Below are 57,671 nucleotides of genomic sequence, written 5' to 3' on the forward strand. Positions count from 1 at the left end.
AAAGCACAAGCAGCGCTATCATTCGAACTCAAAGAAAGATTCCGATTGAAGGATGTCCTACAGGTAGTGGGTGTTCCTGAATCCTCCTATCACTATCACGTGAAAAGAATGAAGGCAGAAAATCCGGTTCAGACTCTGGAAGAAGAAATCCAATCCATTTTTGAAGAACACGATGGTAACTATGGTTACCGCCGTATCGGCTTGGAGTTCAGGAATAGAGGTATACAAGTAAATCATAAGAAGATACAGCGCATCATGAGAAAATTGGGACTGAAGGGAAACAAGTTTATGCGGAAATCACGCCGTTATAGTTCCTATAGAGGGACTGTCGGTACCCTGGCCAAGAATCGAATTCGCCGCCGTTTCCATACGAATGTGTGTCATCAGAAGCTGACAACAGACATTACTGAATTCAAGTGTTCAAATGGTTTTAAACTCTTCCNTGGAATCAGTATGCGCCCGACATTGGAACTAGTGATGAAGCCACTGGAAGACGCCCTCCAGGTGGTTAAAAAATCAAGATACCGGACAACTATACACTCTGATCAAGGATGGCATTATCAGCATAGGAAATGGGTCAGCACTCTCAAAGAACACAATGTCTTCCAAAGTATGTCTCGCAAAGGAAACTGCATCGATAATTCACCGATGGAGAATTTCTTTGGGCTCATGAAACAGGAAATGTACTATGGAGAGTCTCTTCGTACTTACGAAGATTTAAAAAGGGATATCGAGTCTTACATCAATTATTACAATAACAATCGTATTAAACAGAAATTGGCCGGTATGAGTCCGGTTCAGTACCGTCTTCATAACAGCCAATTAACTGCTTGATATAAAACTCTAACTTTTAGGGGTCACATCAGGCTCTATAGCTGTGCGGGTCTTTTACGTTTATCAAGGATTAATCCAGTCTTGTTTGAAACGTTCAAAAGCGGCGGTGAGGCCGACTTACAAATACTCTTCAAACCACCGGCAAATATGGTTGAGCCGCTCGACGCGCAGGTCAGGTCTGCCGCTCCTGCTCAGTTCATGGCTGGCGTCAGGGAAGCGGACAAACTCAACTTCTTTCCGCTGATGCTTCAAGGTGACAAACAGCTGCTCCCCTTGTTCAATTGGACAGCGGTAGTCCTGCTCCCCATGAAGGATAAGCAATGGTGTTTCCACGTTGGCAGCATATTTAAGCGGGGAAAAGTCCCATAATTTTTCCGGGTCATCCAGCAGATTATGCCCAAGCTCCCATTTGGTAAAGAAATAACCGATGTCACTAACTCCATAGAAACTGAGCCAATTGGAGATGGAACGCTGGGTGACAGCTGCTTTGAAGCGGTTGGTATGGCTGACGACCCAGTTGGTCATGAAACCTCCATAACTCCCGCCGGTGACGCCAAGGCGCGTTTCGTCGATGAAGCTGAAATGTTCCAATGCGTAATCTACTGCATTCATCAGGTCTTCATAATCTTTTCCGCCGTAATCGGAGCGGACTGCGCCGACGAATTCCTGGCCGTAGCCATGGCTTCCACGAGGATTGATATAGAGGACGACATACCCCTTTGCTGCCAGCAGCTGCATCTCATGGAAAAATGTCTGGCCATACATGGCATGTGGCCCGCCGTGGATTTCCAAAATGAATGGATATTTTTTGCCTTGCTCAAATCCATATGGGCGCAGGAGCCACCCTTGCAGTATCCACCCATCATTGGCAGTAATGGACAGGGTTTCCGGTGCAGAGACAGATACCTCGTCAAGGAAGGCTGCATTGGCATTGGTCAGCCTCTTCAGTTCCACACCTTTTGACAGTTTATAGAAATTGCATGGGTCTGACGGGGTGCTGATCCCGAGAATGAATTCTTCGGTTTCTCCATGATAAGCAAAGCTGAAGACATGATTGTCCTCTTTATAAAGGACGTTCAGCTCTTTTTCCAAGGTGGCCTGGTATAACCCTGTCGTACCATGGTCAGTAGCGATGAAAAACAGACTGCTGTTATCCTGGCTCCAGACAGGCCCAGTATTGGCTTCTCCCAGTCTGGAATCCCCGATGAGTATATCACCAAGCTGCATATCCCATTCCCCGCTGAGACACGCGCGCTCCCCTGAATCCAGGTCATGGATGAACAGTTCATTTAATGTTGCTCCATCATATTCGAATCCATGGCCAAGATAAGCTATCTTTTTCCCATCCGGTGAGAATGCTGCACTATGGCAGCTGCCTTTTCCATTGGTGAGATTCGATATTTCTTTGGTTGCACTATCAAGCAAAAACAAGTGATTGCTCTGCTCGAAGTCTGCTTCATCGCTGAGGTTCGCCGCAAACAAAACATATCTTCCGTCAGCAGAAATATCCTGATAGCTATGGTCTGCATCTGCGGAAGTCAACTGGATGAACGTTTCATTCTCTAAATCAAAACGTACCAGCTGTGTCCGTTTATTGTCGTGAAATCCTTTAGCATCCGATTTGTATTTCAAGCGGTTGACGACAAGCGGCTGTTTCTTCTTTTGCTCGGCTTCCTTTTGACGCTCTTCCTTTGTCAGTTCTCTTTGGCTGCTGACATCAGCATCGGCCTCCAACGGGGCACTGAATAGGATGGACCGCCCGTTCTCCGCCCATGCAGGATTGGCTGCACCGTGTTTGAACTCCGTAAGCTGCTTAGCTTCGCCGCCAGCTGTAGAAAGGAGCCAGATTTGCGGCAAACCGGTGCGGGTTGACTGGAAAACCGCTTTTGAACCGTCAGGGGAGAAACGGAGGTGGCTGTTTTTATTGGTGCCGAATGTCCATGGCACTGGTTGTTGGCCTTCCAGGTCATGGAAAAAGAGGTTGGAGACATACTCATTTTCCTCATTGACTGTAGTAGCTGTATAAGTGTACGCCTTTCCGTCGGGTGTGAAGTTCGGATCACTGAAGACATCCAGACGCTTAAAATCATCGGCTTTCATTGCGCGTTTATTCGCTGGCATTTTGTTTCCTCCAATAGGTAAGTAGTGTAATTCACAGTGTAAACTGTTTCGATTCACGAATCAATTAAATTATGGGAAGATTCAACTATTACTGCTGAAAAACTGGCATTGGCAGGGGGATGGCTGACAGTGCCGGTTTAATCGTATTCCTATCGGGCGATAATGAGTAATGGGATAGACTATAAGTAGAAGCAGCAGCCAGTAAAGGGGGAGTATCGGCAGTTCGGCGGGGTTATCGACAGGAGATTCAGCTAATCAGCAGTATAGCGGGCTTATCCGCAGTTGCTCTCACATATCAGCAGCACAGCAGACTTATCGGCCGGAGCTCTCATATATCAGCAGTACATCAGGCTTATCGGCTGGAGCTCTCACATATCAGCAACACAGCCGTCTTATCCGCCGATCCCGCCGTTTTAGCCCAGGAGATCCCGCAAGTAAGATACAAATCCCAGACAATAAAAAAAGCAGTCATATGACTGCTTTTTTTTACTTGCTTACTGTCTCTTTTTCTGTGGCCTTTTCAATTCCAGCATCCTGGTCGTATGCCTGTTGCAGTTTTCTAGTGATCGGTCCGGGTTGCCCGTCCGCTATTTTCTCTGAATCTACATTGACGATCGGCATTACTTCGGAAGTGCTGCTTGTTAGGAACATCTCATCAGCATCCTGGATGTCTTCTACATGGAAGGCTTCCTCCACAAAAGGTATTTCCAAATCTTCTGCAAGGCTTTTTACCTTCATTCGGACACATCCATGCAAGATATTATTGGTTTCCGGGTGGGTATAGATTTTTCCATCCTTAACCAGATAGGCATTGGATGAGCTGCATTCTGTAACACGCCCGTCCCGGTGAAGGATGGCTTCATCACAGCCCTGTTCTTTTGCTGTCTGCTTGGCAAGGACATTCGGCAGAAGGTTAAGGCTTTTGATATAGCAGTTCTCCCAGCGTACATCACGCTGTGTAATGACTGATACACCATTCTGCAGCTTCTCTTCCGCCCGGGGAAGTTCCTGCACATATGCGTAGATGTTGGCGGGAACATCTTTTGGAAAGACATGGTCCCGTGGAGCGGTGCCACGTGAGACTTGCATGTATACTTTGCCATCCTCGTTCATATTATTCTTCTCCAGCAGCTCCAGCAGAAGGTCGGTCACTTCCCGTTTGGTAAACGGCAATTCGATCTTCACTGCTTCTGCAGAACGGAAGAGGCGGTTCACATGCTCTTCCAACAGGTAGTATCTTCCGCCGTAGATGCGGATAACTTCATAGATTCCATCTCCAAATTGGAGGGCGCGTTCCTGATATGGGTATGTCAGGTCATCGCTCGAGATAAAACTTGTCTGTGACAAAATGATTGGATAAACAGCCATAATTCATATTCCTCCTTAAACATATCCATATTCTATAACGTATCGCTTGCGATGTAAACGAACTTTTCCAGGAAATTAAATGGTCATGAATCAACAATCGGGTCAAGATAACGAGATTTTCCTGAGATTCATAGGCTACTGTCGGTTTGCTGAGGTAAGATGAGGGAAGCCATGCTGTCTCTCTCTGGACGATGAATTGGACGGGCTATTCCGGCATCCGAATGGAATAAAACTAAAAATTATAGATTTTTTTATACAAAAAAGTCGAAAAACCCCTTGCGTTTTTTCAGTTATCAAGCTATAATAATATTTGTCGTCGAAATACGACAGCAATTATTTACATAGTAATTGAGTTTTTGCGGGTGTAGTTTAATGGTAAAACCTCAGCCTTCCAAGCTGATGACGAGGGTTCGATTCCCTTCACCCGCTCCATACATATGTCATAACGCAGTGTTCTGTAGTAAAACTACGGGGCGTTGCGTTTTTAATTTTTATAGAAGTTTTTCTCCATATGCCTCCTGCTACTTGAATTCCCCTTTTCCTGCATAGTATTCTGTAAGAAATAACGATATAATTGAGGGATATAGATGAAGAATTTATTGCAGCAATTAAAACAGATCGATCATAAAGGCTATAAAGCGTACAAAAGCATACAGGGTAATTATAGCTATGAAGATTTCCGTTTATATATAGATTATGTACAAGGGGACCCGTTCGCGACTCCATCTAAACTTCGGCTGGAAATCCCGGCTTCCAAGCGCCCAGTCCGAAAAGAATGGCTCGGCACGTATTCGAGAAAGACAGCCGCCGAAGACGCGATAGCTCGCCGGGTAAAGCGCGCCATCGACAAGGGTGATTTCTTTATAAAGGGCTCGGGTAAAAGTGGGATGATCCTGTTTGATGCCCCTGGCCAGGAAGTGTTGGAGCGGAGCGCGGTTCAGATCAGCGACAGATCGATTACCGTCTGTCTATCGGTAGGGCTTCCTGCCAACGGCCGTAAAATCAATGGCAGAGAAGCGGAGAAGCTGTTTGCCAAAGCCCTTCCTTCCATTATAAAGGATTCCGTCATGAGCATTTCTGATGAAGATATCCATAAATCCATCGTCCTTGCAGATCAGCAAGATGCCGTCAGGGAGAAAATGAAGCAGGAAGGCTGGATCGCCTTTCTTGCCAATGGTTCTATTCTGCCGAGGGAAAGCGGCATCAGCAACCGACCGCTGAAAAAGGCGGTGGCTTTTCAGAGTCCGAAAGAAAATGAAGTGGAAATTGAACTTCCGCACCGGGATGAACCGATCAAAGGGATGGCGATCGAAAAAGGCATCACCTTGATTGTCGGCGGCGGCTACCACGGGAAGAGTACGATGCTGGAGGCAATTGAACGGGGGGTATATTCCCATACTGCCGGCGATGGCCGGGAATTCGTACTCACGGACCCGGATGCCGTTAAAATCCGGGCGGAAGACGGCCGGCAAGTAACAGGTGTGAATATCTCCCCGTTCATTAATAATCTGCCGCATCGCCAGGATACGGCTTTCTTTTCCACGGAAAATGCTAGTGGAAGCACCTCACAGGCAGCCAATGTAATGGAAGCTTTGGAAGCAGGGGCGAGCACATTAATGATCGATGAAGATACTAGTGCGACCAATTTTATGATCCGTGACCATCGCATGCAGCAGCTGGTCAGCAAGAATAAAGAGCCGATTACTCCCTTTATTGACAAAATAAGGCAGCTGAGAGACGAACTGAATGTCTCCACCATCATGGTAATGGGCGGATCCGGGGACTATTTCGATACAGCCGATACAGTCATCATGCTGGATGAATATGTTCCTTACAATGTGACAGATCAAGCGATGGCCATTATGGAAAATTACCCGCTGGAGCGCGATACAGCCAGGGAGGAAGGTTTCGGCGATATCTCTGCCCGCTATTTCCAGCAGGCATCCCTGCAGACGAAGAAGGGAAAAAGGGAAAAGACGCAAGCGAAAGGGCTGTACAAGATCCTGATGGGAAAAACGGATATTACCTTCGAGAATACCGAGCAGCTTGTGGACCCTTCGCAAACACGCATGATTGCCGAAATCATTCAGTATCTCGACCGTACCAACGGACTAGGCGGCAAATCACTGCATGAACTTCTGGACAGCATGGAACAGCAGATGGACCGTGACGGCCTCGCTTCTTTCACTGCATTCGGCAGGCAGCACCCAGGCGATATTGCCCGGCCAAGAAGGTATGAGGTGGCAGCGGTGCTTAACCGCATGCGTACAGCGAAAGTAGAGCATAAATAATCCAAATTCAACTAGAGAGGAGTAAAGTCAATGGATACCCAACAACTGAAGCAGGAAATCATTGAATACAGCAAGAAAATAGGTATTGATAAGATTGGCTTTGCTTCTGCAGATGTATTCGGAGAATTGAGGGAAAGACTGAGGCGGCAGCAGGAGCTTGGGTATCAATCCGGCTTTGAAAAAGGTTCGCTGGAAGAAAGGACCGAGCCGGAGCGCCTGCTGCCGGAAGCACAGTCTATTATATCGGTCGCCCTTGCCTATCCGTCGAGAATGAAGGATGCTCCAAAAAGCACGAAGGAGGAGCGGAGAGGCTTGTTTGCCAGGGCGTCTTGGGGAAGAGATTATCATGACGTCCTCCGTGACCGGCTGGAAAAGCTGTCAGCCTTCATTAAGGAAAAGGCGCCGGATACGGCCGATAAAGTGATGGTGGACACTGGAGAACTATCGGACCGGGCGGTAGCCGAGCGTGCCGGTATTGGATTCAGCGGCAAGAATACGGCCATCATTACGCCGGAATTCGGCTCGTTTGTCTATTTGGGTGAACTGATCACCAATATTCCCTTCATTCCCGATGATCCGGTAGAAGACAGCTGTGGGGAATGCACCAAATGTATGGATGCCTGCCCGACAGGTGCCCTGGTGGAGGGCGGACAGCTAAATGCCCAGCGGTGTATTGCATTCCTGACCCAGACCAAGGATTTTCTGCCGGATGAATTCCGTACGAAAATCGGCAACCGGGTGTATGGCTGTGACACATGCCAGATTGTCTGTCCGAAAAATAAGCAGGTCGATTTCCACCTTCATGAGGAGTTCGAACCCGAGCATGATGTTGTCAAACCGAAGCTGAAGCCAATGCTCCGGATTTCCAATCGGGAATTCAAGGAGACTTTCGGGCATATTTCCGGCTCTTGGCGGGGGAAGAAGCCGCTCCAGCGTAATGCCCTGATTGCTCTGGGCCATTATAAGGACAAGACGGCGGTGGAAGAAATGATCGCTGTCATGAATAATGATCCCCGTCCGGTTATCCGGGGAACGGCAGCCTGGTCCCTTGGGAAAATAGGGACAGAGGAAGCTGTCCAGGCCATTGAAGCTGCGATGGAAACAGAGACTGATGACCGGGTCCTTGCCGAAATGCAGAAAGGCCTCGACTTTACCGTGGCATCGAAATAAGAAGGCCTTATACAAGCATCCCCTCCATATACTTGATAATGGAGGGGATTTTTATGGAGACTATAAAGGAAGAATGGCTGCGTTTCTTTGAAGGGGACAGAGACGGACACAGCTGGTGGTCCCGCAAGAAAGCGCTCTGGCGGGAGCGGAATGCCGAAATCGTGCGGATTATGGGCTGCGGCCAGGAGTATCGGGAATTCCGTTATGATGGCAAGCGTTTTGTCCGTTACCTGCTGCATCTTTCCTTTGTCATTAAGCAGAAAGAACATTTCCATATGGAAGAATTGGTCATCCCTTATGAATTCCGCTTAAAGAACGGGCAAGTAACAGACCATCGCGAAGTGCCCAAGCCTCCTCAATCCGAAAAAAAGCTGGATATGCTGCTCCGCGGAGAAGAAGATGCGGGCGATTACCGATTTTCCTATGACCGGCTGGCTGCCGTACAGTACGCTGAACGATGGTGGAACAGCTATAACCCTGCCTACCGGAAATTTGATGTAGATTGTACCAATTACGTCTCCCAGTGCATGCGTGCGGGCGGAGCTCCCATGCACGGCCAGCCGGTTCGGGACCGAGGCTGGTGGTACAGCGGCGATAATTGGAGTTACAGCTGGGCGGTCGCCCATTCCTTGCGCTGGTATTTGAGTGGTTCGACAAAGGGGTTGCAGGGAAGGGAAGTGGAAAATGCGGAGGAGCTGATTCCTGGGGATGTCATTTGTTATGACTTCCAGGGTGACGGGCGCTGGGACCATAATACGATCGTAGTGGCAAAGGATGCCTATGGGATGCCGCTGGTGAATGCCCATACGGATAACAGCAGGAACCGTTATTGGTCCTATGAGGACTCCGCCGCATGGACGCCGGAGATCTCCTATAAATTTTTCCGGATTGGGGCGGATTAATGATATAATCAATAATTATGTGATTAAGCTTGTAAGGAGAATGGAACCGTGAGTTTACATGTAGTATTGTTTCAGCCGGAAATCCCGGCAAACACAGGAAATATATCCAGAACCTGTCTGGGAACAGGGGCGACTCTGCACCTGATCCATCCGCTGGGCTTTTCCATTGACGACCGGATGGTCCGGAGGGCAGGCCTTGACTATTGGAAGGATGTCGATATCAAAGAACATCAGTCGATGGATGAATTGTATGCCAAGTATCCGGACGCAAGCTATTATTATATAGAAAACTTTGGCAGCCGGCATTATACCGATTTCGATTTCAGCGATCCGCAAGAAGAGATTTTCTTCGTTTTCGGAAGGGAAACCAGCGGAATCCCCGAAGAATTGCTGATCGGTAAAGAGGATCAGTGCCTCCGGATTCATATGACAGATAAAATACGCTCCTTGAATCTTTCCAACACTGCGGCCATCATTATATACGAAGCACTCAGGCAGCAGGGATTCCCCGGAATGGAATAGCAGAAGACGGGGTGGGGCATAACGGGGCTGTTAAATTCAAAAATTGAACGATGAATTATTTCCGCAGCGGGCATCTCCGCTAAACAAGATGCCTGATTCATTCGCATTTTTCTCTTGATCCAACACTTTCGTCTCAACCACAGTAAAAGGCGCCGTGCAGTGTAAACTGCACGGCGCCTTGTTATATCCTTATTGATCTTTCTTTGGAACTCCTGGTTTTGCATCATAGCCTGCAGTGAAGAATGAAGTGATGAATGTAAGGATGACACCCATTAATAGTGCTAGTTTCATTTTGACTTCCTCCTTTAGCCTGTATGTAGAAGCATCTTATTTTATATTATGGTTTCATTATACAAAATAAATGCCGGAATGGAAACAAAATCGGAAAAATCCCCTTGTTTCCGTATGATTTCCCCCTTCTTCATGTCGATTAATTCGACTATTTCCAGTTATCGATTTGTTTCATAAATTTTATAATCGGATATATTGTTTCCTGTCAAGAAATGAGGTATATTAGTTTGTGAAGATAATTTACCAGTTATACGCTGGTAACCGAGTGAAAATGTAAACCGTTTCACAGCGGAAGAAGCTAACTTCTAATGGGGGTAATAAGACGTGGCACAGAATGAGGAATCTAGTGAAAGATTCTGGGGACAGTTTCATGGACCTAATATGGGGTACGCGGAAGAACAATATGAACTTTATAAGAAGGATCCGGAGGCAGTTGATCCATCTACGAGGGAGATTTTTGAACAACATGGAGCACCTTCCTGGCTTGGGGGCACATCAGCAAGCGAAGCTCAGCTGTCTGATACTTCATCTGTAAAAGATGTGAAAAAATTAACCTCAGCATGGAAACTTGTTGAGGCTATTCGCCGTTTTGGCCATTTGGAAGCGGACATCTATCCGGTCGGTCACGACAAGACACGGAAGTCCAATTTGGTCGACCCGGCTACATATGGGTTGAGTGAAGAAGACCTGGAAAGTATACCGGCATCCTGGTTATGGGAGAAGGCGCCTGCCGGTGTGGACAACGGGCTGGATGTCATCAAGGAACTCAGGAAATATTATACCGGAACAATCACCTTCGAATTTGATCATGTGAACAATGAACAGGAGCGCAGGTGGCTGACAGATTTCATTGAGGAAGGAAATGCACGGGTAGACCTTTCGGATGAAGAAAAGCAGCAGCTGCTTGGCCGTCTGGTTGATGTAGAAGTTTTTGAGGGATTTCTTCATAAAACGTTCGTCGGGCAGAAACGTTTTTCCATTGAAGGGCTCGAGTCCATGGTCCCAATGCTGGATCAGGTCGTGAAGTATGCTACGAGGGACAAATTCGAAAATATCCTGATGGGAATGGCCCACCGCGGACGGTTATCTGTATTGGCTCATGTACTTGGCAAACCATTCGACAAGATTTTCTCTGAATTTCATACATCACCGAATAAAGAGCTTGTTCCTTCCGAGGGTTCGATGGGGATCAACTATGGCTGGACAGGCGATGTGAAGTATCACTTTGGCGCGGAAAAAGAGGTCAAATCGGATGAACAGTCCACAAGGATCACCCTTGCCCATAATCCGTCCCACCTTGAATTTGTCAACCCTGTGGTGTCCGGATTTACAAGGGCCGCACAGGATTATCGTTTCAAGAAAGGGTATCCTGACAGGGATGAAAACAAGGCATTTGGCGTAGTGATCCATGGAGATGCAGCATTCATCGGAGAAGGTGTTGTGGCAGAAACACTGAACCTGAGCGGCATACCGGGGTATACGACCGGCGGTACGCTCCATATCATTGCAAATAACCTGCTGGGTTATACAACGAATCAGACGGAAGGCCGTTCGACCCGTTACGCCAGTGACCTGGCAAAAGGGTTCGAAATCCCGGTCATCCGGGTGAACGCAGACGATCCGATCGCCTGTGTATCAGCCATCCGCTTTGCCTATGAATACCGGCAGAAATTCCATAAAGATTTCCTGATTGATTTGGTCGGCTATCGCCGCTACGGCCATAATGAGATGGACGAACCGCGTTCAACCCAGCCAAAGCTGTATCAGGACATTGACAACCATCCTACTGTAGCTAATCTTTTCGCAACCGAATTGCAGGAGAAAGGTGCAGTTGGAGAGGGTACGTTCGAGAAGATGAAAGAAGAAGTCGACCAAAAATTGCGTGACATCTACCATGGGATGAAAGAGAACCAAGTGGAAGATGCGGAGGCAGATGAAGTGCCGAAAGCCCTTAGAAATGGGCTCAGTGACATTGAAACTGCTGTTCCTCTCGATAAACTCCGGGAGTTGAATGAAGGGCTTCTGAAGCGGCCGGAAGGGTTCAATGGCTTCAAGAAAGTCGAGAAAATCTTGAAAAAGCGTGGGGAATCCCTGGAGGATGGAAACAAAGCCGATTGGGGAGCGGGAGAGGCACTCGCCTATGCATCCATTCTGAGTGACGGCATTCCTATCAGGCTGACCGGACAGGATACGGAACGGGGAACCTTTGCCCACCGCCATCTGGTTCTGCATGATACGGAAACCGATGAGAAATACAGTCCGCTCCATGGCCTGGAACAGGCTAAGGCTGCTTTTGATATCCGTAACAGCCCGTTGTCGGAAGCGGGAGTTCTCGGATTTGAGTATGGCTATAGTGTCCAGGCACCTAACACACTGGTGATTTGGGAAGCGCAGTTCGGTGACTTCGCGAATGCCGGGCAGGTTATTTTTGACCAATTCATCTCCGCTGCCCGGGCAAAATGGGGCGAGAAGTCGAATATGGTGATGCTGCTGCCGCACGGCTATGAAGGACAGGGGCCGGAACATTCCAGTGCACGTCTCGAACGTTTCTTGATGATGTGTGCGGAAAACAACTGGATTGTGGCTAATGTCACCTCCTCCGCGCAATTTTTCCATCTGCTCCGCAGACAGGCAGCATTGCGTGACAGTGAATCGGCACGTCCATTGGTATTGATGACGCCGAAGAGCCTGCTCAGGAACCAGCGTGTTGCTTCCGAACCGAAGGAATTTTCAGAAGGCAAGTTCCAGCCGCTGCAAATTCAGCCTAATCACAAAGCTACGAAGAAAAATGTGAAGCGCCTATTGATCGGTACGGGAAAAATAATGGTTGATTTAGAAGAAGCTATGGATAAATCGGATGAGAAGTACGACTGGATGCAGATACTTCGTTTGGAGCAGATCTATCCTTTCCCTTTAAAGGAAATGGAGAAGGAACTGAAATCACTGCCAAATCTGGAAGAGATTGTCTGGTTGCAGGAAGAACCAAAAAATATGGGAAGCTGGGATTTCGTCGACAACTATTTGAGAGAACTGTTAAAAGACGGACAACGCTTGCGCTATGTTGGACGCCCGCATCGCGCCTCACCTGCAGTCGGGGTTCCGAATGTGCATAAGACCGAACAAAATCATATCATAGAAGAAGCTTTACAACCGACCGAAGGAGGAGATTCCCAGTGAAAGAAATCAAAGTACCAGAATTAGCAGAATCGATTACAGAAGGAACAGTAGCAGAGTGGCTCGTTCAGAAAGGCGATAAAGTGGAAAAAGGCGATCCGGTACTGGAACTGGAAACAGATAAAGTAAATGTGGAAGTAAACTCCGAGTTCGCCGGGGTCATCACCGAGTTTATGGTCGAAGAAGGGGATGACGTGGAAGTAGGCGATGTCATCGCCAAGCTGGATGAAAATGGAGAGGCCGGTGCCTCTGACGAAGGTTCAGATGAAAAGGAAGAAAAGAAAGAAGAAGCATCGAAGGAAGAGAAGCAATCCTCCGACAAACCTGAGAAAGAGGAAAAGAAAGAAGAGGAAAGCAGCGATAAGGGGAATGGCGAGGTGATTGCTTCTCCAGCCGCCAGGAAGCGCGCCCGCGAACTGAACATTGATTTAAGTGAAGTAAGCCCGCGTGATCCGCTGGGCCGCGTACGTCCGGAAGATGTGGACCATGCTGTCCAAGGTGGAAAGGAAGAAAAGCCTGCCAAGCAGCAGAAAGAAAGTAAACCAAAGCAACAGTCTACGGAATCAGAATTTGACAAGCCGGTGGATGTCCAGAAGATGTCCCGCCGCCGCCAGACCATTGCAAAGCGTCTTGTGGATGCGCAGCAGAATTCTGCCATGCTTACAACTTTCAACGAAGTAGACATGACCAATGTCATGAAGCTCCGCAGTCAGCGTAAGGATAAATTCCTGGAGAAGCATGATATCAAGCTTGGCTTCATGTCCTTCTTCACCAAAGCGGTTGTCGGCGCTCTCAAGGAGTTCCCGCTGCTTAATGCGGAAATCCGCGATAATAAAGAACTGATTGTCAAGAAATTCTATGATATTGGCATTGCCGTATCTGCAGAGGAAGGTCTGGTCGTGCCAGTAGTCCGGGATGCTGATCGCCTAGACTTTGCCGGTATTGAAAAAGAGATTGCCAGTCTCGGCAAGAAAGCCAGGGACAATAAATTGGGCTTGGATGAAATGCAGGGCGGTTCCTTTACCATCACGAACGGCGGTATCTTCGGTTCCATGCTGTCTACGCCAATCTTGAATGCTCCACAGGTTGGGATCTTGGGCATGCATAATATCCAGAAGCGTGCAATGGTCATGCCGGATGACTCTATTGAAGTCCGCCCAATGATGTATATTGCTCTTTCCTATGATCACCGTATCGTGGACGGTGCGGAAGCCGTACAATTCCTTGTACGTGTCAAAGAAATGATTGAAGATCCGTATGATCTTCTGCTGGAAGGATAATAGATAAGGTTTATGAGATTCCCTCTGAAAAATACAGGGGGAATCTTTTTGCCTTTTGCAGGAAAGCCTAAGAAAAAATACCCAGCAATTATTGTTTTAAATTGACGGGGAACCGGGTAGTGTTAGTATAATGGCACTAGCAGATTTCAGAATAAATAATCACTTGCATGACGTCAGACATCTTGGTACAATTACCATGAAATCAATAATGTAACCATTTACAAAATATATATGGGGAGGCTAAAAGGTGGGTATCATCCTTGGGTTGTTAGCAATTATCGTCGTGTTGGGAATTGCATTTTTACTGTCTAACGATAAGAAGAATGTTAATTATAAAGGGATCGGTATTATGCTTGTACTGCAGCTGCTGATTACCTGGTTCATGTTCAGTACGCAGATTGGACGAGTCATCATCAATACCATTGCCGACGGGTTCAATAAATTGATTGAATTCGGTACGGAAGGAATAAACTTTGTTGTCGGAGGGTTTGAAGTACAGGAAGGCGGCGTATTCTTCTTTAATGTACTGTTGCTCATTGTCTTCTTTGCAACAATTCTTCAGGTCCTTACGTATTTGAAGATACTTCCGACTCTTATCAAATGGGTAGGTACCGCGCTTTCCAAGCTTACCGGCCTGCCGAAAATCGAGTCGTTTAATGGTGTGAACAGTATCTTCTTCGGCCAGTCGGAAGCATTGATTGCCATTCGGTCGCAGTTCCACCATCTGACGGACAATCGTCTTTATATTGTAAGTGCCTCTGCCATGGGCTCTGTATCAGCATCCATCGTAGGTGCCTATATTCAAATGCTGCCGGCTGAGTACATCTTGGTTGCGCTGCCGCTGAATATGTTCAGTGCCTTGATGATTGCATCGGTGATTGCACCGGTCAGAGTACCAAAGGAAAAAGATACAGTGGATATCAGTAATGTAACAAATGACAAAAGTGTATTTGAAGCAATGGGGAATGGTGCCCTGGAAGGCGGAAAGATCGCCCTGATCGTTGCCGCCATGCTGATTGCCTTCATCGCCTCCCTTGAATTGGTAAACTGGCTGATCCAGCTGATTTTCGCAGGTGTCACCCTGCAGGAAATTCTTGGTTATATCTTGGCTCCTATTGGACTGCTGATGGGTATTGCCCCTGGTGAAGTTATTCAAGCAGGCTCCATCATGGGTACTAAAATTGTGACCAACGAATTTGTAGCCATGCTTGAATTCCAGCCGCTTATGGAAACAATGAGTGAGAAAACAATCGGTATTGTAACTGTATTCCTGACCAGCTTTGCCAACTTCTCTTCCATTGGGATCATTGCCGGTACTGTCAAAGGGATTGATAGCGAGAAAGCAGCAAGTGTATCCGGCTTCGGAATGAAGCTGCTGATCGGTTCCATACTGGCCTCTATCCTTTCTGCAACTATAGCAGGCTTGTTCTTATAAGAAACATCCGTCGATATAAGAAAAACAAAAACCGTCCGTTTGGGCGGTTTTTTTGCGCAGGTAAGGACGTACTGGAAGACCCCATGGATGTTTCTTACCTCTCCAAAAAGGAAAGATAAATCTATAGAAAGGAGAGGGTAAGATTGAGTACCGAATTCGATCTCTTTATTAATGGAGAATGGGTTTCGACAGAGGATAAGCTTAAAGTGAAGGATAAATATAGCCAGCAAGTATATGCAACTGTGTCCAAAGCTGGAGAGGGAGAGGTGGATAAAGCTATTTCCGGAGCGGAAGAGGCCTTTCATTCGAAACAGCTTTCCCCTTATGAACGCTATGAAATTCTGAAGAAAGTATCGGAACAGCTGCTGGAAGATAAAGAGGATTTTGCCCAAGTATTGGTTGCTGAAGCGGGAAAACCGCTGAAGCAGGCAAGAACAGAAGTGGAACGGGCTGCCCAGACATTCGAGGTATCTGCCGAAGAAGCGAAGCGGATCAGCGGGCATGGGGTTCCAGTTGATGCTGTGCCGGGGTCAGAAAATCGGATGGCCTATACGGTTCGTGTACCGGTCGGTGTGGTCGGTGCTATTACACCATTCAACTTTCCGATCAATCTGGTGGCACATAAAATAGGGCCCGCACTGGCAGCAGGCAATGCAGCCGTCCTGAAACCGGCAAGTGCCACGCCTGTTTCAGCACTTAAGTTGGCAGAGCTGTTTCAAAAGGCCGGGCTGCCGGCAGGACTGCTGAATGTTGTGGTTGGTTCCGGTTCGGTGGTCGGAAAGCAAATGCAGGAGGATGCACGAATTTCAACCTATACATTTACAGGCAGTGCAGAAGTAGGTCTGAAAATCAAACAGAACACTGGATTGAATAAATTGATATTGGAGCTTGGCAATAATTCACCGGTCATTATCCATAAGGATGCGGATATTGATAAAGCTGCTTCCGTCTTGGCTACCGCTAGTTTTGCATTTGCTGGACAGACCTGTATTACCCCGCAGCGGCTTTATGTCCACCGCGATGTAAGAAAGGATTTCCAGGAAAAATTGGTAGAGCAAATAAAAGACATCAAGGTCGGCAATCCAAGTGATGAACAGACGGTGGTCGGGCCAATGATCGATAAAGAAGAAGCGAAACGCGCCCAAGACTGGGTAGAGGAAGCGAAGGAGTCCGCTGCCACCGTGGTGACGGGAGGCAGCAGAAGCGGAGCTGTTTATGAGCCGACACTGCTGACAGATGTTGAGAAAGATATGAAGGTCGTGAAGGACGAGGTGTTTGCCCCTGTGGTCAGTATCCTCGAATATGAGAATCTGGATGCCTGCATAGATGAATTGAACGAGTCTCCGTATGGTCTTCAGGGCGGTATCTTTACAAAAGATCTTGATACAGCTTTCCATGCGGCGAGACGGGTGCAGGTCGGTGGTCTGATGATTAATGATTCCTCTCAATACAGGGTTGATTTGATGCCGTATGGCGGTGTGAAAGATAGTGGATGGGGGAAAGAAGGACCGAAATATTCCATTGAGGAGATGACGGAGGAACGGTTGGTTGTGCTGAATTTGGATGGTTAAGATGATTAATAAAAGCGAGGGGGGCCTCGCTTTTATTTTGGATGAGGCGGGGATAAAAGTAAATCCGGCCCGACTAGAAACCTTGGTGAGTGGATATAAGCCGCTACGGAAAATATGGCTTCGCACTGCGTCGTCTCGCCTAGGCCTGTCCTCCCGCAGGAGTCTGCGCATATTTCCTCCGCTGATATAGTTGATTGGTGCCTTTTGGGTTAGGTAATAAGCTAAGTCCCAATCCTCATTAGTAAATACAAAAATATAAAAGCTTACGGGGGAGGATTGGGTCTTCATCGATTGGGTCTTCACTATCTGCTCAATAAATATAAAGCTATCTTCCCGCGGGATAATGGCGCTGTATATGCAATAGCCTCAGTAGCAGGGCAAGGGCGCCTGCACTTAATCCGGCAATGATGCCGACCCAGTAGCCGAATGGCTCAAGAGATGTGAAGTTTGCGAGAATCCACCCGGTTGGCAATCCGATGCCCCAGTAGGAAACAAGTGCGATGATGAGTGTCATGTTTACGTCCTTGTATCCCCGGAGAGCTCCTTGGATCGGGGCGCCTATGGCATCTGCCAGCTGATAGAAGATGGCATAGATAATAAACTGCTCGGTAAGTTCGACGACCTTTGGGTTTGAATTGTATAATGCGGCGACAGGTTCGCTGAACGTGTACAATACTATGCCGGCGACAATGGCAAACAGGAGACCTCCTGATATACCGATAAATCCATAAGTACGGGCTTCCTTGTAGCGGTTTGCCCCTACTTCGTATCCTACTGCAATGGTAAGGGCGATTCCGACACTGAGTGGCATCATATAAAGCAGGGAAGCAAAATTAAGGGCGGCCTGGTGTGCTGCAATCGTATAAGTGCTGTAGACGCTCATTAAAAGAGTGACAGCAGCAAAGATACTGGTTTCGAAAAAGATTGCAAATCCGATCGGTATACCGATTCTAAGCTGTTCCCACCATGCAGAGAGGGAGGGTTTCACCCAGCTGGTTAATATAGAAAAACTCCGGAATGGCTGTAGGTTATGAATGATGGCCAGGGCAATCAGGCAGACAACCCAATAAGTGGCAGCTGTTGCAATCCCGGCCCCGATTCCGCCGAATGCCGGAATGCCAAATCCGCCGAAAATAAAAATATAGTTGAACAATACATTGAGCGGCAAAGCAATTAATATAATGACCATAGAGGTGCGGGTTTTGCCCAGCGCATCGATGAAACAGCGCACCGTATTGAAAATGAATAAAGGAATGATTCCGAGACTTAAGGCAACCAAATAGTACTTGGCAATATGCCGGACCTCTTCTATCAGGTCCATCGCATTTAGGATTGGATTCAGGGCCAGGGCTCCGGCTGTGATGACAAGCAGAGCAAGCGCACATGATAGATAGATTCCCTGCTGCACTTTAACCGGAACTTCATCCTGTTTCATTGATCCGGTCAGTTGGGCGACGATGGGGGTGATTGCCAATAGCACTCCGTTGATGCCAGTGAAGACCGGCAGCCAAAGGTTTGCTCCGATGGCTACTCCGGCTAAGTCGTCCGCCCCTGCCTGTCCAGACATGACCGTATCAAAGAAATTCATCAGCGACATGCCGAGTTGGGTGATAAGGACCGGGATCAAGATGATCGCAAATAATTTCAGTTTTTCTTTAAGTGTTTTTGTTTCGTGCATACTTCTCTTCCTTTTTTTCAATGTATCTATTACACTTTAATAAGGTATTCGGGAATTCTAACAGCCTGTTCATTTGCAGGCTGGGAAATAGTGTGAACACTATATTCGGAGCATAGTGTCCATTATACTGCTTTATCCTGGAATAAGATAGATAGAAAGGACGTACATATTATGAACAATAAGCGAATTCTCTTTACGGGTGGAGGGACTGCGGGCCATGTGATTGTCAATCTGGCTTTGATACCTCAATACCGGGAAGACGGCTGGGAGATAGATTACATTGGCTCGGAAAATGGAATTGAACGCAAGCTGATCGAGCCATTGGAAGGGGTAACCTATCATGCAGTGTCCACAGGGAAGCTTCGCCGCTATATGTCCAAGGAAAATTTCAAGGATCCATTTAAGGTGATGAAGGGAACCATGCAGGCTTGGCGGATCATCGGAAGAAGAAAGCCGTCCGTCATCTTTTCCAAAGGCGGATTTGTTTCGGTCCCTGTCGTCGCGGCAGCCAAGCTTCGCAATGTTCCTGCGGTCATTCATGAATCAGATTATACACCAGGTCTGGCCAATAAGATTGCCATCCCGTTTGCAAAACGGGTACTGGCGACCTTTGAGGAAACCATGCAGTATCTGCCCGAGAAGAAGAGGGAATATGTAGGGGCGGTTATCCGCGAAGAACTCTTTAAAGGCAATAAAGAAAAAGGCCTGGCCTATGCCGGTTTGGAGGATTCCAAACCAGTCCTTCTCATCATGGGCGGAAGCGGGGGGGCCCAGAAAATAAATGATGCCGTCAGGGAAAGTTTGCCGGAACTGCTGCCCTCTATGCAGATTATCCATATTTGCGGCCAGGGGAAAACAGATGCTTCCATAAAGGAAAAAGGGTATGCTCAATTTGAGTATGTCAATGAAGAGCTGAAGGACTTGTTCGCTGCGACAGACTATGTATTATCAAGGGCCGGATCCAATGCCATTTTCGAGTTCCTCGCATTGAGGATTCCTATGCTGCTTGTTCCGCTGTCCCGGCAGGCCAGCAGGGGAGACCAGATAGTCAATGCACAATCCTTTGAAGAAAAACGCTATGCGCGGGTCCTGGAGGAAGAGAAACTTTCCAATGAGACACTTGTCAAAGAGATCATGCAGCTGAAGGATCATGCACCTGTCATGATGGATTATATGAAGAAATACAAAAGTGAAAAAGCCCGGGAGCGGGTGATAGAAATTCTCCGGGAAACGGCAAAATAAGCAACTCCCCTGCAGATCGACAGCAGGGGAGTTGCTTATGTTCGGGCGCTCTATTGGATGGTACCGTAATGGACAATGTCCGCTTCCACATGGAAATCGGCTGTGATCCTGGGGAAGAGCTCCCGCCATTCATCGGACGTCATCTCGCCGTCCTTTTTTTGAATTCGGTAAAGCTTGCCAAAACCGAATGGGTCCGACTGCATTTCCTGGAGTTTCTTTAGAAGGCTTTCATATTCGCTTTTTATTTTCTTCGCGATTTCCTTTTCGAAGAGCTCGGCAACCTTCTCATTCTTCACTACTACTACTTCGGAAAATTCATCCAGACGGACTTTTACTTTTACGTCCACTTGGTAACGGAGACTCTCTTTGTCCACCAGCTTTGCTGTTGTGTCCCCTTTCAATTGAATCTTTATATGGAGATCCTCTTTATTGCCGTTGTCCTCCTGGCCTCCGGGCATGTAAGGTTTAAACGGTTCTCTAGGAAGAGTCAACTCCAGTGGGGCAGGTTGAATTCTATTTAAAAACAGGTTTAGATAAAATGCCTCTTTCAATGATATTTCACCGACATAACGGTCATCCTGGAACACACCCATTGACACCATGGTCGGGAGTTCCTCTTTTATATCAATGACCGGAAGCCATGGATCCTGCCCGGGGGCAAATTGGGTTCGAGAAAACATTTGCAGGTCGCTCCTCGGGATTTTATTTTCCACTTCTTCCTGTTCAATCATACCGTAAAGAAACTGTCCGATGTTAATCTCTGTAAGCTCCTGGCCGGTAGACAGTGTTTCTTCTGCTTTTTGGTTGCTGACAGCCATGAGCATGGTCTCGGAAGTGGTGGCATCCCTGACGAAAGTGTTCAAATAGCGGAGAATCCCCTGTTCTGCTGCATCTTTCCCAAAAAGCTGATACTTCAGCTGCCCTGTTACCAGGTGATAAGCTGATCTGGTGCTTGCATCATCCCTTGCAGCTCTCATGGTATTCCCTTTACCAATTAAAGTTTTGGTCAACCCGGCTGCCTGATCATCAAATTGAAAGATAATCATGGTGAGGTCTAGCTGTTGATCATCCTCGGAAATGTCCACCCCCATAGTATTAATGATCCCCAGCCGTTCAATTTCCCTTGTTTGTGTACAGGCTGTGAGGAGAGTTAATATGATCAACAGATGCAGAACTGCTTTTTTATCGGGCATTTCCTTTGCCCCCTTTATATTTCTTCCATTTTTTCCTTATTAACACAATGGGAAGGAGTACTAGCGGATAGACATATACAAGCCAAAAACCTACGGAATCTGCCACATTGATGACCTTCTGGATTTCAAAATGTTCACTCACTAGTGCGGAGCCGATGATAAGCAGTGCTGCTGATATATACAGTGTTGTCTTTTGTGGAACCTTATACAGGCGGTTTATTCCATAGGTAACCCCCCACATAAACAGCAGCATGTTCGGGAGGGTGACCATCATCCATTCGGCGACTACGACATAATCCAGCCGCTCGATGAAGGGAAACTCCTGGATTTTAAACAGCGACAGGCCTACCCATTCTCTCCGGATCAGCTGCTCTTTACTGAAGTAGCCGATGCTGATAATAGTAAAAATCAGCGTCAGAAGAACAGTCCAAAAAGCAGCAAAATAGACAGGTTTATAGACCTTATCCTTCTCTTGTATGAATGGATAGACAAGAAAAAGAATTTCAAAGCCTATAAGAGTATAGGAAGTGTCCTGTGTGCCGCTGAGCAATTCCGTAAAAGAAGCCTGAAAAAATGGCTGGAAGTGGCTGAGCTGCATGTCGGCCGCCGGTTCGATCAGCAGCAGGAGAACCCACTGAGTCATGAAGAAAAACAAGAAACAAACACCGACAATAATTCTCAAACCCCCTATGACCGTAATGACAATCAAGGAGGTGATCAGGACCCCAAGCACGAGCGGGTGGATATAAGGAAATAAAAACACTCTCAAAATCTCGATATAGGTAATAAGCACGGAAAACAAGGTCCAAAGGAAATATAAAATATAAATGGTTCCTAATAGTTTTCCGAGCCATGTGCCAAATATGTCCACCTGGATACCGAAAATATCAGCATTTTTGTACTGTTTTAGTATAATCAGCATCACCGTCAGGATGACGACAAGTGCGGCATAGGAGATAAGGATGGAAATCCAGGCATCCTGGCCAGCTTCTTGGTATACAATTCGTGGTATACCGACAATCCCCACACCAAGCTGGATTGACGTGATGATAAAGAATAAGTAGAATGCCTGGAGTTTTCTATGGTTTTTCAGGTTTACATTCACATCCATCTCTACACCTACTTGTCAATATCTTTTTTTGCTGCTGATTTCTTTTTATTCAAACGTCTTTTATCTTTCGGACGGTATGAAGCAAAACGTCTTCCCTGGAACTGTGGAGGCAGACGGAAGACAATCTTATTAAAGTCTTTCGCACGGAACGGATAAACCGGTGTGAGGTACGGACGACCGAGCGACTTGATTTTCAACAGATGAATCAAGAGCAGGCAGATGCCGTACATGATGCCGAATATTCCGAGGCTGCCGGCGAGAATGATCATCGGAAACCGCAGGACACGGCTGGCAGTGCCCATCAGATAGCTCGGAGCGGTGAAGGATGCCAGAGCACTTAAGGCCGTGAAGATGATCAGGATATCACTGGTGATGCCCGCCTGTACGGCAGCTGTTCCGATTACCACTCCGCCAACGATGCCGATGGTCTGTCCGATTTTCGTTGGGAGTCTCGCCCCTGCTTCCCGGAGCAGTTCAATCAGAAATTCCAGTAGCAGTGCTTCGAATATAGGAGGAAAGGGAACACTTGCCCGTGATTCCCCGATGGATATAAGCAGCTCCGTGGGTATCATTTCATAGTGGAAGGTGACAGAAGCCACGTACATCGGTGTCAACAGCAGCGTTATCATAAATGAAATGACCCGGATGAACCGGAGGAAAGTACCGGTATTCCAACGCATATATAAGTCTTCTGGTGATTCATAGAAACTTAAGAAAGTAGTTGGAGCAATGATGACGGATGGACTGTTTTCCAGCAGGACACAAACCCTCCCCCGCAGAAGGGAATAGGAAGCTCGGTCCGGCAGTTCTGTTGTATAAAACTGCGGAAACAAGGTGAAAGAGGAATCTTCCACATACTGCATGAGCATATGGACATCATCAACCTGATCGACATCCATCTCTTCCAGCCTTTGCCTCATGGTATTAATGTCCGTCTGATTGGCGATCGATTTAATATAAGCTAGACGTCCCTTGGTCTTTGCCCGTTTGCCAAATTTGACTTCCTCGATAACGAGGTCTGTGGATCTCACCCGCCAGCGCAGCAGATTCAGGTTGGTGCTGAGTGTTTCGGTAAAAGCTGTTTTCGGACCGACCACCACTGATTCTGTATCAGACGTGTCTACTTGGCGGTCCTCTATATTTACCATCGGGTAGGTGAGGGCACTGTTCTCACCATCAATATAGACGAATATCTGTCCTTGGATCAGTCCATCGAGAAGTTCCTCCATATTTTCGACTTGTTTTCCGTTATGGAGGGGGATTTCATTCAAGATATCTGTATTGGTCCATTCTTTATCACTGTCAAGGAGGTTGGACAATAGATGCTGCTCCACCTTCCCCGGCTTGACCTGGTACGTGATAAAGAAAACAGCGATTTTCTTTTTCTGTACTTCATAGACGGTAAAGCTGACATCCGGATTATTTTCAAACTTCTTGCTCAGTGCGTTTTGCAGGTTCTCGGGTGTCGTGGGAAATATACTGCTCATGGATGTTTTCTGACGCTGATTTCGCATGGGTGCCTCCGTAAGTAATCAAAAGAAGATTCGATAGATACCCATAGTATGTGGGAAAAAGGAGCAATTATGAGGAGCTTCCGGAAAAAGAAGAAAAAACTGCCAGTAGGGTGGCAGTTTTTCGGATAATGCTTATTTATCTCGTGTGACCAGATCGAGTTTCCCTGTTTCAGGATCGATAGCTAGGCCGTGAACTTTTACCCCTTCCGGCAGGAGAGGGTGATTACGGATGATCTCTGCGCTTTGTTCGACTGATTCTTCCACAGACCGGAAGCCGCGGAATTCCTCCTCCAGATCAATTCCCGAATGGCTCAACGTGGCCAGTGTATCCTCTGAAACTCCTCTGTCTTTCATTTTATCTTCTAAGGCGGGTACATCCATTTTGGACATTCCACAGTCATGGTGGCCGATCACCATCACCTGTTCAGCCTGCAGGTTATAGATCGCAACCAGGATGCTCTTCATGGTGCTGTCAAACGGGTCACGGATGACGGCTCCTGCATTTTTGACCATTTTAACATCACCGTTCTTCAGGTTGAGTGCCTTTGGCAGCAATTCGAGCAGGCGCGTATCCATGCAGGAAAAAATCACCGTCCGCTTATTAGGAAGCCCATCCGTCTGGTAGGCTTGATACTCCTTGTCGGAAACAAACTGTTCATTGTACGCAAGCATTTCATCCAAATTCATGATTATCATCTCCTTATCTGTTTTATCATAACTTTATGGATACTATAGCATTACTGGACAATTTTCGCACTGGAAAAGCTGTTGAGTAGATGGAAACCTGCCCCGTTCCCCCAAAATTTCCCGGCTTTTTAACGGGTTGCATTGTAAGAATATACGGAATATTGTATAATGATTAAAAGTTGAAATGAGAGGTGAAGGAATGTCCAGCATTGTCCGGGTATGCCGACTTTGCAAAGAGCCGATGAAAAACAGCCCATTCATGATGTGTCCAGATTGTCTTATAGAGAGCGACAAGGTCCGCAGTTTTATCGCAAAGAATCCCCTGGTCTCCCTCACAGAAATATCCCAGTCCACAAATGTACCACATGGGAAAATCAGGGAAATGGTGAAATTGGGCATCAGCAAAAAAAACAGCTACGGTACGGGGATGCAATAATAGAAGACAAAGTAATAGTGTGGTAGGCAGAGAATTCCTTGAACAGTCGGGTGTTCTTTTTTTTTGGGAACCGTATCATCCAGCAAAGGATTTTTTATGCTGAAGATGATATGATTGTAAGGAATGAGATCAGTTGAGTGGTTATAACTCGGGAGGATTTTCATGACGAAGGATAGGGAAAAACAGCAGGATATCATTGATGAGGATCTGTATGAGGATTTCGATGAAGAAGAGATATATGAGATTCTCCAGGAAGAACGACGGAATACGTTAGAGAGGGAGAAAAAAGAAACAGGCAAGCCGAAACGCCCTTTTCCCAAGTGGATATTCTGGCTGATTGCACTAGCCATGCTGTTCAATGTCGTGGCATTGCTTCCCCAGACCTTCTCGATTCCTGCCATCGACTTCCTGAAAGCTTCTGCCAGGTTGTCCTCCCAGGAAGATATACAGTCATATAAAGAGGCGGTGGTCGTAGTGGAGACAGATGACAGCAAGGGGACAGGTTTTGGTGTCTCGGATGATGGCACCATCCTTACGAACCACCATGTCATTGAAGGAGAAGATACGGTAACGGTTGCCTATCCGGATCAAGGTTTGTTTTCAGCGGAAGTGGCGAAAACATACCCTTCGATCGACCTGGCTGTCCTTGAGTTGGAAGGAGAAGATGGTCTGCCATATCTGCAGCTGGCCGATGAACCAGTATTTACGCAAGGGGAACCCATTTATTTCATTGGTAATCCTTTGAGGTTCAACGGCATTGCCAATGAAGGAACGATTATCGGTTCCACCCAGCTGGAAGGCTGGAATAAGGAGGTGCTGATGCTGGATGCTCCTGTCTATAGGGGGAACAGCGGAAGCCCGGTAATCAATGAAGCGGGAGAAGTGATAGGCATCATTTTTGCTACACTGAGGCATGATGAGCATGGGAGGGTCGGATTGTTTGTCCCCATTGATTATTTAGACAATCAATCCTAGCATTTTCTTGGTTCTTCCATAATAGTCGAATGGTTTGGGCGCATAGTAGAAGGGGAATGTTCTTTATATCATTCGACTTAAGAAGGAGGAATGGCTTTGTTATTTTTCACCTCAGATATCAAATCCTATAATATTCAGGCAACAGATGGTGAAATGGGGAAAGTGAAAGACCTTTACTTTGACGATGACAGTTGGACCATCCGTTATGCGGTAGTTGACACGAGAAAATGGCTGCCGGGCAGAAAGGTTCTTTTGTCCCCGTCTTCATTTGTCAGCTTCAAAGAGGATGACAAGCAGCTGGAAGTGGAATATGATAAGGAAACTGTCCGAAACAGTCCCGAAATTCCGGAGGGGCAGGAGATAACCCCAGAAACCGAAAAATCATTGATCGGCTATTATGGCTGGAGCCGTTATTGGCTGACTAGCTCGATGTGGGGTGTGGACAATGGGCCGATCACCTCATCCTTTGATGAGAGAGACTCGTTCAGGGATAAGTTTGCTGAAGATGTTCCCGAAAATGAGGACGCCCGCCATAATCTCCGGAGCGATGAAGAAACAATCGGATTTAAAGTACATGCAAATAACGGAAAAATTGGTACGGTCGCCGATTTGATCTGTGATGATGACGACTGGAAAGTTCGCCAGCTGGTCATCCAAAGCAGTGAATCCTATGTGGAGGAAAAATACCTTCTGGCAGTCACCGAAGAAATTGAATCGGTGGACTGGTTTGAGCAGGACATCTACCTGAATCTTCCAGTAGAAGTAGCAAACCAAAAAACCACCTATTCCAAAAAATCAGATATACTCGTGGAACGGTAAGGTTCTTCCTGAAAAATGCCTCTTTAAAAAGAGGCATTTTTTTGGTTAAAGGCCTGCCAGCTTAATTCTCCCCCAAGAGGCTGGGACATTACTAAAATGTTTATCTATAAAGGCGAACAATGAGCTTGGTTAGCGGACGAAATATACGTAGACTCCTGCGGGAGGAAAGGCCTAGGCGAGACAACGCAGTGCGTAGCACAAGGTGGCTCACCAGCCGCCCGCGGAAGTATATTTTCGAAGCGTTTTATATCCACTAATTAAAATTTTCTAGTTAGTTCACTTATCTTTGGAAAACACTTTTGTCCTGCAACCGATATTTAAATAAACTGTAATGAATTTGTGATAGCTTCCAATTGCTGGATAGTTTATGATAAAGGATGGCTTATAGTCTTATTTAACTGATTAAAAAGATAGAGATGGTGAATCCATGATGGATCAAACAATAACTTTTACCAATAATTACATGTACGATATACCCAAAAAATATCCGATGATGACGAAAATTATAGAGGAAGGGGTGCTTCTGTTTGATAACGAGCAGTACATTGAATGATTCCCCTTTAGAAGAAATGGTGGAAAGGGCCCAAAAAGGCGATGAGTCTGTACAGAATTATCTTCTGGATACATATAAGCCCTTTATCGCGACCTGTGTGTCCGAGGTGTGCAAGCGTTACATTGATCCGCAAAGGGATGATGAATTCAGTATCGGCCTTTCTGCCTTTAATGATGCCATTTTCTCCTATTCCCCGGAGCGCGGAAGCTCATTCCTTTCCTTTGCCAAGCTGGTTGTGAAGCGCAGAGTGATCGATTATATAAGGTCGGTGGTGAAAAAGCCCAAAGCGGTGTCCCTGGACGAGGCATATGATGTAGACCGGGCGGAGACCCCCAGGGAAATTGCAGCTGTCCAGGAGAGGTATCAGCTGGAACAAGATACCTGGCATTTGAGAGAGGAAATCGTTGACTTCAAAGAAAAGCTGACAGAGTATAAGATGACCTTGTCCGAACTTGCCGAAGTTTCACCCAAACACCGGGATGCCCGTGAGTCAGCGATACATACGGCTAAAATTCTATATAATGACGAACAGTTGCGCCTGAAAGTCCAGAGGAAAAAGAAGCTTCCGATTAAGGATTTGGTCAAGCAGGTAAACGTAAGCAAGAAAACCCTTGAGAGAAACCGCAAGTTCATCCTTGCCATCTTCATTGTCCTTAGTGAAGATTATCTGTATCTCAAAGATTATTTGAAGGGGGTGGATTAATGCCAAAAGGAATTGTGATGGAACATAACAGAAAGTATACCATTGTACTTACAAGAGATGGCGCTTTTCAAAAAGCCGCTCCAATGAAGGATACGGTGGAGGGGACGGAGGTCGTTTTTGAACCCTTGGAAGAGCCCGAGCGATTGAAACTTAAACCTGGATTGCCTTCCGTCCGTTTGCTTGCGATTGCATCCATTCTGCTTCTTCTGTTATTGCCGGCTTATTTCCTGGTAGAGGCCGAGAAGAGCTATGCCTATGTAAACCTCGCGATCAACCCAAATATTGAACTGGAAATCGGTGAAAAATTTCAAGTGAGGGAGATTCGGGCCATGAATGAAGATGCCCGTGATATTGTCGAAGAGCTGACAGGCTACCGTGATGAAAAGCTGGAAGAGGTTATCTCCCGGATCATTGAACAAGGCAAGCAGGCTGGCTTTTTCCATCAGGGAGAGGAAAGAAATATGCTGATCGGCATCAGCTATATATCGGAGCAGCGAGAGGAGCCATCCCTCCATCAAAACATCGAACAATTTATCACGGATGAGGAATTAACGTGGAATATCGCTGCATTCCAAGTGCCCCTCGACTGGCATAAGACAGCAGAACAGGAAAATAGGTCGATGAATGAAATAATGGCCGATGCTCTGCAAAAGCAGGAGGAAGTGCCGGAAGATACAGCTGATTCATTAAGTGAAAAAGAAATTGAAATTATTCATTCGTATTATTCGAAAAATGAAACTGTCACAGAAGGTGAATCAGCAGACCCGTCCGATCAGCAGGAAAAGGTCGATACAAACGAAAAGAATACCGATAAAGAAGAAATGGAAAAGCCTTCCCAGGAGAAAACCCTAGATGATGAGGCTGCCGGGCCTGTAAAACATCCAAGCGAGCTCAAGGAGAAGAACGGCCAAGTGAACCGTGCTCCACAAGCCGGGGATAAAGCCAAGAATAATGGATCCCCGAACAATAATAAAAATGGAAATAGCCCGTCGCTTCAAAAAGACAAGGGAAGCGGCGGGGAAGGGAAGAAACCTGCTAAAGGACCGGAGCAAAAAAATGAAAAGCGGGAGAAAAAACCGGGAAAAGAAAACAGCAACAGCGTCACCAATCAGAATGAAAATCATCAAGCCCCCGCTTCAGGCAATAAAGGGAACAATAACTCCAATGAAAACCCCTCCGTAAATACAGGGCAGGAAAAGGGAAATGGAAACGGAAAAGGGAATGTTCAGAGAGCGGATGACCATCCCGGTAAAGGGCCCAATAAAGAGAACCAAGGCAATAATCAATAGCAATTATCAGAGGGAGTGTCTCGTCAGGCACTCTTTTTATATATAAGATGTGTGAGTATCAGCAGCAACGCGGAGTTATCAGCGATAGCGCGGGTTTATCAGCAGCAGCGCATGGAGATCAGCAGGAGCGCGAGTTTATCAGCAGCAGCCCGTAGAAATCAGCAGAAGCACAATTTTATCAGCACCAGCATGAGGAAATCGGCAGTAGCACAAATTTATCAGCACCAGCATGAGGAAATCAGCAGTAGCACAAACTTATCAGCGACAGCAAAAGGATATCAGCGACAGCAAAAGGGTATCAGCAGCAACGCAAATATAATCAGCACCAGCACAAATATAGCAGCCGCACAGACAAATCCCCAACATTCACGAGAAAATCGCCTACAATCACAGACCGGGATGCCACTCTTTGGCATCCCGGTCTTATTAGTTAATGGCTTAGACTTCCATTAATACTACTGGTTCCTGTTTCATTGCATGGTCCAGATAATAAAGGAGGTTGTCATGGTTTTGCATGATTTTCCTCTCGTCGAGGGAGTGGTGGTAGGCATTCAGGAAAAGCTGGATCTTTTTGGAGAGCAGATCATCTTCTGTCCGCACCATCAGTACGAGCAAATCGTCCCAATGTCCCCAAAGTGTATAGTATAGAGCTTTGTCGTAATCAGGTATCTTCAATATTTCCCCTCCTCTAAGTGTAAGGGTTGTTTATATTCTTCCCGTAAACCAATTATTTTTCCGGCATTTAAAGTGATTTTTTTACCAAAATAAGGTGATTCTTACAGCAGAATAATCGGGGAGCTCCGTTACATACTAATAGCAAACATGTAAGGAGGAATAGAATATGAAATGGAAATTTTTGAGTGTGCTTAGTGCATTGTTTGTTATGCTTGCAGCGTGCGGCAATGTAGACGATGCAGACAATAATGGGGCAGCCGGAGACCCGAATGTCAACCAGACCAGATATAATAATGTAAATGATGATGCTGGTGAAGGGATGAACAGAGATCGGGAGTATCAATTGATACGTGATTCTGAAAATGCTCAGGAAAATGGAAATAACAATAACAATGGAAACCGCTATGAGGTATCCGAAGAAGCTGCGGAAAGAATTACCGATGAAGTCGATGAAATTGAGCGCGCTTATGTATTGACTACTGAAAATACTGCATATGTGGCTGCCGGCATGGATGTGAACAGCGCTGAGAGAAACGATCAGAATAACAACGGTGGTACACAGGGAACCGGCCAGAATAATGACGGGAACCTTACCGGTATGAACGGCGGCAATAATGAGGGCGCAGGTGAGATCAACGGCAGAAATGGCGGAGACCAGGGTGACACTGGAAATGCCAGATGGGAAGACCAGCTGAGCGATGATGTCAAAGAGGAAATACGGGATATTGTCCAGTCCGTTGATAATGACATCGATAACGTATATGTTTCCACCAACCCTGAGTTTTTGGATCTGACAAATAATTATGTAGATGATGTGAATAACGGCGAACCAGTTGAAGGGTTCTTCGACCAAATGGGCAACATGATCCAGCGTGTTTTCCCACAGAATGCAAACAATTAATGACAGAAAATGAGTGATTCAGCTAAAAGGATCACTCATTTTTATTTCCCGGGAAATTTTAGTTCTGATAATACCCCGGCACCTATATAATATTACTAGAATGGTTCCCTGCTGTTTTTCTTATGTCGGAATATGCTAAAATTAACGGGATGAGACTGAAGGAGGGATTCCAGTTGACGGATAAAGTATTGACCTATCTGAAGGAAAATCGTGAACGGCTGCTTGGTAAATTAAATGAATTTCTTTCTATACCAAGTGTGAGTACCGACAGCAAGCATAAGGAAGATGTCCAACGTGCAGCAGATTTTATTGTTACATATCTAAAGGACATCCACTTTGAAAATGTGGAAAAACAGGAAACAGCGGGGCATCCGCTCGTTTACGCGGAGTATAATGGAGCGGGGCCGGAAGCTCCGACTGTCCTATTCTATGGGCATTATGATGTACAGCCTGCCGACCCGCTGGAACAATGGAAGAGTGACCCATTTCAACCGGAGATAAGGAACGGCCGCTTGTATGCACGCGGCGCGAGTGATGATAAAGGGCAGGTGTTTATGCACTTGGCTGTATTTGAATCTTATATGAAAACAGAAGGAAAACTGCCCCTTAATGTCAAAGTATGTATTGAAGGGGAAGAGGAGATAGGCAGTGAGAACCTCTATGAGATTCTTCAGGAAAAAAAGGAACAGTTTGCGGCGGATTTCGCCGTTATTTCCGACTCCGGCATGGTTGCTGAAAATCAGCCGACCATCCTTTATGGCCTGAAGGGTTTTACCGGGGTGGAAATCACCGTCAACGGACCGGACCACGATCTCCATTCCGGTATGTACGGCGGGGCAGTACGTAATCCGATCATGGCGCTCAGCCATATCCTGTCCTCGATGAAAAATGAAGAAGAAGTGGTGACGGTGGATGGTTTTTATGACGGGGTGGAGCCGCTCACAGAGGAAGAGCGTAAGTTGATCGCCGATGTAGAAGGAGAAGATATACCAGAGGCTACGGGGGTTCCGGAGACTGTCTCGGAGAAGGGATATACGGCAAAAGAGCATACCCAAGCACGTCCGACCTTTGAAATCAATGGAATATATGGAGGTTATCAAGGCGAAGGGACTAAAACAATCATACCTTCTTCCGCGACGGCTAAAATAACCTGCCGCCTTGTTCCCGGTCAGGACCCTGGGCATATCCAGCATCTTCTGGAAGAGCATGTCAAAAATGTCGCTCCATCGGGGGTCACGGTAGATATCAAAAAAGAGAAACTATCTGCTAAAGCCTATAAAGTGGAACCGGACCACCCATTGATCAAAAAAGCTGCAGCAAGCTATACGAAAGCATTCCGAAAGGAAACGGTGTTTGTCCGGATGGGCGGATCCATCCCGGTCGTCGAATGGATTGATAATATCTACCAGATGCCGATTGTCCTATTGGGATTCGGAACACCGGAAGACCGTCTTCACTCCCCGAATGAAAGCTTTCCGCTCGCGAGCTTTGATAAAGGGATGGAAACATTGGTCCATTATTGGAATGAAGTATAGGAGCGCCTAGTTTCTAAGGGGCTGTTTCGGGGTATTTGAAGGTAATGGATGGAACAAATTAGGGGGGAAAACGATGAAATACGCAGTCGTAACAGGAACTTCCAAGGGGCTGGGGGAATCCGTGGCAAAATTATTCATGGAGGCCGGGATCAACGTCATCGGCATTTCCAGAAGCAAGAACGGCACGCTGCCGAAGCATGCGGAAGAAAACCATGTCAACTACCAGCACTTTTCATGTGATTTAGGAGATATTGAAGCTTTGGAAGAAACATTTGTCAAGATAGCGGAAGAAATATACACAGAGGATCTTAATGCTGTATATCTCATCAACAATGCTGGTGTGGTGGATCCAATTGATCAGGCGATGAACGTTAAAAACAGTGATCTGATCCGCCATGTTCATATTAATACCATTGCCCCGATTGCTTTAATGAATCTGTTCCTGAAAAAATCTGTGGAAACCGACGTCCCGCTTTATGGGGCGAATGTCACTTCTGGCGCTGCAGAGAGGCCGACCTTTGGATGGAGTGCCTACAGTAGTTCCAAGGCCAGTATAAATATGTATACAAGAACTGTAGCTTTGGAACAGGAAGAGCTCAACACGGAAAATAAAGTGATCGCCTTCAGCCCGGGAATCATGGATACGGGAATGCAGGAGAAGATCAGGACCAGTTCAAAGGAACAGTTCACGGATGTAGACACCTTTAAAAATTACAAGGAGAAGAATCTGCTTCGCGACACGGATGCGGTTGCCGGCGTTCTTGTCGACATCCTGACAGATGAGGGAATTAGAAATGGAGAAATATATAATGTAAAAGATTATTTATAATCTGTGCGAATGCCCTACCCAATTTATTTTCCTTGCATACAGTATTGTAGATTGGAAAATAGGGAGGGAATTTCAAATGAGCGACAAAGAATTTAAAGGCCAAGGTTTCGGTTTTGCGTTGCTGGTCGTACTCTTCATTTTATTGATTATCATAGGGACCGCATATAACGGGTACGGCTATGGCGGAGGCTATGGCAACGGCTACGGCGGATATTAATAAATAGTATAGAAAAAGCAGCGGATCATTGGTCCGCTGCTTTTTCTGCTGTTTATAGGAATTGCTGGTGATTGGTCTTAAGTTTTTGGTTCAGGAGCTGCTGAATAAGGAAAACAGCACCCAGAAGGGAACCCATTAACAGGACGGAGGTAGGGAACAGTCCTTGGAAAATCGGGATGTGCCATAGCAAAAGAACGAGGAGTCCGAGTGGGCCAAGCGAAAACACCAGCAGGAATAATCCGGTCATTCGTGACTTGAATACCTCCTGTTCCTCCGTCCAGTTTAATTTTGGGCTGAGAAAATCGAGATACGTTCCCAGCATACTGGTAAACCAGCTGGCAGTGAACATAATTACGAGCCAGGCAGGAAGGATGCTGAGAGGAGCCCCGATAAGGATGCCTAGGATCAGCACCAGCGTAATCCCGAGCAGGTTGATGATCCAGGCGGCTGCAATCTTGCTAAAAAGCACCTGTTTCATATGGAGCGGAAGGAAGAGATTGGCATGCCAGTCCTTTCCTTCTCTAGAGATGGATGAAATGGAGGTGCCATTTCCTGATAACGTAAAAAGGCCGATGATGAAAAGAAGCAGCAGCCATTCTTTTTCATTAAACATGCCTCCAAGCACTCCCAGAGGGTTGTCTCCAAAGTCAAAAATAAACAAAACCAAGATAAAGACTGGAGCAAACAGGCTTTGGATCACACCTTGCATGAAAAAGGCGGGCGTCCGAAAAATCAGCCGGAGCTCTTTGATGATATAGGCCCACCATACCGGCCGGCTCTTAACTTTCTTGGATAATGCTGGCCGGGAACTATTGCGCCTGCTGCCCCCGCCTATACCTAATGCGCCCTTTAGATACAACCGTTGTCCAGCCCAGATGAACAGGAAGGCAGCGGCCAGGCTGATTCCTGTCTGCAGAAGGAAATAGAGAAAGCCTGACAATGAAGCAGCACTTCCGAGCACCATGGCACTTATATAGGATGGCGGATAGAAAGAAGTCGCCGCCTTCAGTAGATTGTCATTCCTCTCAATCATCCCCGCCAGCTGTTGTATGGGGTCTGAACCGGTATTGATGCGAACCAGCACATTGATCAAAATAATCACAGCCAGCGAAAGAGTGCCGCCAATCACCCGGCTGCGGTCCTTATTCTTTGAAATATTGATGAACCGCATGAGCACCATCAGAATAAGAGATGCAGCAGTAAAAGGGATCAGTGGCATAAAAAGGTACAAGATCAGCCCATAGATATAAAACAGCAAAGAAGCTCCGCTAGCGGCTCCATAAGCAAAAAAAGCAGGGAAATACAAGGCTGCGGATATCACGTACATATAGATGAACGGATTGGCAGCTTTGGCTGTGAGCAATTGATATGGCTGAAAAGGGAAATGAATAAACGATGCTATATCATCAGAGAAATAGAAAGCACCAATGATGGTAATGAAGCCTACCAAGAAAAGCAGCAGATGAATCAATAGGAACAGCATGCCGAGAAGCAGCTGTTCCTGTCCTATCGGTGCCAGTATATCATACAAGTTACCAACCAGACTGGATATGACGGACAAGTAGATGAGGCTCATCGGAAGCAGAAAAACTGCGGCAAGTGCATAAAGCCACAGCTGGGAGCTGCTTTTCCCTGCCCGTGAGTATTGCATTTTCAGGATGGTTTTGGTGAGCAGCCAGGTGTTACGCATCGCTGGTCAGCTCCAGAAACACTTTTTCAAGGGAATCCCCGGTCTGATAGGTTTCACGCATCTCATCCAATGTCCCATGAAACAGCAGCTTCCCTTGATTAATTACCGCTACCTCATCACAGAGCTGTTCGACGACCTCCAGCCCGTGACTGGAAAAGAAGACGACATTTCCCTGATCTGCATGCTTCCTCATCATTTCCTTGAGAATATAAGCCGACTTGGGATCCAACCCTGTCAACGGCTCGTCAAGAATCCAGATGGCCGGATCATGCAGCAGGACACCGGAAACAATAATTTTCTGTCTCATGCCATGAGAATAGGTTTGGATATAATCATTCAGCGCATCATAAATATCGAACTGCTTTGTCAGTTCTTCTATCTTCTCCTGTCTGAGAGAAGCTGGCACCTGGTAGATATCCCCAATGAAATTCAGATAGTCGATTCCTTTCAGGCGAAGGAACATATCCGGCTGGTCCGGGACATATCCAAATATTTTTTTTGCTTCCATCGGCGCTTCCTCGATGTCGAAGCCATTCATGGTAATGGTCCCTTGATCGAGAGGGAGGACGCCGGTCATCATTTTGATGGTAGTGGACTTGCCTGCACCATTGGGGCCGAGAAAGCCTGTGATTTTCCCGTCCGGAATGGTCAGTGTCAGGTTATCGATGGCTTTTTTATTCCCGCCATAGTTTTTATCAACATGATTAATATCAATCAAAGGAATGCCCCCTGTAAAAAAGTAGTGCTTACTGAAAAGCCGGCTATTTTATGATACACTTTATGATGAAGTTTTCACCTTAAAAACATGTATACCAGATATTTTAACATATAGATGTGTTAGAGACGGAAAGAGGGGAATTAGATGATTACAAGAAAAAGCAAACGTGAGATTGAAAAAATGCAGGCAGCCGGTGATCTGCTTGCGGAAATCCATAAGGAAATCGCCAAGATGATCAAACCGGGAATCACCACCATGGAAATAGACGCCTTTGCGGAGGAATATATGAGAAAGCATGGTGCCACACCGGAACAGAAAGGGTATCAGGGATACAAATACGCTACTTGTGCGTCCATCAATGATGAAATTTGCCATGGCTTCCCGCGCGAAGAGAAACTCAGCGACGGGGATATAGTCACCGTCGATATGGTCGTCAATTTAGACGGAGGCCTTGCTGATTCCGCTTGGACCTATGCGGTCGGGGATGTTGATGAAAAAGGGAAAAGGCTCATGGATGTGACCAAGACTTCCCTTTATAAAGGAATTGAACAGGCACAGGTCGGCAAAAGGCTGGGAGACATCGGCCACGCCATCCAGACATATGCCGAAGGAGAAGGCTTCTCCGTAGTCCGTGATTTCACCGGCCATGGAATCGGGCCGACTTTACATGAGGATCCGCATATCCCCCATTTCGGATTGCCTAATAAAGGGCTCCGCTTAAAAGAAGGCATGGTCATTACCATTGAGCCGATGATCAATGAAGGAAGCTGGCATAGTAAAATGGATGATAACGGTTGGACGGCACGAACAGTGGACCAAGGCCGTTCGGCCCAATATGAGCATACCATTGTCATCACCAAAGATGGCCCTGTACTGACAACCGATCAAGGAGAATAACTTTTCGGGGGGAGGGAGTTCTATGCGTATTGTGTCCATCTGTCCAAGCAATACCGAGATTGTGGAGTATTTGGGGAAGACGGAAGAACTGGTAGGTGTAGATGACTACTCAGACTGGCCGGAACAGGTAAAGGAACTGCCGAAAGTAGGGCCAGATCTATCGATAGATATGGAGAAGGTAGCTGCCCTGGAGCCTGACCTCGTGCTGGCCTCCTTAAGTGTTCCGGGAATGGAAAAGAATATAGAAGAACTTGAGAGACTGGGACTTCCCCATATTATTCTCCATCCGAATTCCCTCGAAGAGATTGCAGCAGATATACGCAGGACAGCGGATGCACTTGGATGTCCCCAGCACGGGGCTGACAAGGCGGAAGAATTCCTGCAGGAGATAGACTGCTACCGGAGGAAATCGGCGAATTTCACGGAGCGTCCAAGAATTTATTGGGAATGGTGGCCGAAGCCTGTCTTTACCCCGGGGGCGGTGAATTGGCTGACAGAGATCAGTGAGCTTGCCGGTGCCGAAAATATTTTTGCAACGGAAAACAAGGCGAGTGTCCAGACCGATTGGGAAGATGTGAGGAAAAGGGATCCTGAGCATATCTGCATGGTATGGGTCGGGGTCAAAGAAGAAAAAATGAATCCCGAGCTTGTGATAAAACGCCCGGGGTGGCAGGAAATGCAAGCAGTCAAAGACGGGAAGATCCATGTTCTTGAGGAATCATTGTACTGCAGGCCCTCTCCAAGGCTTCTTGAAGGGCTCCGTAAACTGGTGCAAGTTATCGAAGGTTAGCCAAATGCCTTTCTTCCATGCAGTGCTGTAAGTGAATCAAGTTTAAAAAAGGGAAACGAATCGGCGGTGATTCGTTTCCCTTTTTCATTTTCCTTTGGATGAACAGCGCGAATTATTTGCTCCACAATCTTCCGCCAAACAACAGGGTGATCACCGGGCTGATCAGACAGAAGAAGGCGAACGGAAGGTAAGTCAGTACAGGGACATCAAGAACACTTGCAATAAATACACCACAGACACTCCATGGGACGAGCGGATTGATGACGGTGCCGGCATCCTCCAGGGTACGGGACAACAGCTTATTCGGCAGTCCCGCCTTTTCATAGACTCCTTTATATGTTTCACCTGTCAGCATGATGGAGAGGTACTGCTCTCCAATCAGGACATTGACACCGATGGCTGTTGCGGCAGTTGAAAGAATGATGGACCGGGCCTTCTGCAGCTTTTCCTGGAAGGAGGAAAGAAGTACAGGAACAATTCCGGTAATGAACAGGAGACCGCCGAAGCCAAGAGCCAGAATGACAAGGGAAATGGTGAACAGCATGCTGTCTACCCCGCCTTTGGTCAGCAGTTCATTGACTGGTTCGAACGCTGTTTCTCCGGTATAGCCGTTAAACCATACATTCCAGATGAATGACCAGCCAATCCCATCTTTGAAAATCGCCAAGGCCGTTGCGATGAGACTGCTGGCGGCAAGTGCGATAAATGCCGGAATCCGTGCTACGGTACATATGACGAGTACAATTAACGGAATCCAGGACGTCCAATGCATCAGCCCCGTGCTCTCCAGTGCAGCCTGATAATCACCGCTGTTGTTAAGGGAGGCGGTCTCAGCAGGCGACAGGATGGCAAACAGGATAAATGAGATAATAAACGCCGGAATGGTCGTTAAGCTGATATGGCGGATATGTGTGAACAAATCCACACCGACAATGGTCGATGCGAGATTGGTCGTATCGGAAAGTGGAGACATTTTATCTCCGAAGAAAGCGCCTGAGACAATAGCGCCTGCTGTGATGGCAAGCGAGAAGTCCATGGCGCCCGCCATGCCGATGAAGGCGACTCCTATGGTAGCAGTAGTTGTCAGGGAGCTTCCAAGTGAAACACCTATAATAGCCGTGATGGCAAACACGATGGCAAAGAACCATTGACCCCCGATAAACGAGAAGCCTGTATGAATCAATGTCGGTATGGTGCCGCTCAGCATCCAGCTGCTGATCAGGATGCCGATGATGAAAAATAGAAAGACGGCGCCCATGCCGGACGATGCACCAGAAACCATCGCTCCCTGCAGGTCGTTGAAGGAGATGCCCCGAAGCAGTCCATAGGCGATCAGCAACAGTATGCCGATAATCATCGGAATATGTGGAGTGGTTCCTAGACCAATAATGAAATAGCTGATAATCCCAATAATGCCAAAAAATAGTAGTATGGACTCAATTAATTTTGGTGTGTATCTTGGTGCGATTGGAAACAATTTTCTTCCTCCTCTATAGTTGTTGGATGCATTGGTGTAAACACGGATGCTTCACATTAATGATATATAAAAAGCTCCGTCCCGATATAGGGACGAAGCCATCTCCGCGTTACCACCCTGATTGCCGGAAAAACTCTCCCGGCCTCTCTAAGTAAAGATCCGTTTCAATTAGAATGTGTAATTCGAATATTTTCTGCCAGAACTTCCACCTAAACGTCCTGTCTCTGTTTGCTGCTGGAAAATAATCTACTGCGCATCCCCGGATTGATATTCATTTATAAAAGATAGTATCGAATATACATGCAATCCATATAGAATGTCAATAACCAAATGGCTTTTTTAATGAACCATGTTATTGTATAATTATTGGAATTGTGTGAGGGGGGATTGCTATGAGGGAATATACAGCAGAAAATCAAAAAATGTCACCGTCCATGTACATGGTTCGGAAAGGGATAGCAGCGGGCTTTCCCATCGTACTCGGTTATCTGCCTGTAGCCATTACATATGGAGTACTGGCGAAACAGGCGGGCATGTCGCTGGTTGAGCTTACGTTAATGAGTGCATTGGTATTCGCTGGCGCAGCGCAATTTATGGCGGTCAATATGATCGCGGTGGGAACCGGCATCCTGGAGATCATCGCAGCGACGTTTGTGCTTAATTTCCGGCATTTTGTCATGAGCTTTTCATTCATCAACAGATTGCGTGGATTGGATTTGAAATGGAAGGCACCACTTTCACTTGGACTGACGGATGAGTCGTTTGCGGTCACTGCTTTACATACGAAAGAAGCAAAAATGGAGAAAGGAGCCCTGTTCTACACAGCAATTATCCTTACTGCATACCTATCATGGGTTCTTGGCTCTATGCTGGGGGGCTTATTGGGCGAAGTGATCCCTGAGAAGCTTAGCCAAAGTATGGGTGTGGCCTTATATGCCCTGTTCATCGGCCTTCTCGTTCCTTCCGTCAAGAAGGAGTTCAGGGTCGGCCTGATAGCAATCACAGCCATGCTGATCAACTTCATCTGTGTTCAGCTTGGAATGAGTGCCGGCTGGGCAATTGTAGCAGCAACCGTATTTGGGGGCATGAGCGGAATTTTCTTGATAAAGGAGGAGGCGGAATGATATTTCTGATCATCATCGGTATGTCACTGGTCACCATGGTCCCTCGGATTATACCCGCTTTTATCGTAGACAAACTGCAGTTTCGCGATTGGGTGAACCGTTGGCTGAATTCCATTCCTTATGCTGCCTTGGGAGCCTTGATTTTTCCCGGAATCTTAACCGTGTTTCCGGACCGGCCGTTTATCGGTCTGGCAGGAGGGCTTGCAGCCATAGGACTTGCTTATATCGGCTGGAACATTGTGCTGGTAGTGATCGGTGCTATAGTTACCGTGTTCCTATTGTCTTTATAAATGAGGAATAGAGGTTGGGACAAAATTGTTTGATCAAAAGAAAAACCCGAACTGGCTCAAGGATTCAGTGAGTGGAGATAACCGCTGCGGAAATATCGTTGATCGGTCCTCTTTTGAATGAACCAGTTTAGTTATGTCCCAACCTCTATTCAATGAATGGTTCAATATGGATATGGGCGTGCATGATATTATGGGTCTCAGCCAGATAATTTTCTATCCGGTCGGTAATTTTATGGCTCTCCCGTACATTGAGTTCCGGATCGACGAGGATGGTTATTTCAATGAATGCGTAATTGCCGACAATTCTGCCCTTCACATCGGATACTTCCTCCACATCTGCATCCTTTTCAATGCTTGTACGGATTTTATGGATCCGTTTCTCATCAAACCCGTCTGTCAGTGTATGTGTCGCCTCTTTAAAGATGTCCCATGCTGTTTTGCAAATGATCACACCAACAACGAACCCGGCAAGCGGGTCCAGCCAAAATAGACCTACCTGGGCACCGATAATTCCGATAAATGCCCCTATGCTGACAAGCGCATCCGAACGGTTGTCCTGGGCCGCAGCATACAGCGCATTGCTCTGAATCTTTCTGGACAGCCGCAGATTGTAGAAATAGACGCCGAACATCACTACAGCCGCCCCCAGAGCCACCCATGCTGTCATCATATGAGGCTGCGACGATTCACCAGCCAGTATTTTCTGTATCGTGTCGAATATGACCTGAATGCCTACGAACATCATGACAAAGGCAGCGAAAAGAGAAGCAATCGTTTCTGCCCGGTAATGGCCGTAATGGTGATCTTCATCCGGAGGTTTCCTGGAAATTTTCAGACCGATCAAAACGGCGATCGATGCGATGACATCCGTGGTGTTATTCAATCCATCTGCCTTCAGGGCATCGGACTGGCCGAAATAACCAGCTGAGAGCTTTAAGGCAGACAGGGCCAGGTAAACGACGATACTCAGCCATGCACCCTTCTCTCCCATTTTTAGGTTATCAGAATGTTCCATGGACAAGCCTCCCATTATTTAACATAGTTTACCAAAGTAGTATCACTCCAGTCCAATAGAAACATTCATCCATAATAAAATCCCTGCAAAAACCCGGAATAGTGGTTAGGAGTGGGACATTTGGGGTACAGAAAAATAAATGTTAAATTAACACTTGTAATCTTGCTGAAAATTTAGGATAATAGAAAAAAGGAACAAGGGGGCAAGTTCCATGAAAAAGGAGAAAACACTATACCGGTTCCTCCGGTATAAAGGGAAGCAGATCGAAGCAAAGAAAGAGATTCCTTTTGAGTTAAAAATGACCTCACGCCTAGTATTGGATGAATTATGTTTCAACTGGAACAGAAAGCATGTGGAAGACAAGATTGATGACACGCTCACTTCAGGTGATAAGCAAGAGTTTGCCAGATGGTCTGAAGTATATAAAGAATATATTTGGGAGTAAATGATAGAGGAGCTTTGCCGGGAGGTGGAGCTCCTTTATTTTGAGTGATCCATAATTTTCCCGTACATAACAAGAAATACTGCTTCCGGCAGAGGTCTGGCCTGCACCATGGAGAAATGGATTAACCTGGGATACAGAAGGGCAGCGGATTATGGGCGGGAGTCCGGCATATCATATAAAGGGGGCTGGCTTCATTATCTCCTATGAGGACGGCCAAGAGAGGCCTGACTCTCCCGGCAAGCCTAGTCGTAGAACACTGTATCCAGTCAGCCGTGATTGATTAAAATAATTGGATGTCTCACTATCCAGGCGGGGGGATTCGATGGACAAACAGCGTAAAAAGGTGCAACGAAGCTGGATGCTCTATGATTTCGGGAATTCTGCCTTTGCCACGACCATTATGGCTGCAGTATTGCCGGTATATTATTACGATGTTGCGGCTACCGGAGCAAATCAGGAGGCGGCCGCCAGTATGTGGGGGTATTCCCAATCCATTGCTGTGCTGGTTGTCGCTGTGCTTGCTCCTGTGCTTGGAGCTATCAGTGATTTTTCTGCTGCTAAAAAGAAATTTCTGCAGTTCTTTGCCTTTATGGGGATTATTGCCAGCATCCTGCTGTTTTTCGTAGGGGAAGGCGACTATCTGTTGGCCTCGGTCCTGTTCATTGTCGGATCGATCGGCTTTTCAGGAGCCAACATTTTCTATGATGGATTTCTTCCGGAAATAGCAGAGGAGAAGGAAATAGATCGTGTTTCTTCAGGTGGGTTCGCCTATGGCTATATTGGCGGAGGATTGTTATTGGCCATTAATATTGGCATGATTCTTCAACCCCTGTGGTTCGGCATACCGGATACCATTACGGCCAGCCGCATCTCCTTTGTTTCCGTGGGACTCTGGTGGCTGCTATTCTCTATACCGTTACTGAAAAATATCAAGGAAGAGAAAAAAGTACGTGTACAAAAGGGTGGAAAATCATATCTTTCCATCGGTTTTTCCAGGGTGGGAACCACCTTTCGCGAGCTCCGTCATTACAAGCAATTAATTATTTTCCTATTGGCCTTTTGGCTTTATAATGATGGTATATCCACTATTGTCCGCATGGCTGCCATATACGGCAGGGATATTGGCATTGACGGCAATTCCTTGATCATTGCTTTGCTGATCACGCAGTTTGTTGGTATTCCTTTTACGTTCTTTTTTGGTTGGATCGCAGGGAAAATCACAGCGAAAAAGGCCTTATCTGTCACGTTGTTCACATATATGGGGATTGTCACGCTAGGTTATTTTATGACCACAGCCGCCCATTTCTATATGCTGGCCGTCTGTACAGGAATGGTCCAAGGCGGTGCACAGTCATTGAGCAGATCGATATATGGGAGGATGGTTCCGGCTCATAAACATGCCGAGTTTTTCGGCTTTTACGGGATTTCCTCCAAGTTCGCTGCTGTTTTCGGCCCTTTCCTGTTTGCCTTCGTCGGACAGATTACCGGGTCGAGCAGGCTGGGAATCATTTCGCTGCTCTTTTTCTTCGTGGCCGGGCTGATCATTTTACGGTTTGTAGATGTGGAACAGGGTATGAGGGATGCAGAAAAACAGTCCAAACCAGCTGGCATGGTGGGAGTCAAACCGGATAGGAAATGAGAGGAGGATGATGGCATGAACGTGAACAAGCTGATCAGGTTCCTGTTTAAAGCGGCAAGAATTCTGGGAGATATTAATGCTGTAAAGGGAGGCACCTATGGAAAGCGGGTAGCAAGAAGAACTGCAAAAAGAACGACAAGAAAGATGGTGCGTAGCCTTTTCAAATAAGGTAGGAAGTTTATAAGCATTATGCCGTGATGAAGAATAGGCGGAACCAACGACGTCGCGCTAATTCAATCAGCATCTTTTGCTCCGGTCAGAAGTTTTTTATTTAAATAAAAATTTGGTATAATGGCAGAGGAAATATAAATAAGTGTACATACAGAGGGAGGAAGAGAGATGGAATATCGCGTGGAAAGAGATACTCTGGGGGAAATCAATGTTCCTGCAGATAAATACTGGGGAGCACAAACTCAAAGGAGCAAACAGAATTTCCCTATTGGCGATGAACGTATGCCTGCGGAAATTGTTAAAGCGTTTGCAATCCTCAAAAGAAGTGCAGCAAAGGCAAATAATGAGCTGGGCCTCTTGGAAGAGGAGAAATACCAGGCCATCAGCCATGCAGCAGATCAAATCATCGAAGGCAGTCTGGACGAGCATTTCCCGTTGGTGGTTTGGCAGACAGGAAGCGGTACACAATCCAATATGAACGTAAACGAAGTCATTGCCCATGTAGGCAACAAATGGCTGGATGAAAAAGGCTCCGACTTGAAACTGCATCCGAACGATGACGTAAACAAATCACAAAGTTCCAATGATACATATCCTACAGCAATGCATATCGCTTCGGTACTAAAGCTGGAAGATACAGTGCTGCCGGCGGTCCAGACGTTTAAAGGAACATTGAAAGAAAAGTCGGAGGCCTTCATGGATATTGTTAAGATCGGCCGTACCCACTTGCAGGATGCCACCCCGTTAACCCTGGGGCAGGAAATCAGCGGATGGCACCGGATGTTGGAGAAATCGGAAAGTATGATCAGCCAAAGTGCCGAATACCTGAAGGAACTGGCAATCGGCGGTACCGCAGTAGGAACCGGTCTGAATGCCCATCCGGACTTTTCAGAAAAAGTATGCGCGGCGATCAATGAATTCACCGGCAAAAAATTCATCTCGGCACCGAATAAATTCCATGCACTTACCAGCCATGATGAAACGGTATACGCACATGGGGCATTGAAAGGCTTGGCTGCAGATATGATGAAAATTGCCAATGATGTGCGCTGGCTGGCAAGCGGTCCGAGAAGCGGCATCGGCGAAATCACCATTCCTGCCAATGAACCGGGAAGCTCCATCATGCCTGGCAAAGTCAATCCGACGCAAAGTGAGGCAGTGACCATGGTTGCCGCCCAGGTAATGGGAAATGATGCAACGATCGGTTTTGCAGCTAGCCAAGGCAATTTCGAATTGAATGTATTCAAGCCCGTGATTGCCTACAACTTCCTGCAGTCCTGTCAAATACTGGCCGACAGTATTCTTTCCTTCGATGAACGGTGTGCCAAGGGAATTGAGCCGGATGAAGAGAAAATAGACAAGTTCTTAAAAGATTCACTGATGCTTGTCACTGCACTGAATCCGCATATCGGGTATGAAAATGCTGCCAAGATTGCAAAGAAAGCATTCAATGACAACTCCACCTTGAAGGAAGCGGCAGTGGAACTGAATCTCTTGTCGGAGGAAGAATTCGAGAAGTACGTGAAGCCGGAAGAGATGACCTATCCGAAGTAAACTCGAAAGTTCCGATTATAATGGATCAACATCCTCAAACATAAACAAAATGGCTTGGGTATCAATATCCAAGCCATTTTGTTATTCCGTATCTTTTTTAGTGGAGACACACGGGCGGCTGATGAGCCTCCGAGTGCTATCGCACTTCGGTGTCTCATCTAGTCCTCTCCTCCCGTAGGAGTCTCTCCGCAAATATAGTGGAATGTATGCCTTCCTTAGTTAAACAGTTTAATTCACCCACCTTAGTTTCATCTAGCAAATCGGTCCGGTTTGCTTTCTCCCTTGTCGGAAAGGAAGAAGCCGGTAAGTTTTCTAGTCCTCCAGTTACCCAAACCCATCAAAAATTTGTGTTATTTATCTACAATTTACCAACGATAAATTATGATAAAGACAGCCATTTTGTTCACACTATCTAGTACAGGAGGTGATAAACATGGCTAACAACAACAGCAACAACTCAAACCAGCTGCTGGTACCAGGAGTACAGCAAGCACTGGACCAAATGAAATTTGAAATTGCTCAAGAATTTGGTGTGAATCTAGGCGCTGACTCCACTTCCCGTTCTAACGGTTCTGTCGGCGGGGAAATCACCAAGCGTCTGGTTCAAACAGCACAACAACAAATGAGTGGACAACAATTTTAATAATGATGGTATAGAGGGGAAGCTGTAACGGCTTCCTCTCCGTTATACATAATCAAACGGTGAATTACCTGATTCGCTGTTCTGTTTCCTGGTCAAAGAAATGAGCATTGTTCATATCAAACGCAAGCTCCAACTGCTCGCCTCCGCTAACATCGGCCCGGGAGTCTACCCGGGCAATGAAATCCTGCTCATTGATTTTTGAATATAGATAGGATTCCGCACCCATCAACTCGGCGACATCGATGGTTGCGCGTATTTTCGTTTCAGGGCTGGCCTGGATAAAGGCGGGCTCGTCATGGATATCCTCCGGGCGGTTCCCGAGAATGATTTCTTTGCCTATATATCCCTGTTCCCTCAATGTTTTCATACGGCCTTCCGGTACCTTGATTTTATTATCTTCTATTTCGAAGTATCCATCCGTGAGTTTTCCAGTCAGAAAATTCATGGAGGGCGAACCAATAAAACCTCCAACAAAAATATTTTCCGGAAGGTCATAGACGTCCTTGGGTGCGCCTACTTGCTGGATCACACCGTCTTTCATGACCACGAGACGTGTCGCCATGGTCATTGCCTCTGTCTGGTCATGTGTAACATAGATGGTCGTTGTCTGCAGACGCTTATGGAGCTTCTGGATTTCCGCGCGCATCTGTACGCGCAATTTTGCGTCCAGATTGGATAGCGGCTCGTCCATTAAGAACACCTTAGCATCCCGGACAATAGCCCGGCCGAGTGCCACGCGCTGCCGCTGACCGCCAGATAAGGCCTTTGGTTTTCTATCTAGGTATGCTTCCAGGCCGAGAATTTTTGCGGCATTCTGTACACGTTCATTGATTTCATCTTTTTTGAACTTACGGAGTTTCAGACCAAAGGCCATGTTGTCATAGACATTCATATGCGGGTAAAGTGCATAATTTTGGAATACCATCGCAATATCCCGATCCTTCGGTGCCACATCATTCATTTTCCTGTCGTCTATGTACAGTTCTCCGCCCGAAATTTCTTCCAGGCCGGCCACCATCCGGAGAGTCGTGGACTTGCCACAGCCGGACGGTCCTACAAATACAATAAACTCCTTATCCTTAATATGAAGGTTGAAATCATCTACCGCTGTTACTTTTTTGTCATAGACCTTCTGGATATTTTCCAGGCGCAATTCGGCCATCTTGGTTCCTCCTCATTTTGTAAGCGTTTTACCTCTTTATGCTTCTATTTTAGCGGAGGGTGGGAAGATATAAAATGTTAAACATGCACAAATATAACCGGTGCATTCAGGCATATTGACAGAATGCACATGTCAGTGTGTCTGATTCTAATCCCTGGCCAACAGAGCCAGATAGACAGTGACTGCCTGCCGGAATTGCCTGATATCGATGCCTGTCCTGCTGATGAATTTATCCAGTCTGTACTGCAAGCTGTTCCTGTGCATGAAAAGTTCCTTGGCCGCAACCGAAATATTCATATTGGATTGGATGTAGGTCCGGACAGTCGCCAGCATTTCCTTATCACCTGCAAATTCCTTCAGAATCATTTCGGGAAACTGCTGAAGAAAAACGGAATCGGCTTGATGGATGAAGAGCAGGGGGATGCTGTCCGTGAATGTGATCACGGGAACATCGGAATAAGAGATAGCAGTCGGTGCATATTCCACTAGAAACTCATAATAATCTCTGGCATGAACGGGATTTTCCACATAGGGTCCAAGAAAGAAATTTATTTTTACATACAGGTCACTCATCAATACATGGATGATCTGCTCATAGGAAATCGGGTCTTCCGCAGGAGAAGGCTCCTCCTCGATCAATATGCCTTCATGTTTATTTTTCCATATAATTGGAATGGGCCTGGCAAAGGCTTCGTGAATGGCTTCCCGAAACAAATGGGGATCCAGTTGATTTTTTTGGATGAAGAAATAAACGAAACGATAGGAAATGGACTTGTTGGCCGCTGTTGGATGGTCAATTCGGTTTTTCCACTTTCGTTCCGCCTCTGTCATCATAGGAAATTTTATATCGTAGGGAGTAAGGAAGGCGGCCAGCAGCGACATGTCTCTCTCCGTCAGCTCTTCGGAGGCAATGCCGATTACATCATGGTCCTTTGTTAGAAACCATTGAAAGCCGTCTGCAGGCAAATCCACGGTCTCCTGATACATAAGCAGGGAAGGGAAAATCCTTCTAAGTTGGTCCAGCATATGTCAACCTCTTTTCCGCGTTGATGCTTCCTATTATAGCAATGTTTCTGTCGTTGAAAAACATAGGGGTTGCCGAATTGGTATACATGGGCGCGAGTGTTTGTTATAGTAAGTGCTGAGTAACCTTAAGGAGGTAATATTGTGCCTAATATTTATGACAGTGCATATGATCTGGAAAAAGCAATTCGTGAGAGTGACGAATTCACCAGTTTAAAAGAGGCGTTTGACAACGTAATGAACGATGATGCTGCTAAGCAGATGTTCGAGAATTTCCGTGACACCCAAATTCAGCTGCAGGAAAAGCAGATGCAGGGACAGGAAATTACAGAAGAAGAAGTGGAAAAAGCGCGTCAGGTCGTTGAACTTGTTCAGCAGCATGCCGAGATTTCCAAGCTGATGGAGCAGGAACAGCGTCTGAACATGGTGATCAATGATGTAAGCCGCATTATCACTAAACCATTGGAAGAGCTGTACGGCAATCCGGAAGAACCACAAGAATAAGCAATGAAAAACTCGTGGATATATGCTGCGGGTTTTTTGTTTGGCCTCATGGAGGGTTCGGGCATTTTTTTCAGGCAGGAATTTTAAAGGAGCCGTCGAATACATATACATAGTCTACAGGAAAAGGGGTTTCTGTTATGAATACGGTATTGCATGAAAGCAAAGACAATATATCTTATATCCGCCTGAACCGGCCGGAGAGGTATAATGCGCTGAACAAGGAAATGCTCGATGAACTCCTTGAGGTATTGGAGAAGGTCGAGCGGAACGAGGATAAGGTTGTCGTGCTGTCGGGAAATGGAAACGCCTTCTGTGCCGGGGGCGACATTGGAATGATGAAGGATTTCGCGGAGAAGAAATTCTTCGATGCGGTGATGGACACGATAGGGAAGATAGCCATGAAGCTGTATATGATGCCGAAAGTTGTCATATCAGCTGTACAGGGATCGGCGGCTGGACTGGGGTTGAGCCTCGCTCTTGCAGCTGACTATGTGATCGCCCAGCAGGAGGCGAAGCTCGGCATGATGTTCATCGGTATCGGCCTCGCACCGGATGGAGGAGGGCACTTTTTCCTTAAAGAGCGCATTGGTGTCAGTCGGGCAAAACAATTCATCTGGGGCCTGAAGCAGCTACAGGCCGCCCAAGCAAAACAGCTGGGAATTGTTGATATCGTTACGGAGAAGCAAGCAGGAGAAGAGGCTGAGGAATTCGGGAAGAAGCTGCTGGAGACACCTATCCAGTCGATGATCAAGACGAAAATCATTTATCACCATCGGCAGAAAGATATATTGCAGTCTTATTTGGACGAGGAACATCAGACCCAGTGGGAACTGCGGCATACGAAAGACCATCAGGAGGGAGTAGAGGCTTTTCTGGAAAAGAGAAAGCCTGTCTTCACGGGAAATTGAAACAAACGGCTCCACAGAAAAGATCTGTGGAGCCGTTTGTTTTTTAGCGGTGAAATAGTATCAGTTTTGCCTCTGGGTTGACACAGCGGTGCGTATACTCGCTGTACCCTTCTTCATCCAGCCGTGCTTGGCCAACCTTTTTTGCCTCTTCGTCATTTTCCGCTGTGAATGTTTCATTTAGCAGGTTTTCCCCAGACTGGTCAAAAACGGTCAGTGCATATGTACGCATTCCGGTTACCTCCTTGAAGTCTTGCGTTTTACCTACATATATTCTCTTTCATTACGTAAAATCCTTCTTTCAGCAGCATAAAATTGATTTAGGAGAGAAGTGAAACATTTTCTCCGTTTTACCGTATAATCGAGGAGAGAGGGGGAGGAAAAGTTGACGTTGAAATTAGAAAATGTAACAAAGCGGTATGGAAACCATACTGCTGTGGATAATTTGACCCTACATATACCGGAAAAGGAAATGTTCGGTTTCCTGGGAGGAAATGGCGCTGGCAAAACGACCACCTTCCGAATGATCTTAGGGCTGTTGGAGGTAAGTGAGGGAAATATCTCCTGGAACGGGGAGGCTATCGGTTACGACAAAAGCCATCTTATCGGCTACCTGCCTGAAGAACGGGGGCTGTATCCGAAACTGAAAGTAAGGGATCAGGTGGTATACCTTGGCAAACTGCGCGGCATGAGGAAGCAGGATGTATTGAAAGAACTCGATTATTGGCTCGACCGTTTCCACGTACCTGCCTACCTCGATAAGAAAGTGGAAGAGCTGTCCAAAGGAAACCAGCAGAAAATCCAATTCATCTCCGCTGTGATCCATCAGCCAAAGCTGCTTATTCTCGATGAGCCATTCTCCGGGCTGGATCCGGTCAATGTGGAAATGCTCAAGCAGGCTGTCCTTGAACTGAAGGAAAGAGGGACATCGATTGTTTTCTCTTCCCATCAGATGGACCATGTGGAGGAAATGTGTGAAAACCTGTGCATCCTGCAGAAGGGAAAGCCAGTCGTACAGGGGGAATTGAAGGAAATCAAGCGCTCCTTCGGCAAGAAGAATTTGATCATCCATGCGGACATGGACTTAGATTTCTTTCAGGATTATCCGGATGTTGTACGCTATAAAAAAACAATGGCAGGCTGCGAACTGCAAATTGAAGATGAGGAAGCATCCCAGAAGATATTTTCGGAGCTTCAAGGTAGAGGGTTTGTCCGGAAATTCGAGTTGGAAGAACCGTCTTTGAATGATATCTTCATTGAGAAAGTGGGTGCCTCCTATGAATAAGTTCTGGATTATTCTTTCCCATACATACATGACCCGGGTGAAATCCAAGTCCTTTCTCATCAGTACGGCGATTACGTTGCTGTTTATAGTGGGAATCGCCAATATCCAGTCGATCATGGATGTGTTCTCTGATGACACGGCCGACACCTTTGCGGTAATCGATGAGTCGGAGCAGTTCTTCGATAACTACAAACAAATGGTGGAGGGATCCAGTGAGGGAATGGAGCTTGTGGCCTTTGAAGGCACGGAGGAAGAGGCAAAGCAGGCTGTAAAGGAAGAGGAGTTTACGGGACTGATCGTTCTAAGGCAGAATGAAAGGAACCTTCCGGAAGCTGTTTATTATGCCAATGATATATCAGGCGTGGAACAGCGGATGATCCTGGAACAACAGCTCCATCAACTGAAAGTGGGCTTGGCGACCCAGCAGGCGGAAATTGACCAAGCGACACTGGACCAGATTAATGAGCCGGTGGAGTTCCATACCGAAGCCTTGAATGAAACAGCAAAAACATCGGGAGAACTGAACCAGACACGCGGCATCGTCTATATTATGCTGTTTGTCCTTTATATAGCTATTATTCTATATGGGCAGATGATAGCAACAGATGTCGCAACGGAAAAATCTTCACGCGTCATGGAAATTCTTGTTTCCAGTGCGCCGCCAGTCACCCATATGCTTGCGAAGATTGCTGGTATTGCGTTGCTTGGCTTGACCCAGGTAGGTCTGTTCGTCGGTGTCGGCTATCTGCTGATCCTTTCCAAACAGGAGGAGATGACCGGCGGGATTTTCAGATATTTGGGGGTGCAAGGGGGCTCTGCTTCTGTCTATATCTATGCCATTGTCTTCTTTATCTTAGGATATTTGCTGTACGCAACCCTTGCAGCCATGCTGGGAGCGCTGGTGGCGAGGGTAGAGGATGCCAATCAAATGATGATGCCGGTGATTCTGTTGATTGCAGCAGCCTTTATCATCGCTATGTATGGGTTGAATATGCCGGATACGAACTTGATCCGCGTGACATCCTTCATTCCCTTCTTTGCCCCGATGATCATGTTCCTTCGGGTGGGGATGCTCGAGATTCCTGTATGGGAAGTGGCATTATCGATAGGTTTGTTGATAGGTACCATCATTCTGTTGGCAATGATCGGTGCCCGGGTCTATAAAGGCGGCGTGCTCATGTATGGAACATCCAATTCACTGAAGGACTTGAAACGCGCTTTGGCATTATCTAAAAAAGAAAGATAAGAAAATACCATAGAGGTTGGAACAAAACAGTTTATTTAAGGAAGAACTATTAGTGATGTAGCGGAGGAAATATGCGTAGACTCCTACGGGAGGAAAGGCCTAGGCGAGACACCGCAGTGCGATAGCACAAGGTGGCTCACCAGCCGCCCGTGGAAAGCGAAGCATATTTCCGCAGCGGCTAACTCCACTAAACAAAATTTCTAGTTAGTTCATATTTCTTTTGAATAAATACTTTGTCCCAACCTCTTTTCTTATTGTCTAAAAACAAGCCTTGTAGTTATTATACCAGGAATGGCGGCATCTTCACGGTAATATCATGAGCCGACAATCTGCCTGATAACAGAACGTGCATTCGCATTTATTTTCTGGTAGAATAAGGATAATCACTAGACATGAACGGGGTGCGGCTATGGGAAATCAGGTGACATTTCTGCATGCGGCGGATTTACATTTGGACAGTCCTTTCATAGGATTGGCCGAAGTACCGGAGCATTTATTTACACATATTACGGAAAGCACTTTCCGGGCATTGGACCGGCTTGTCCAAGCAGCAATTGACAAACAGGTCGATTTCGTGCTGATGGTAGGGGACATCTTTGACCAGGAAGTGCAAAGCCTGAAGGCACAAATCCGTCTTAGAAGGAAAATGGAAGAACTAAAGCATCACAATATCCAAGTCTATGCCTCGTACGGGAACCATGATTTCATAAAAGGGAGCCCCCATCGGGTAAGCTTTCCGGACAATGTACATATTTTTCCGGACGAACAGGTGTCAAGCTTCATTTTCACAAAGGAGGATGGGACGAAGGCAGCCATTCATGGGTTCAGCTACGAAAACAGGGGAGTCACGGACAGGAAAGCCGACCAGTATATAGTGACCGGGGATTCGGCCCACTTCCAAATCGCTACATTGCATGGAAGTTTGCAGAGCAATACGGAACATGATGTCTATGCGCCTTTCCGGTTGGGCGAGCTGGTGGAGAAGGAATTCGACTATTGGGCGCTAGGGCATATCCATAAACGGGAAGTGCTCCATGAAAATCCCCCTGTCATTTATCCCGGGAACATTCAAGGTAGGAACAGGAAAGAGCAGGGGGAGAAAGGTTGTTATTATGTAACACTTTCAGAGGAAGGAGCGGATTACAGCTTTCTTCCTTTGCAGGAAATAATGTTTGACTCGATAAGTATGGATATAACCGGTATAGAGGGCATACATCAGCTGGAGAAACGCATTCTTGAGAAGGTGGAAGAAGGAAGAACTGCCCCGAGGCTGATTGATTTGAAGTTGATCGATAGGGAGGGGAGCATCAGGGAATGGTCGGAACAGTATGTACTGGAAGACCTGATGGAGTTAGTGAATGAGACGATATCTGCCAGTATGCCATGGTCGTATATATTCCGCTTTGAGGTGGAGAGCGGACTTCGGATAGATGAACAAATGGCAGAAGGAGAGCATTTTATTGGAGAATTAATCAGGAACTTTTCCGATGCGGATATTCAGCCTTTCTTGAAAGATCTGTATCAGCAAAAACAGGCAAGGAAATATCTTGCTGCTGTGACGGATGAAGAGGAGGAGGAAATTAAGGAGCAAGCAGAGCAGATGCTGATACGCGAGCTTCTCATGAAATGAGGTGAAACTATGCAACTGGTAAAAGCGGTGATTTACGGATTTGGAAAATGGGTGGACGAAGAAATTGATTTTTCTGCTGCTTCTCCATTAGTCATCTACGGTGAAAATGAGTCAGGCAAATCTACTATCCAGCAATTTCTATTATTCATGCTCTTTGGGCTACCCCCGAAAAAACGGGAATTCTACCGGCCGAAGAAAAGCGGAAAAATGGGTGGGAGGCTGTATGTAGAGCTGCCGGGTACAGGCGTGGTTGCCATTGAGCGTCTGGATGAAGCGAGAAATGGGGCCGCTGTGTGCTATGGGCCTGGAGGTGAGCAATATCCGGAAGAATGGCTGGAAGAGCGCCTCCATGGCATGACGGCGAGCACCTATCAATCTATTTATTCCTTTTCTGCACTGGACCTTAATGGCCTGCCAAATATGAAGGAGAACGATCTTGGCGAGGTGATTCTCGGGATAGGGCTGACAGGATCACAGAATTTATATGCTGTGGAACGGAAGCTGGACCAGCAAATCGGAGAATTGTTCAAACCATATGGCAAGAAGCCGGCCATCAATGAGCGGCTGGCCCTGATGGATGGCCTTGCCGGCGATCTTCGGAGGTTCAAGGAGACGGAGGATGCCTATCAGGGGAAAATAGAAGAGGCACGCCAGATGGAACAGCAGATCGAGCGGATCAAGACGGAAGTGGAACAGTTGCGGGATCAACAGTCTCTCATGGAGAAACAGCAGCAGGCACTGCCGTTGGTCAAGAAATACCGTACATATACAGACAAGTTGAAGGGCTTTCCACCTTCCATTGCTTTTCCGGAGAAGGGTAGGGAGAGATTGGAGCAGCTGAAAGAAAAACTGCTCCCCCTCAAAAGTGAGCAAGCATTGTTGGAAGCAAATGTGGAAAACTACCAGTCACGGGTGGATGAGCTTGAAAAAAAGCTGGAAGAAGAGTCATTCTATGAACAGGCAGAAGAAGTTCTCCAGCAAAAAGGCAGTTATATGGATGCAGTCAAGGAGCAGGAGAGAATTACCTCCGCCGCAAGAAAAAAGGAGATCCAGCTGGAGTCGGAGATACAGCAGCTGAATGCCGGGCTTACGATGGGGGAATTATCCTCTTTGGAACTGCCTTTCCATGTGGAAAAGAATTGGAATAGAATCAAAACGGACGCGGACCAGCTGTATATGGAGGAAAACCGGCTACAGCAGGAATATCAAGAGCTGAAACAGCAGAGGAATTATTTGCTGAATCAGGCCTGGGAGGCGGAAGATGGAATGCTTGCGGAGCTTGAATATCAAGAGCTCCAGGAGAAACTCAGCGGTTACAAAGAGATGGATTTGCTACGGCAGGTACAGGAAGGTTCAGAGAGGAAACGGGAGGAATGGAAGAAGCAAAAGGCCCACCAGGAGAAAATCAGCAACTTATTGCTGACGGTTTCCTTCACGATCGCAGCATTTCTCGCCGTCCTTGCAGTACTGCTGGATCAGCCTGCATTGTTTTGGGGAATTCCGGTTCTACTAGTCCTTGCTGTCGGCCAAAAATTGTATTGGAAGAGCCATCGTACTAGCATAGAACGGTTTCTTACAGAAGAGGATGGACAGCAGGGTACCCAAATACTGAGTCAGGAAGAGAAGAGGGAGGCGGAACAGGCAATATCCAACCATGAAAAGAAGTCCTCGGAATTGGCTGTGGTGAAGGAGCAGTTGAAAACGGTCGACATCCAATTCATCAAGCTGGATGAGAAGCGAAGAGGGATCGATGAGAAGCGCAGACGCCTGGATACGCTTATTGCAGAACAGCACGATGCTTATCCTTTCCTGGAACAGGTGGAAATCACCTACTGGCCGGAGTTCTACCATTATATCAAGAGGGCAGCGGGCCTTTTTTCCGAGTACAGGCAACTGCTGCAGGAAAAGGAAGAGATTGACAAAGCGGTGCAAGAGCACGAGCGATCGGTAATGGATTTCTTTCAGGAAAGCAACATTAAGTTATCCACCTGGAATCCTGTCACAGCATTTCAGCAGCTGGAGGAAATACTGGAACAACTTAATCGGACAGTCGGTGAAATAAAACAATATGAACATCTGATCGCCGAAAACAGGCAGTCAGTACATGATACAATAAGAAAAGCAGGGGTTTACCAGCAGGAGATAGAGGAGCTATGGAAGGCTGCCGATGTAGAAACAGAAGAGGCATACTATAGAAAAGCCAGGCAGTCGGAGGAGAAATTGGCAATCGAGACGGAAATAAAGCGGTTGGAGGATCAGCTGGACAGCATATTTCCGGACGGAACCTGGAAAGGTATTATCGAGCAAACTCCAAAGGAAAATGAACTGGAAAACAGCCAGAGGAAAAGGCAGGAGACATTAAAAGAGCTGGAGGAGAAACTGGACCTCTCGAGACAGCAGCTGGCTGATGCAAAGGCGGCCATTTCGACTATGGAATCCTCTGAAGATTATTCCCACACATTGCATCAGTTCTCCGTGGAAAAGGAGAAGCTGCGTGCACTGGCACATCAATGGGCTGTCCTAAAGACTGCCAGAGAGATGCTGGAAAAGACAAAGAGGGCATACAGGGACAAATATCTCAGCCAAGTAATGGAAAAGGCTTCCCGCTACTTTACCATCCTGACAGATAATAGTTATCTTCAGGTATATCCCCCATCAGGTGATCTGCCTTTTCAAGCAGAAGCCCAGGATGGCGTCCGATACAGAGCAAATGAATTATCACAGGGCACCATCAACCAGTTGTATATTTCCCTCCGCCTGGCGATTGCTGATATTATGAGCGAAAAACATTCGCTTCCATTTATCATCGATGATGCATTTGTTCACTTTGATGCGGTACGGACCAGGCGGATCCTCGAAATACTGAATAGGCAGGAGCAGCAGGTCATTATTTTTACCTGCAGGGAAGAAGTGAGGGACCAGGCATCCTTTACTATTCGCATTCATGGATAAATAATGGTAAACTAACTTCAGATTATATGCGGTTGGAGGGTTATCCATTGGCAGGAGACAAAGAAGCAGATATAAGGGAAAAGCATGAGGAAACCATTGAGAAGTTCATTCAGGTGATTGCCAAGAATATGAATTTATACGGCATCACTCCTTCTGTGGGAAGGCTGTATGGAGTATTGTATTTTGCAGATGAGCCGATGACCCTGGATGACATGCGGGAGGCTTTGGAAATGAGCAAGACAAGCATGTCGACCGGCGTCCGCTCATTGTCCGAAATGAAAATGGTAAAGCCCACGTTTAAAAAGGGGATAAGGAAGGATCTCTACCAGTCAGAGGAGGATTGGTATAAATCTTTTACCTCTCTTTTTGGAAACCGCTGGCGTCAGCAGACAGAGATTAATATGGAAGAAGTAGAAGATGCCATGGAAGAGCTGCATACGTTGATGGAAGAGACGGATGATGATCAGCTGCAAGAGAAGATGCAACGGGATCTAGAACGTCTCGAATATGCCAGGAGTTACTATCAGTGGCTGATGAAACTTATTCGGACGATGGAGTCCGGGGAAATATTTGAATATATTCCAAAGAACGATAAATAGAGAAGATAGAGATTGACATGGAAGTTTTTCACACAGCAGCCAGTGTCAGTCTCTTTTCCATATGGGGAGGAGTTTTCATGAAAAAAGGCATAGGACATGCCGCAATTGGGGATGCCATTGACAGCTTCATGCTGATCAAGGATGCCACAAAGGGAGTCGCCAGTAATGGGAAACCATTTTTGACATTGATTCTCCGTGATGCCACAGGGGAAATCGATGCAAAACTCTGGGATGCCACCCAAGAAGATGAAGCGGTTTTTGTTCCAGAGCAAATCGTCAAACTAACCGGGGAGGTCAGCCAGTTCAGGGGAAAGGCTCAGTTAAAGATCAATTCCGTAAGGCCTGCCCAGCCGACCGATGGAGTTCGCGTCTCCGATTTTGTTGAAAAAGCCCCGGTAGATCAGAAGGTGCTCTCCGAGAAGTTGACGGAAATCATTTTTGAAATGGAAAATCCTGTTCTTCAACGGATGGTCCGCGCATTTATCAAGAAGTACCAAGAAGCATTATTGACATACCCGGCAGCAGCCAAGAACCATCATGAATACGTGTCGGGGCTTGCCCATCATATTGTCAGCATGGTGGCAATCGCTAGAGAA

The 57,671-nt window shown here is 46.6% G+C and carries 53 protein-coding genes and 1 tRNA gene (1 of these 54 running past the window's edge); 39 read left to right on the forward strand and 15 right to left on the reverse strand.

What is annotated here, in order from left to right:
* Positions 1-834 (forward strand): IS3 family transposase (locus ACFODW_RS05995; RefSeq protein ID WP_390304268.1); only part of this gene is annotated, 834 nt, incomplete at its 5' end.
* A 117-nt stretch (positions 835-951) separates the two neighbouring features.
* On the opposite strand, the gene ACFODW_RS06000 is transcribed toward ACFODW_RS05995, so the two are convergent.
* Positions 952-2,955, reverse strand: coding sequence for a S9 family peptidase (locus ACFODW_RS06000; RefSeq protein WP_390304270.1), 2,004 nt, complete (start codon positions 2,953-2,955; stop codon positions 952-954).
* A gap of 486 nt (positions 2,956-3,441) precedes the next feature.
* Positions 3,442-4,323 carry a D-amino-acid transaminase gene (gene dat / locus ACFODW_RS06005; RefSeq protein WP_390304272.1) on the reverse strand — a complete coding sequence of 294 codons (882 nt, stop codon included), beginning with the start codon at positions 4,321-4,323 and terminating at the stop codon, positions 3,442-3,444.
* 358 nt (positions 4,324-4,681) lie between these two features.
* Between dat and ACFODW_RS06010 the strand changes: the two genes are divergently transcribed.
* The 9 genes from ACFODW_RS06010 (at position 4,682) to ACFODW_RS06050 (ending at position 16,959) form a co-directional block, all read left to right on the forward strand.
* Positions 4,682-4,755 (forward strand) — tRNA-Gly (locus ACFODW_RS06010).
* Positions 4,756-4,910: 155 nt separating this feature from the next.
* Positions 4,911-6,614 carry an ABC-ATPase domain-containing protein gene (locus ACFODW_RS06015; protein WP_390304274.1) on the forward strand — a complete coding sequence of 568 codons (1,704 nt, stop codon included), beginning with the start codon at positions 4,911-4,913 and terminating at the stop codon, positions 6,612-6,614.
* Between the two features lie 30 nt (positions 6,615-6,644).
* The gene (gene queG, locus ACFODW_RS06020) at positions 6,645-7,784 is read left to right on the forward strand and encodes a tRNA epoxyqueuosine(34) reductase QueG (RefSeq protein WP_390304276.1); all 1,140 of its coding nucleotides are present in this window, start codon (positions 6,645-6,647) and stop codon (positions 7,782-7,784) included.
* 53 nt (positions 7,785-7,837) lie between these two features.
* Positions 7,838-8,686: an amidase domain-containing protein gene (locus ACFODW_RS06025; RefSeq protein WP_390304277.1), complete on the forward strand. Its 849-nt coding sequence runs from the start codon at positions 7,838-7,840 to the stop codon at positions 8,684-8,686.
* Positions 8,687-8,734: 48 nt separating this feature from the next.
* A complete protein-coding gene (locus ACFODW_RS06030) occupies positions 8,735-9,208 on the forward strand; it encodes a tRNA (cytidine(34)-2'-O)-methyltransferase (protein WP_390304279.1) in 474 nt (157 codons plus the stop codon).
* A gap of 615 nt (positions 9,209-9,823) precedes the next feature.
* Positions 9,824-12,676: a 2-oxoglutarate dehydrogenase E1 component gene (locus ACFODW_RS06035; protein ID WP_390304281.1), complete on the forward strand. Its 2,853-nt coding sequence runs from the start codon at positions 9,824-9,826 to the stop codon at positions 12,674-12,676.
* Entirely contained in the window at positions 12,673-13,953 is a 1,281-nt protein-coding gene (gene odhB / locus ACFODW_RS06040) for a 2-oxoglutarate dehydrogenase complex dihydrolipoyllysine-residue succinyltransferase (protein ID WP_390304283.1), read from the forward strand. The genes ACFODW_RS06035 and odhB overlap by 4 nt, the downstream gene beginning before the upstream one ends.
* A gap of 247 nt (positions 13,954-14,200) precedes the next feature.
* Positions 14,201-15,388, forward strand: coding sequence for a NupC/NupG family nucleoside CNT transporter (locus ACFODW_RS06045; RefSeq protein ID WP_390304285.1), 1,188 nt, complete (start codon positions 14,201-14,203; stop codon positions 15,386-15,388).
* 143 nt (positions 15,389-15,531) lie between these two features.
* Positions 15,532-16,959, forward strand: coding sequence for an aldehyde dehydrogenase family protein (locus tag ACFODW_RS06050; RefSeq protein ID WP_390304287.1), 1,428 nt, complete (start codon positions 15,532-15,534; stop codon positions 16,957-16,959).
* Between the two features lie 325 nt (positions 16,960-17,284).
* On the opposite strand, the gene ACFODW_RS06055 is transcribed toward ACFODW_RS06050, so the two are convergent.
* Positions 17,285-18,637, reverse strand: coding sequence for an MATE family efflux transporter (locus tag ACFODW_RS06055; protein ID WP_390304289.1), 1,353 nt, complete (start codon positions 18,635-18,637; stop codon positions 17,285-17,287).
* A 171-nt stretch (positions 18,638-18,808) separates the two neighbouring features.
* On the opposite strand from ACFODW_RS06055, the gene ACFODW_RS06060 reads away from it, so the two are divergent.
* A complete protein-coding gene (locus ACFODW_RS06060; protein ID WP_390304291.1) occupies positions 18,809-19,879 on the forward strand; it encodes an undecaprenyldiphospho-muramoylpentapeptide beta-N-acetylglucosaminyltransferase in 1,071 nt (356 codons plus the stop codon).
* A gap of 50 nt (positions 19,880-19,929) precedes the next feature.
* Here ACFODW_RS06060 and ACFODW_RS06065 read toward each other — a convergent pair whose 3' ends face one another.
* The 4 genes from ACFODW_RS06065 to ACFODW_RS06080 all read right to left on the reverse strand — a co-directional run bounded on the left by ACFODW_RS06065 (position 19,930) and on the right by ACFODW_RS06080 (position 24,387).
* Entirely contained in the window at positions 19,930-21,072 is a 1,143-nt protein-coding gene (locus ACFODW_RS06065; RefSeq protein WP_390304293.1) for a Ger(x)C family spore germination protein, read from the reverse strand.
* Positions 21,062-22,183, reverse strand: coding sequence for a GerAB/ArcD/ProY family transporter (locus ACFODW_RS06070; protein WP_390304295.1), 1,122 nt, complete (start codon positions 22,181-22,183; stop codon positions 21,062-21,064). The genes ACFODW_RS06065 and ACFODW_RS06070 overlap by 11 nt, the downstream gene beginning before the upstream one ends.
* Positions 22,184-22,191: 8 nt before the next feature.
* Positions 22,192-23,697, reverse strand: coding sequence for a spore germination protein (locus ACFODW_RS06075; RefSeq protein ID WP_390304297.1), 1,506 nt, complete (start codon positions 23,695-23,697; stop codon positions 22,192-22,194).
* Between the two features lie 132 nt (positions 23,698-23,829).
* Positions 23,830-24,387: a beta-class carbonic anhydrase gene (locus tag ACFODW_RS06080; protein WP_390304383.1), complete on the reverse strand. Its 558-nt coding sequence runs from the start codon at positions 24,385-24,387 to the stop codon at positions 23,830-23,832.
* A 196-nt stretch (positions 24,388-24,583) separates the two neighbouring features.
* Between ACFODW_RS06080 and ACFODW_RS06085 the strand changes: the two genes are divergently transcribed.
* From ACFODW_RS06085 to ACFODW_RS06115, 7 genes are all read left to right on the forward strand, one after another.
* Entirely contained in the window at positions 24,584-24,820 is a 237-nt protein-coding gene (locus ACFODW_RS06085; RefSeq protein ID WP_390304299.1) for a hypothetical protein, read from the forward strand.
* A 162-nt stretch (positions 24,821-24,982) separates the two neighbouring features.
* On the forward strand, positions 24,983-25,795 hold the full coding sequence (locus tag ACFODW_RS06090) for a S1C family serine protease (protein WP_390304301.1): 813 nt from the start codon (positions 24,983-24,985) through the stop codon (positions 25,793-25,795).
* A gap of 90 nt (positions 25,796-25,885) precedes the next feature.
* Positions 25,886-26,614 carry a PRC-barrel domain-containing protein gene (locus tag ACFODW_RS06095; RefSeq protein ID WP_390304304.1) on the forward strand — a complete coding sequence of 243 codons (729 nt, stop codon included), beginning with the start codon at positions 25,886-25,888 and terminating at the stop codon, positions 26,612-26,614.
* 430 nt (positions 26,615-27,044) lie between these two features.
* Complete coding sequence (locus ACFODW_RS06100; RefSeq protein WP_390304306.1) at positions 27,045-27,167, forward strand: hypothetical protein; 123 nt, start codon at positions 27,045-27,047, stop codon at positions 27,165-27,167.
* A complete protein-coding gene (gene sigI / locus ACFODW_RS06105) occupies positions 27,142-27,870 on the forward strand; it encodes an RNA polymerase sigma-I factor (protein ID WP_390304308.1) in 729 nt (242 codons plus the stop codon). The genes ACFODW_RS06100 and sigI overlap by 26 nt, the downstream gene beginning before the upstream one ends.
* Positions 27,870-29,159 (forward strand): anti-sigma-I factor RsgI family protein, encoded by a 1,290-nt coding sequence (locus ACFODW_RS06110; protein WP_390304310.1) that lies wholly within the window; start codon positions 27,870-27,872, stop codon positions 29,157-29,159. Before sigI ends, ACFODW_RS06110 begins: the two co-directional genes overlap by 1 nt.
* Positions 29,160-29,210: 51 nt before the next feature.
* A complete protein-coding gene (locus ACFODW_RS06115) occupies positions 29,211-29,612 on the forward strand; it encodes a hypothetical protein (RefSeq protein WP_390304312.1) in 402 nt (133 codons plus the stop codon).
* Here ACFODW_RS06115 and ACFODW_RS06120 read toward each other — a convergent pair.
* Positions 29,598-29,834, reverse strand: coding sequence for a YhdB family protein (locus ACFODW_RS06120; RefSeq protein ID WP_390304314.1), 237 nt, complete (start codon positions 29,832-29,834; stop codon positions 29,598-29,600). The genes ACFODW_RS06115 and ACFODW_RS06120 overlap by 15 nt on opposite strands.
* Before the next feature lie 166 nt (positions 29,835-30,000).
* Here ACFODW_RS06120 and ACFODW_RS06125 point away from each other — a divergent pair, with 166 nt between their 5' ends.
* From ACFODW_RS06125 to ACFODW_RS06140, 4 genes are all read left to right on the forward strand, one after another.
* On the forward strand, positions 30,001-30,735 hold the full coding sequence (locus ACFODW_RS06125; RefSeq protein WP_390304316.1) for a YhcN/YlaJ family sporulation lipoprotein: 735 nt from the start codon (positions 30,001-30,003) through the stop codon (positions 30,733-30,735).
* Between the two features lie 149 nt (positions 30,736-30,884).
* On the forward strand, positions 30,885-32,270 hold the full coding sequence (locus ACFODW_RS06130) for a dipeptidase (protein WP_390304385.1): 1,386 nt from the start codon (positions 30,885-30,887) through the stop codon (positions 32,268-32,270).
* 73 nt (positions 32,271-32,343) lie between these two features.
* Complete coding sequence (locus ACFODW_RS06135; protein WP_390304318.1) at positions 32,344-33,099, forward strand: (S)-benzoin forming benzil reductase; 756 nt, start codon at positions 32,344-32,346, stop codon at positions 33,097-33,099.
* 76 nt (positions 33,100-33,175) lie between these two features.
* Positions 33,176-33,316, forward strand: a complete 141-nt coding sequence (locus ACFODW_RS06140) for a YjcZ family sporulation protein (protein ID WP_390304320.1) — start codon at positions 33,176-33,178, stop codon at positions 33,314-33,316.
* 52 nt (positions 33,317-33,368) lie between these two features.
* Here ACFODW_RS06140 and ACFODW_RS06145 read toward each other — a convergent pair whose 3' ends face one another.
* Both ACFODW_RS06145 and ACFODW_RS06150 read right to left on the reverse strand, forming a co-directional pair.
* Positions 33,369-35,006, reverse strand: coding sequence for a putative ABC transporter permease subunit (locus ACFODW_RS06145; RefSeq protein WP_390304322.1), 1,638 nt, complete (start codon positions 35,004-35,006; stop codon positions 33,369-33,371).
* Positions 34,999-35,724, reverse strand: coding sequence for an ABC transporter ATP-binding protein (locus ACFODW_RS06150; RefSeq protein WP_390304324.1), 726 nt, complete (start codon positions 35,722-35,724; stop codon positions 34,999-35,001). Before ACFODW_RS06150 ends, ACFODW_RS06145 begins: the two co-directional genes overlap by 8 nt.
* Before the next feature lie 144 nt (positions 35,725-35,868).
* On the opposite strand from ACFODW_RS06150, the gene map reads away from it, so the two are divergent.
* Entirely contained in the window at positions 35,869-36,621 is a 753-nt protein-coding gene (map, locus tag ACFODW_RS06155; RefSeq protein WP_390304326.1) for a type I methionyl aminopeptidase, read from the forward strand.
* A gap of 22 nt (positions 36,622-36,643) precedes the next feature.
* Positions 36,644-37,411, forward strand: coding sequence for a cobalamin-binding protein (locus tag ACFODW_RS06160; RefSeq protein WP_390304328.1), 768 nt, complete (start codon positions 36,644-36,646; stop codon positions 37,409-37,411).
* 112 nt (positions 37,412-37,523) lie between these two features.
* On the opposite strand, the gene nhaC is transcribed toward ACFODW_RS06160, so the two are convergent.
* On the reverse strand, positions 37,524-38,888 hold the full coding sequence (gene nhaC / locus ACFODW_RS06165) for a Na+/H+ antiporter NhaC (protein ID WP_390304330.1): 1,365 nt from the start codon (positions 38,886-38,888) through the stop codon (positions 37,524-37,526).
* Positions 38,889-39,280: 392 nt separating this feature from the next.
* On the opposite strand from nhaC, the gene ACFODW_RS06170 reads away from it, so the two are divergent.
* On the forward strand, positions 39,281-40,012 hold the full coding sequence (locus ACFODW_RS06170; RefSeq protein WP_390304332.1) for an AzlC family ABC transporter permease: 732 nt from the start codon (positions 39,281-39,283) through the stop codon (positions 40,010-40,012).
* On the forward strand, positions 40,009-40,302 hold the full coding sequence (locus tag ACFODW_RS06175) for an AzlD domain-containing protein (RefSeq protein ID WP_390304334.1): 294 nt from the start codon (positions 40,009-40,011) through the stop codon (positions 40,300-40,302). The genes ACFODW_RS06170 and ACFODW_RS06175 overlap by 4 nt, the downstream gene beginning before the upstream one ends.
* Positions 40,303-40,447: 145 nt before the next feature.
* On the opposite strand, the gene ACFODW_RS06180 is transcribed toward ACFODW_RS06175, so the two are convergent.
* Entirely contained in the window at positions 40,448-41,317 is an 870-nt protein-coding gene (locus tag ACFODW_RS06180) for a cation diffusion facilitator family transporter (protein WP_390304336.1), read from the reverse strand.
* Positions 41,318-41,528: 211 nt separating this feature from the next.
* Here ACFODW_RS06180 and ACFODW_RS06185 point away from each other — a divergent pair, with 211 nt between their 5' ends.
* The 5 genes from ACFODW_RS06185 (at position 41,529) to ACFODW_RS06205 (ending at position 45,769) form a co-directional block, all read left to right on the forward strand.
* Positions 41,529-41,762: an IDEAL domain-containing protein gene (locus ACFODW_RS06185; RefSeq protein WP_390304338.1), complete on the forward strand. Its 234-nt coding sequence runs from the start codon at positions 41,529-41,531 to the stop codon at positions 41,760-41,762.
* A gap of 322 nt (positions 41,763-42,084) precedes the next feature.
* Positions 42,085-43,401: an MFS transporter gene (locus tag ACFODW_RS06190; RefSeq protein ID WP_390304340.1), complete on the forward strand. Its 1,317-nt coding sequence runs from the start codon at positions 42,085-42,087 to the stop codon at positions 43,399-43,401.
* A 15-nt stretch (positions 43,402-43,416) separates the two neighbouring features.
* The gene (locus tag ACFODW_RS06195) at positions 43,417-43,569 is read left to right on the forward strand and encodes a hypothetical protein (protein WP_390304342.1); all 153 of its coding nucleotides are present in this window, start codon (positions 43,417-43,419) and stop codon (positions 43,567-43,569) included.
* Between the two features lie 171 nt (positions 43,570-43,740).
* On the forward strand, positions 43,741-45,126 hold the full coding sequence (fumC, locus tag ACFODW_RS06200; protein WP_390304344.1) for a class II fumarate hydratase: 1,386 nt from the start codon (positions 43,741-43,743) through the stop codon (positions 45,124-45,126).
* Positions 45,127-45,559: 433 nt separating this feature from the next.
* A complete protein-coding gene (locus tag ACFODW_RS06205; RefSeq protein ID WP_390304346.1) occupies positions 45,560-45,769 on the forward strand; it encodes a small, acid-soluble spore protein, alpha/beta type in 210 nt (69 codons plus the stop codon).
* 64 nt (positions 45,770-45,833) lie between these two features.
* Here ACFODW_RS06205 and ACFODW_RS06210 read toward each other — a convergent pair whose 3' ends face one another.
* On the reverse strand, positions 45,834-46,931 hold the full coding sequence (locus tag ACFODW_RS06210; protein ID WP_390304348.1) for an ABC transporter ATP-binding protein: 1,098 nt from the start codon (positions 46,929-46,931) through the stop codon (positions 45,834-45,836).
* A gap of 147 nt (positions 46,932-47,078) precedes the next feature.
* Positions 47,079-47,957 carry a PucR family transcriptional regulator gene (locus ACFODW_RS06215; RefSeq protein WP_390304350.1) on the reverse strand — a complete coding sequence of 293 codons (879 nt, stop codon included), beginning with the start codon at positions 47,955-47,957 and terminating at the stop codon, positions 47,079-47,081.
* A gap of 141 nt (positions 47,958-48,098) precedes the next feature.
* Between ACFODW_RS06215 and ACFODW_RS06220 the strand changes: the two genes are divergently transcribed.
* Together ACFODW_RS06220 and ACFODW_RS06225 are read left to right on the forward strand one after the other, a co-directional pair.
* Positions 48,099-48,458: a YlbF family regulator gene (locus tag ACFODW_RS06220; protein ID WP_390304352.1), complete on the forward strand. Its 360-nt coding sequence runs from the start codon at positions 48,099-48,101 to the stop codon at positions 48,456-48,458.
* A 137-nt stretch (positions 48,459-48,595) separates the two neighbouring features.
* Entirely contained in the window at positions 48,596-49,366 is a 771-nt protein-coding gene (locus tag ACFODW_RS06225; RefSeq protein WP_390304354.1) for an enoyl-CoA hydratase, read from the forward strand.
* 43 nt (positions 49,367-49,409) lie between these two features.
* Here the strand turns inward: ACFODW_RS06225 and ACFODW_RS06230 are convergent, their stop codons facing one another.
* Positions 49,410-49,595, reverse strand: coding sequence for a YhzD family protein (locus ACFODW_RS06230; protein ID WP_390304356.1), 186 nt, complete (start codon positions 49,593-49,595; stop codon positions 49,410-49,412).
* A 153-nt stretch (positions 49,596-49,748) separates the two neighbouring features.
* On the opposite strand from ACFODW_RS06230, the gene ACFODW_RS06235 reads away from it, so the two are divergent.
* The 6 genes from ACFODW_RS06235 to yhaM all read left to right on the forward strand — a co-directional run.
* Positions 49,749-50,648 (forward strand): ABC transporter ATP-binding protein, encoded by a 900-nt coding sequence (locus tag ACFODW_RS06235; RefSeq protein WP_390304358.1) that lies wholly within the window; start codon positions 49,749-49,751, stop codon positions 50,646-50,648.
* A complete protein-coding gene (locus ACFODW_RS06240) occupies positions 50,641-51,894 on the forward strand; it encodes an ABC transporter permease (protein WP_390304360.1) in 1,254 nt (417 codons plus the stop codon). Before ACFODW_RS06235 ends, ACFODW_RS06240 begins: the two co-directional genes overlap by 8 nt.
* Positions 51,895-52,303: 409 nt before the next feature.
* Positions 52,304-53,524 carry a metallophosphoesterase family protein gene (locus ACFODW_RS06245; RefSeq protein WP_390304361.1) on the forward strand — a complete coding sequence of 407 codons (1,221 nt, stop codon included), beginning with the start codon at positions 52,304-52,306 and terminating at the stop codon, positions 53,522-53,524.
* A gap of 9 nt (positions 53,525-53,533) precedes the next feature.
* On the forward strand, positions 53,534-56,476 hold the full coding sequence (locus tag ACFODW_RS06250) for an ATP-binding protein (RefSeq protein ID WP_390304362.1): 2,943 nt from the start codon (positions 53,534-53,536) through the stop codon (positions 56,474-56,476).
* 47 nt (positions 56,477-56,523) lie between these two features.
* Positions 56,524-57,075 carry a GbsR/MarR family transcriptional regulator gene (locus ACFODW_RS06255; RefSeq protein WP_390304364.1) on the forward strand — a complete coding sequence of 184 codons (552 nt, stop codon included), beginning with the start codon at positions 56,524-56,526 and terminating at the stop codon, positions 57,073-57,075.
* 77 nt (positions 57,076-57,152) lie between these two features.
* Positions 57,153-57,671: the 5' portion of a 3'-5' exoribonuclease YhaM gene (yhaM, locus tag ACFODW_RS06260; protein ID WP_390304365.1), read on the forward strand. It continues 429 nt past the right edge of the window; only the first 519 of its 948 coding nucleotides appear in the window; its start codon is at positions 57,153-57,155; its stop codon lies off the right edge, out of view.

It is taken from the genome of Virgibacillus sediminis, from assembly GCF_042643265.1.
Lineage (GTDB): Bacteria > Bacillota > Bacilli > Bacillales > Amphibacillaceae > Virgibacillus_O > Virgibacillus_O sediminis.

Coding starts and splice junctions, on each gene's coding strand:
- ACFODW_RS06145 (WP_390304322.1), bottom strand. CDS start 35,006: ATGCGTAACACCTGGCTGCTCACCAAAACCATCCTGAAAATGCAATAC.
- ACFODW_RS06025 (WP_390304277.1), top strand. CDS start 7,838: ATGGAGACTATAAAGGAAGAATGGCTGCGTTTCTTTGAAGGGGACAGA.
- ACFODW_RS06245 (WP_390304361.1), top strand. CDS start 52,304: ATGGGAAATCAGGTGACATTTCTGCATGCGGCGGATTTACATTTGGAC.
- ACFODW_RS06170 (WP_390304332.1), top strand. CDS start 39,281: ATGAGGGAATATACAGCAGAAAATCAAAAAATGTCACCGTCCATGTAC.
- ACFODW_RS06075 (WP_390304297.1), bottom strand. CDS start 23,697: ATGCGAAATCAGCGTCAGAAAACATCCATGAGCAGTATATTTCCCACG.
- ACFODW_RS06055 (WP_390304289.1), bottom strand. CDS start 18,637: ATGCACGAAACAAAAACACTTAAAGAAAAACTGAAATTATTTGCGATC.
- ACFODW_RS06210 (WP_390304348.1), bottom strand. CDS start 46,931: ATGGCCGAATTGCGCCTGGAAAATATCCAGAAGGTCTATGACAAAAAA.
- ACFODW_RS06230 (WP_390304356.1), bottom strand. CDS start 49,595: ATGCGTACATATGCACTGACCGTTTTTGACCAGTCTGGGGAAAACCTG.
- ACFODW_RS06250 (WP_390304362.1), top strand. CDS start 53,534: ATGCAACTGGTAAAAGCGGTGATTTACGGATTTGGAAAATGGGTGGAC.
- ACFODW_RS06000 (WP_390304270.1), bottom strand. CDS start 2,955: ATGCCAGCGAATAAACGCGCAATGAAAGCCGATGATTTTAAGCGTCTG.
- ACFODW_RS06175 (WP_390304334.1), top strand. CDS start 40,009: ATGATATTTCTGATCATCATCGGTATGTCACTGGTCACCATGGTCCCT.
- fumC (WP_390304344.1), top strand. CDS start 43,741: ATGGAATATCGCGTGGAAAGAGATACTCTGGGGGAAATCAATGTTCCT.
- ACFODW_RS06065 (WP_390304293.1), bottom strand. CDS start 21,072: ATGCCCGATAAAAAAGCAGTTCTGCATCTGTTGATCATATTAACTCTC.
- map (WP_390304326.1), top strand. CDS start 35,869: ATGATTACAAGAAAAAGCAAACGTGAGATTGAAAAAATGCAGGCAGCC.
- ACFODW_RS06135 (WP_390304318.1), top strand. CDS start 32,344: ATGAAATACGCAGTCGTAACAGGAACTTCCAAGGGGCTGGGGGAATCC.
- ACFODW_RS06125 (WP_390304316.1), top strand. CDS start 30,001: ATGAAATGGAAATTTTTGAGTGTGCTTAGTGCATTGTTTGTTATGCTT.
- ACFODW_RS06180 (WP_390304336.1), bottom strand. CDS start 41,317: ATGGAACATTCTGATAACCTAAAAATGGGAGAGAAGGGTGCATGGCTG.
- ACFODW_RS06215 (WP_390304350.1), bottom strand. CDS start 47,957: ATGCTGGACCAACTTAGAAGGATTTTCCCTTCCCTGCTTATGTATCAG.
- dat (WP_390304272.1), bottom strand. CDS start 4,323: ATGGCTGTTTATCCAATCATTTTGTCACAGACAAGTTTTATCTCGAGC.
- ACFODW_RS06110 (WP_390304310.1), top strand. CDS start 27,870: ATGCCAAAAGGAATTGTGATGGAACATAACAGAAAGTATACCATTGTA.
- ACFODW_RS06160 (WP_390304328.1), top strand. CDS start 36,644: ATGCGTATTGTGTCCATCTGTCCAAGCAATACCGAGATTGTGGAGTAT.
- ACFODW_RS06090 (WP_390304301.1), top strand. CDS start 24,983: ATGACGAAGGATAGGGAAAAACAGCAGGATATCATTGATGAGGATCTG.
- ACFODW_RS06130 (WP_390304385.1), top strand. CDS start 30,885: ATGAGACTGAAGGAGGGATTCCAGTTGACGGATAAAGTATTGACCTAT.
- ACFODW_RS06195 (WP_390304342.1), top strand. CDS start 43,417: ATGAACGTGAACAAGCTGATCAGGTTCCTGTTTAAAGCGGCAAGAATT.
- ACFODW_RS06015 (WP_390304274.1), top strand. CDS start 4,911: ATGAAGAATTTATTGCAGCAATTAAAACAGATCGATCATAAAGGCTAT.
- ACFODW_RS06140 (WP_390304320.1), top strand. CDS start 33,176: ATGAGCGACAAAGAATTTAAAGGCCAAGGTTTCGGTTTTGCGTTGCTG.
- ACFODW_RS06205 (WP_390304346.1), top strand. CDS start 45,560: ATGGCTAACAACAACAGCAACAACTCAAACCAGCTGCTGGTACCAGGA.
- ACFODW_RS06100 (WP_390304306.1), top strand. CDS start 27,045: ATGGATCAAACAATAACTTTTACCAATAATTACATGTACGATATACCC.
- ACFODW_RS06095 (WP_390304304.1), top strand. CDS start 25,886: ATGGCTTTGTTATTTTTCACCTCAGATATCAAATCCTATAATATTCAG.
- ACFODW_RS06225 (WP_390304354.1), top strand. CDS start 48,596: ATGAATACGGTATTGCATGAAAGCAAAGACAATATATCTTATATCCGC.
- ACFODW_RS06070 (WP_390304295.1), bottom strand. CDS start 22,183: ATGGATGTGAATGTAAACCTGAAAAACCATAGAAAACTCCAGGCATTC.
- ACFODW_RS06085 (WP_390304299.1), top strand. CDS start 24,584: ATGTCCAGCATTGTCCGGGTATGCCGACTTTGCAAAGAGCCGATGAAA.
- queG (WP_390304276.1), top strand. CDS start 6,645: ATGGATACCCAACAACTGAAGCAGGAAATCATTGAATACAGCAAGAAA.
- ACFODW_RS06060 (WP_390304291.1), top strand. CDS start 18,809: ATGAACAATAAGCGAATTCTCTTTACGGGTGGAGGGACTGCGGGCCAT.
- ACFODW_RS06185 (WP_390304338.1), top strand. CDS start 41,529: ATGAAAAAGGAGAAAACACTATACCGGTTCCTCCGGTATAAAGGGAAG.
- ACFODW_RS06190 (WP_390304340.1), top strand. CDS start 42,085: ATGGACAAACAGCGTAAAAAGGTGCAACGAAGCTGGATGCTCTATGAT.
- ACFODW_RS06240 (WP_390304360.1), top strand. CDS start 50,641: ATGAATAAGTTCTGGATTATTCTTTCCCATACATACATGACCCGGGTG.